The sequence below is a fragment of the Salmonella sp. 2020_1395 genome (genome assembly GCF_043848115.1).
Taxonomy (GTDB): domain Bacteria; phylum Pseudomonadota; class Gammaproteobacteria; order Enterobacterales; family Enterobacteriaceae; genus Salmonella; species Salmonella enterica.
Window position 1 is genome coordinate 173,015 of record NZ_JBCMFH010000005.1, and the last position, 57,671, is coordinate 230,685.

General features: G+C 53.4%; 49 protein-coding genes and 2 pseudogenes (1 of these 51 cut by a window edge). 29 read left to right on the forward strand and 22 right to left on the reverse strand.

Annotated features, from left to right (window positions below; translation table 11 throughout):
- Positions 1-22 precede the first annotated feature (22 nt).
- The 6 genes from ileS (at position 23) to rihC (ending at position 7,252) form a co-directional block, all read left to right on the forward strand.
- Complete coding sequence (gene ileS / locus ACH0WD_RS10160) at positions 23-2,857, forward strand: isoleucine--tRNA ligase (RefSeq protein WP_001674865.1); 2,835 nt, start codon at positions 23-25, stop codon at positions 2,855-2,857.
- Entirely contained in the window at positions 2,857-3,357 is a 501-nt protein-coding gene (gene lspA / locus ACH0WD_RS10165) for a signal peptidase II (RefSeq protein ID WP_000042736.1), read from the forward strand. The genes ileS and lspA overlap by 1 nt, the downstream gene beginning before the upstream one ends.
- Before the next feature lie 154 nt (positions 3,358-3,511).
- The gene (fkpB, locus tag ACH0WD_RS10170) at positions 3,512-3,961 is read left to right on the forward strand and encodes an FKBP-type peptidyl-prolyl cis-trans isomerase (protein WP_000047269.1); all 450 of its coding nucleotides are present in this window, start codon (positions 3,512-3,514) and stop codon (positions 3,959-3,961) included.
- A gap of 2 nt (positions 3,962-3,963) precedes the next feature.
- Positions 3,964-4,914, forward strand: a complete 951-nt coding sequence (gene ispH, locus ACH0WD_RS10175) for a 4-hydroxy-3-methylbut-2-enyl diphosphate reductase (protein WP_001166428.1) — start codon at positions 3,964-3,966, stop codon at positions 4,912-4,914.
- A gap of 199 nt (positions 4,915-5,113) precedes the next feature.
- Positions 5,114-6,316, forward strand: coding sequence for an XAC2610-related protein (locus ACH0WD_RS10180; RefSeq protein ID WP_000516319.1), 1,203 nt, complete (start codon positions 5,114-5,116; stop codon positions 6,314-6,316).
- A 15-nt stretch (positions 6,317-6,331) separates the two neighbouring features.
- On the forward strand, positions 6,332-7,252 hold the full coding sequence (gene rihC, locus ACH0WD_RS10185) for a ribonucleoside hydrolase RihC (RefSeq protein ID WP_000127273.1): 921 nt from the start codon (positions 6,332-6,334) through the stop codon (positions 7,250-7,252).
- A gap of 21 nt (positions 7,253-7,273) precedes the next feature.
- Here the strand turns inward: rihC and ACH0WD_RS10190 are convergent, their stop codons facing one another.
- The 6 genes from ACH0WD_RS10190 to citS form a co-directional block, all read right to left on the reverse strand.
- Positions 7,274-7,960 carry a response regulator gene (locus ACH0WD_RS10190; protein ID WP_000377415.1) on the reverse strand — a complete coding sequence of 229 codons (687 nt, stop codon included), beginning with the start codon at positions 7,958-7,960 and terminating at the stop codon, positions 7,274-7,276.
- A gap of 1 nt (position 7,961) precedes the next feature.
- On the reverse strand, positions 7,962-9,581 hold the full coding sequence (locus tag ACH0WD_RS10195) for an ATP-binding protein (RefSeq protein ID WP_001747743.1): 1,620 nt from the start codon (positions 9,579-9,581) through the stop codon (positions 7,962-7,964).
- Positions 9,582-9,715: 134 nt separating this feature from the next.
- Positions 9,716-11,017, reverse strand: coding sequence for an oxalacetate decarboxylase subunit beta (locus tag ACH0WD_RS10200; RefSeq protein ID WP_000444884.1), 1,302 nt, complete (start codon positions 11,015-11,017; stop codon positions 9,716-9,718).
- A gap of 15 nt (positions 11,018-11,032) precedes the next feature.
- Positions 11,033-12,799, reverse strand: a complete 1,767-nt coding sequence (oadA, locus tag ACH0WD_RS10205) for a sodium-extruding oxaloacetate decarboxylase subunit alpha (protein WP_000150458.1) — start codon at positions 12,797-12,799, stop codon at positions 11,033-11,035.
- 15 nt (positions 12,800-12,814) lie between these two features.
- The gene (locus ACH0WD_RS10210) at positions 12,815-13,054 is read right to left on the reverse strand and encodes an oxaloacetate decarboxylase subunit gamma (RefSeq protein WP_001001151.1); all 240 of its coding nucleotides are present in this window, start codon (positions 13,052-13,054) and stop codon (positions 12,815-12,817) included.
- A gap of 158 nt (positions 13,055-13,212) precedes the next feature.
- Positions 13,213-14,553, reverse strand: a complete 1,341-nt coding sequence (gene citS / locus ACH0WD_RS10215; RefSeq protein ID WP_000183601.1) for a citrate/sodium symporter CitS — start codon at positions 14,551-14,553, stop codon at positions 13,213-13,215.
- A gap of 244 nt (positions 14,554-14,797) precedes the next feature.
- On the opposite strand from citS, the gene citC reads away from it, so the two are divergent.
- From citC to caiF, 10 genes are all read left to right on the forward strand, one after another.
- Positions 14,798-15,841 carry a [citrate (pro-3S)-lyase] ligase gene (gene citC, locus ACH0WD_RS10220; protein WP_001181439.1) on the forward strand — a complete coding sequence of 348 codons (1,044 nt, stop codon included), beginning with the start codon at positions 14,798-14,800 and terminating at the stop codon, positions 15,839-15,841.
- A gap of 29 nt (positions 15,842-15,870) precedes the next feature.
- On the forward strand, positions 15,871-16,164 hold the full coding sequence (gene citD, locus ACH0WD_RS10225) for a citrate lyase acyl carrier protein (protein ID WP_000691461.1): 294 nt from the start codon (positions 15,871-15,873) through the stop codon (positions 16,162-16,164).
- Complete coding sequence (citE, locus tag ACH0WD_RS10230; protein ID WP_001247811.1) at positions 16,161-17,030, forward strand: citrate (pro-3S)-lyase subunit beta; 870 nt, start codon at positions 16,161-16,163, stop codon at positions 17,028-17,030. The genes citD and citE overlap by 4 nt, the downstream gene beginning before the upstream one ends.
- Before the next feature lie 10 nt (positions 17,031-17,040).
- Positions 17,041-18,561 carry a citrate lyase subunit alpha gene (gene citF / locus ACH0WD_RS10235; protein ID WP_000665575.1) on the forward strand — a complete coding sequence of 507 codons (1,521 nt, stop codon included), beginning with the start codon at positions 17,041-17,043 and terminating at the stop codon, positions 18,559-18,561.
- A complete protein-coding gene (gene citX, locus ACH0WD_RS10240; RefSeq protein ID WP_000679044.1) occupies positions 18,561-19,112 on the forward strand; it encodes a citrate lyase holo-[acyl-carrier protein] synthase in 552 nt (183 codons plus the stop codon). The genes citF and citX overlap by 1 nt, the downstream gene beginning before the upstream one ends.
- On the forward strand, positions 19,090-19,998 hold the full coding sequence (gene citG, locus ACH0WD_RS10245; RefSeq protein WP_001103245.1) for a triphosphoribosyl-dephospho-CoA synthase CitG: 909 nt from the start codon (positions 19,090-19,092) through the stop codon (positions 19,996-19,998). Before citX ends, citG begins: the two co-directional genes overlap by 23 nt.
- A 179-nt stretch (positions 19,999-20,177) precedes the next feature.
- Positions 20,178-20,999, forward strand: coding sequence for a 4-hydroxy-tetrahydrodipicolinate reductase (gene dapB, locus ACH0WD_RS10250; protein WP_000544032.1), 822 nt, complete (start codon positions 20,178-20,180; stop codon positions 20,997-20,999).
- A gap of 863 nt (positions 21,000-21,862) precedes the next feature.
- Positions 21,863-23,011, forward strand: a complete 1,149-nt coding sequence (gene carA / locus ACH0WD_RS10255; RefSeq protein WP_000597278.1) for a glutamine-hydrolyzing carbamoyl-phosphate synthase small subunit — start codon at positions 21,863-21,865, stop codon at positions 23,009-23,011.
- Between the two features lie 18 nt (positions 23,012-23,029).
- Entirely contained in the window at positions 23,030-26,257 is a 3,228-nt protein-coding gene (gene carB, locus ACH0WD_RS10260; protein ID WP_001126316.1) for a carbamoyl-phosphate synthase large subunit, read from the forward strand.
- A gap of 273 nt (positions 26,258-26,530) precedes the next feature.
- Complete coding sequence (gene caiF, locus ACH0WD_RS10265; RefSeq protein ID WP_000333324.1) at positions 26,531-26,926, forward strand: carnitine metabolism transcriptional regulator CaiF; 396 nt, start codon at positions 26,531-26,533, stop codon at positions 26,924-26,926.
- A 76-nt stretch (positions 26,927-27,002) separates the two neighbouring features.
- On the opposite strand, the gene caiE is transcribed toward caiF, so the two are convergent.
- From caiE to caiT, 6 genes are all read right to left on the reverse strand, one after another.
- Positions 27,003-27,599: a carnitine operon protein CaiE gene (gene caiE, locus ACH0WD_RS10270; RefSeq protein ID WP_000122859.1), complete on the reverse strand. Its 597-nt coding sequence runs from the start codon at positions 27,597-27,599 to the stop codon at positions 27,003-27,005.
- A gap of 109 nt (positions 27,600-27,708) precedes the next feature.
- Positions 27,709-28,494: a crotonobetainyl-CoA hydratase gene (gene caiD, locus ACH0WD_RS10275; protein ID WP_000004376.1), complete on the reverse strand. Its 786-nt coding sequence runs from the start codon at positions 28,492-28,494 to the stop codon at positions 27,709-27,711.
- A 53-nt stretch (positions 28,495-28,547) separates the two neighbouring features.
- Complete coding sequence (gene caiC, locus ACH0WD_RS10280; RefSeq protein WP_000355808.1) at positions 28,548-30,101, reverse strand: crotonobetaine/carnitine-CoA ligase; 1,554 nt, start codon at positions 30,099-30,101, stop codon at positions 28,548-28,550.
- A 62-nt stretch (positions 30,102-30,163) separates the two neighbouring features.
- On the reverse strand, positions 30,164-31,381 hold the full coding sequence (gene caiB / locus ACH0WD_RS10285) for an L-carnitine CoA-transferase (protein ID WP_001016212.1): 1,218 nt from the start codon (positions 31,379-31,381) through the stop codon (positions 30,164-30,166).
- A 111-nt stretch (positions 31,382-31,492) separates the two neighbouring features.
- Positions 31,493-32,635, reverse strand: coding sequence for a crotonobetainyl-CoA dehydrogenase (gene caiA, locus ACH0WD_RS10290; RefSeq protein ID WP_000347134.1), 1,143 nt, complete (start codon positions 32,633-32,635; stop codon positions 31,493-31,495).
- Between the two features lie 34 nt (positions 32,636-32,669).
- Positions 32,670-34,187, reverse strand: coding sequence for an L-carnitine/gamma-butyrobetaine antiporter (caiT, locus tag ACH0WD_RS10295; protein WP_000787073.1), 1,518 nt, complete (start codon positions 34,185-34,187; stop codon positions 32,670-32,672).
- Between the two features lie 480 nt (positions 34,188-34,667).
- Here caiT and ACH0WD_RS10300 point away from each other — a divergent pair, with 480 nt between their 5' ends.
- From ACH0WD_RS10300 to ACH0WD_RS10335, 8 genes and pseudogenes are all read left to right on the forward strand, one after another.
- Positions 34,668-35,438, forward strand: a complete 771-nt coding sequence (locus tag ACH0WD_RS10300) for an electron transfer flavoprotein FixA (protein ID WP_000692195.1) — start codon at positions 34,668-34,670, stop codon at positions 35,436-35,438.
- 15 nt (positions 35,439-35,453) lie between these two features.
- A complete protein-coding gene (locus tag ACH0WD_RS10305; protein WP_001032189.1) occupies positions 35,454-36,395 on the forward strand; it encodes an electron transfer flavoprotein subunit alpha/FixB family protein in 942 nt (313 codons plus the stop codon).
- A 49-nt stretch (positions 36,396-36,444) separates the two neighbouring features.
- Positions 36,445-37,731, forward strand: coding sequence for an FAD-dependent oxidoreductase (locus tag ACH0WD_RS10310; protein ID WP_001287761.1), 1,287 nt, complete (start codon positions 36,445-36,447; stop codon positions 37,729-37,731).
- A complete protein-coding gene (fixX, locus tag ACH0WD_RS10315; protein ID WP_000203736.1) occupies positions 37,728-38,015 on the forward strand; it encodes a ferredoxin-like protein FixX in 288 nt (95 codons plus the stop codon). The genes ACH0WD_RS10310 and fixX overlap by 4 nt, the downstream gene beginning before the upstream one ends.
- A 146-nt stretch (positions 38,016-38,161) precedes the next feature.
- Positions 38,162-39,502: an MFS transporter gene (locus tag ACH0WD_RS10320; protein ID WP_001187057.1), complete on the forward strand. Its 1,341-nt coding sequence runs from the start codon at positions 38,162-38,164 to the stop codon at positions 39,500-39,502.
- A gap of 88 nt (positions 39,503-39,590) precedes the next feature.
- Positions 39,591-39,821, forward strand: coding sequence for a YgdI/YgdR family lipoprotein (locus ACH0WD_RS10325; RefSeq protein ID WP_001172087.1), 231 nt, complete (start codon positions 39,591-39,593; stop codon positions 39,819-39,821).
- 26 nt (positions 39,822-39,847) lie between these two features.
- A pseudogene (locus ACH0WD_RS10330) lies at positions 39,848-39,942 on the forward strand (glutathione-regulated potassium-efflux system ancillary protein KefF); the annotation flags it as partial.
- Between the two features lie 170 nt (positions 39,943-40,112).
- Positions 40,113-40,529: a hypothetical protein gene (locus tag ACH0WD_RS10335; protein ID WP_000767274.1), complete on the forward strand. Its 417-nt coding sequence runs from the start codon at positions 40,113-40,115 to the stop codon at positions 40,527-40,529.
- Positions 40,530-40,752: 223 nt separating this feature from the next.
- Here the strand turns inward: ACH0WD_RS10335 and srfN are convergent, their stop codons facing one another.
- Complete coding sequence (gene srfN / locus ACH0WD_RS10340) at positions 40,753-41,043, reverse strand: DUF1471 family virulence protein SrfN (protein WP_000745961.1); 291 nt, start codon at positions 41,041-41,043, stop codon at positions 40,753-40,755.
- Positions 41,044-41,939: 896 nt separating this feature from the next.
- On the opposite strand from srfN, the gene ACH0WD_RS10345 reads away from it, so the two are divergent.
- Positions 41,940-43,829, forward strand: coding sequence for a sulfatase-like hydrolase/transferase (locus tag ACH0WD_RS10345; protein ID WP_000066315.1), 1,890 nt, complete (start codon positions 41,940-41,942; stop codon positions 43,827-43,829).
- Positions 43,830-44,180: 351 nt separating this feature from the next.
- On the opposite strand, the pseudogene ACH0WD_RS10350 reads toward ACH0WD_RS10345, so the two are convergent.
- Positions 44,181-44,261, reverse strand: a pseudogene (locus ACH0WD_RS10350) (hypothetical protein); the annotation flags it as partial.
- A 121-nt stretch (positions 44,262-44,382) separates the two neighbouring features.
- Between ACH0WD_RS10350 and kefF the strand changes: the two are divergent.
- The 3 genes from kefF (at position 44,383) to folA (ending at position 47,446) form a co-directional block, all read left to right on the forward strand.
- Positions 44,383-44,913, forward strand: a complete 531-nt coding sequence (gene kefF / locus ACH0WD_RS10355) for a glutathione-regulated potassium-efflux system oxidoreductase KefF (RefSeq protein ID WP_000600706.1) — start codon at positions 44,383-44,385, stop codon at positions 44,911-44,913.
- Positions 44,906-46,768: a glutathione-regulated potassium-efflux system protein KefC gene (gene kefC / locus ACH0WD_RS10360; RefSeq protein ID WP_000377166.1), complete on the forward strand. Its 1,863-nt coding sequence runs from the start codon at positions 44,906-44,908 to the stop codon at positions 46,766-46,768. The genes kefF and kefC overlap by 8 nt, the downstream gene beginning before the upstream one ends.
- Positions 46,769-46,966: 198 nt before the next feature.
- A complete protein-coding gene (gene folA / locus ACH0WD_RS10365; RefSeq protein WP_000624379.1) occupies positions 46,967-47,446 on the forward strand; it encodes a type 3 dihydrofolate reductase in 480 nt (159 codons plus the stop codon).
- 105 nt (positions 47,447-47,551) lie between these two features.
- Here folA and apaH read toward each other — a convergent pair whose 3' ends face one another.
- The 6 genes from apaH to lptD are packed head-to-tail and all read right to left on the reverse strand — an operon-like array spanning position 47,552 to position 54,298.
- Positions 47,552-48,400 carry a bis(5'-nucleosyl)-tetraphosphatase (symmetrical) ApaH gene (gene apaH / locus ACH0WD_RS10370; protein ID WP_000257211.1) on the reverse strand — a complete coding sequence of 283 codons (849 nt, stop codon included), beginning with the start codon at positions 48,398-48,400 and terminating at the stop codon, positions 47,552-47,554.
- 10 nt (positions 48,401-48,410) lie between these two features.
- Complete coding sequence (apaG, locus tag ACH0WD_RS10375; RefSeq protein WP_000610894.1) at positions 48,411-48,788, reverse strand: Co2+/Mg2+ efflux protein ApaG; 378 nt, start codon at positions 48,786-48,788, stop codon at positions 48,411-48,413.
- A gap of 2 nt (positions 48,789-48,790) precedes the next feature.
- Positions 48,791-49,612 (reverse strand): 16S rRNA (adenine(1518)-N(6)/adenine(1519)-N(6))-dimethyltransferase RsmA, encoded by an 822-nt coding sequence (gene rsmA / locus ACH0WD_RS10380; RefSeq protein ID WP_001065397.1) that lies wholly within the window; start codon positions 49,610-49,612, stop codon positions 48,791-48,793.
- Positions 49,609-50,598: a 4-hydroxythreonine-4-phosphate dehydrogenase PdxA gene (gene pdxA, locus ACH0WD_RS10385; protein WP_000093010.1), complete on the reverse strand. Its 990-nt coding sequence runs from the start codon at positions 50,596-50,598 to the stop codon at positions 49,609-49,611. Before pdxA ends, rsmA begins: the two co-directional genes overlap by 4 nt.
- Complete coding sequence (gene surA, locus ACH0WD_RS10390) at positions 50,598-51,884, reverse strand: peptidylprolyl isomerase SurA (RefSeq protein WP_000800482.1); 1,287 nt, start codon at positions 51,882-51,884, stop codon at positions 50,598-50,600. The genes pdxA and surA overlap by 1 nt, the downstream gene beginning before the upstream one ends.
- 53 nt (positions 51,885-51,937) lie before the next feature.
- Positions 51,938-54,298, reverse strand: coding sequence for an LPS assembly protein LptD (lptD, locus tag ACH0WD_RS10395; protein ID WP_000746128.1), 2,361 nt, complete (start codon positions 54,296-54,298; stop codon positions 51,938-51,940).
- Positions 54,299-54,551: 253 nt separating this feature from the next.
- On the opposite strand from lptD, the gene djlA reads away from it, so the two are divergent.
- Entirely contained in the window at positions 54,552-55,364 is an 813-nt protein-coding gene (gene djlA / locus ACH0WD_RS10400; protein ID WP_395201888.1) for a co-chaperone DjlA, read from the forward strand.
- A gap of 94 nt (positions 55,365-55,458) precedes the next feature.
- Here djlA and rluA read toward each other — a convergent pair whose 3' ends face one another.
- Together rluA and rapA are read right to left on the reverse strand one after the other, a co-directional pair.
- Positions 55,459-56,118, reverse strand: a complete 660-nt coding sequence (gene rluA / locus ACH0WD_RS10405; RefSeq protein WP_000525196.1) for a bifunctional tRNA pseudouridine(32) synthase/23S rRNA pseudouridine(746) synthase RluA — start codon at positions 56,116-56,118, stop codon at positions 55,459-55,461.
- Positions 56,119-56,129: 11 nt separating this feature from the next.
- Positions 56,130-57,671 carry the 3' portion of an RNA polymerase-associated protein RapA gene (rapA, locus tag ACH0WD_RS10410; RefSeq protein WP_001116966.1) on the reverse strand. It continues 1,365 nt past the right edge of the window, so only the last 1,542 of its 2,907 coding nucleotides appear in the window; the start codon falls outside the window, past its right edge; it ends in the stop codon at positions 56,130-56,132.

The following is a 57,671-nucleotide window of genomic DNA, read 5'->3' on the forward strand; positions in this document are numbered from 1 at the left end:
GAAATACGGAACCGAGAATCTGATGAGTGACTATAAATCGACCCTGAATTTGCCGGAAACAGGGTTCCCGATGCGCGGCGATCTCGCCAAGCGTGAACCGGGAATGCTGGCGCGTTGGACCGATGATGATCTGTACGGCATCATTCGTGCGGCCAAAAAAGGCAAAAAAACCTTCATTCTGCATGATGGCCCTCCATATGCGAATGGCAGCATTCATATTGGTCACTCAGTTAACAAGATTCTGAAAGACATTATCGTGAAGTCCAAAGGACTGTCGGGATTTGACTCGCCTTACGTGCCGGGCTGGGACTGTCACGGTCTGCCTATCGAGCTGAAAGTCGAGCAGGAGTTCGGTAAGCCGGGCGAGAAATTCACTGCCGCTGAATTCCGCGCCAAGTGCCGCGAATATGCCGCTACGCAGGTTGACGGCCAGCGTAAAGACTTCATTCGTCTGGGCGTGTTGGGCGACTGGTCGCATCCGTACCTGACCATGGACTTCAAAACCGAAGCCAACATCATCCGCGCGCTGGGCAGAATTATCAAAAACGGTCATCTGCACAAAGGCGCTAAGCCGGTGCACTGGTGCGTTGACTGCCGTTCCGCGCTGGCGGAAGCGGAAGTTGAATATTACGACAAAACGTCGCCGTCTATCGACGTGGCGTTCCGCGCCGTCGATCAGGATGCGGTGAAAGCGAAGTTTGGTTTGCCGGGCGTGAGCGGCCCTGTGTCGCTGGTTATCTGGACCACCACGCCGTGGACACTACCGGCTAACCGCGCCATCTCCCTGGCGCCGGACTTTGATTATGCGCTGGTGCAGATTGACGGCCAGGCGGTGATTCTGGCGAAAGATCTGGTTGAAAGCGTCATGCAGCGTATTGGCGCGGCTGAATACACCATTCTCGGCACCGTTAAAGGCGCGGAGCTGGAACTGCTGCGCTTTACCCATCCGTTTATGGGCTTTGACGTGCCGGCGATCCTCGGCGATCACGTCACCCTGGACGCAGGTACCGGCGCGGTACATACCGCCCCTGGCCACGGCCCGGATGACTACGTGATCGGTCAAAAGTATGGCCTGGAAACCGCTAACCCGGTTGGCCCGGACGGCGCTTACCTGCCAGGCACATATCCAACGCTTGACGGTGTTAACGTCTTCAAGGCGAACGATATCGTTATTGAACTGCTGAAAGAAAAAGGCGCGCTACTGCATGTCGAAAAAATGCAGCACAGCTATCCGTGCTGTTGGCGTCACAAAACGCCGATCATTTTCCGCGCGACCCCGCAGTGGTTCGTCAGCATGGATAAAGAAGGGCTTCGTCAACAGTCGCTGAAAGAGATCAAAGGCGTTCAGTGGATCCCGGACTGGGGTCAGGCGCGTATTGAATCAATGGTCGCTAATCGTCCTGACTGGTGTATCTCACGTCAGCGTACCTGGGGCGTACCGATGTCGCTGTTCGTGCATAAAGAAACGCAGGAGCTGCTGCCGATTGAGCGTACTCTGGCGGCGATGGAAGAGGTGGCGAAACGCGTCGAAGTTGACGGTATCCAGGCGTGGTGGGATCTCGACCCGAAAGAGATCCTCGGCGAAGATGCCGATCAATACGAGAAAGTTCCGGATACGTTGGACGTTTGGTTTGATTCCGGTTCCACCAGTTACTCCGTGGTTGACGCACGTCCGGAATTCGCCGGTCATGCTGCCGATATGTATCTGGAAGGCTCTGACCAGCATCGCGGCTGGTTTATGTCCTCCCTGATGATTAGCGTGGCGATGAAAGGCAAAGCGCCATACCGCCAGGTACTGACTCACGGCTTCACCGTCGATGGTCAAGGGCGCAAGATGTCCAAGTCCATCGGTAACACCGTGTCGCCGCAGGATGTGATGAATAAACTGGGCGCGGATATCCTGCGTCTGTGGGTAGCGTCTACTGACTATACCGGCGAAATGGCGGTCTCTGACGAGATCCTGAAACGTGCTGCCGACAGCTATCGTCGTATCCGTAATACCGCGCGCTTCCTGCTGGCGAACCTCAATGGCTTCAATCCGGCCACCGATATGGTCAAACCGGAAGAGATGGTGGTGCTGGACAGGTGGGCGGTGGGCTGCGCGAAAACGGCGCAGCAAGAGATTCTGAAGGCATACGAAGCTTACGACTTCCATGAGGTGGTACAGCGCCTGATGCGCTTCTGCTCCGTTGAAATGGGCTCGTTCTACCTCGACATCATCAAAGACCGCCAGTACACCGCGAAGGCCGATAGCGTCGCGCGTCGTAGCTGCCAGACTGCGCTGTATCATATCGCAGAAGCACTGGTTCGCTGGATGGCGCCGATCATGTCCTTCACGGCTGATGAAATCTGGGGCTACCTGCCGGGCGAGCGTGAAAAATATGTCTTCACCGGCGAATGGTACGACGGGTTGTTTGGCCTGGAAGAGAATGAAGAATTTAATGACGCATTCTGGGACGATGTCCGCTATATCAAGGACCAGGTCAACAAAGAGCTGGAAAATCAGAAAGCCAATGGCATCAAATCGAACCTGGAAGCAAAAGTGACGCTGAAATATGCTGACGATGCTAACGGTACGATCAAGAAGCTGAAACTGTTGGGTGAAGAGGTCAGATTTATCTTCATTACTTCCCAGTTCGTGATTTCTGAGCAAGCGGGGGGTATTGATGATGAAAATATTCAGTACAATGCTGGTAATACGACAGTTCAGGCAGTGGTAACGCGTGCCGAGGGTGATAAGTGTCCGCGCTGCTGGCACTACACTACTGATGTCGGCAAGGTGGCGGAACATGCAGATATCTGCGGACGCTGTGTCAGCAACATCGCCGGTAATGGCGAACAACGTAAATTTGCCTGATGAGTAAACCACTCTGTTCAACAGGACTACGCTGGCTATGGCTGGTAGTAGTCGTGCTGATTATCGATTTGGGCAGCAAATACCTGATCCTCCAGAATTTCGCTCTGGGGGATACGGTAGGGCTGTTCCCGTCGCTTAATCTGCATTATGCGCGTAACTACGGCGCGGCTTTTAGCTTCCTGGCGGATAGCGGCGGCTGGCAGCGCTGGTTCTTTGCCGGGATTGCGATAGGTATCTGCGTAATTCTTTTGGTGATGATGTATCGCTCGAAAGCAACGCAGAAGCTGAATAACATCGCTTATGCGTTAATCATCGGCGGCGCGCTGGGTAACCTGTTCGACCGCCTGTGGCACGGCTTTGTTGTCGATATGATCGATTTTTACGTCGGCGACTGGCATTTCGCGACGTTCAACCTTGCCGATAGCGCGATCTGTATCGGCGCGGCGCTGATTGTACTGGAAGGCTTTTTGCCGAAGCCGACAGCGAAAGAACAGGCATAAGCGTAAATACCGGATGGCGCTTATCCGGTTTTGTAGGCCTGATAAGCGCAGCGCCATCAGGCAAACGTGGTGCCGGATGGCGGTGAAAACGCCTTATCCGGCCTACGGTTTTATCGTTCTTTATGCCTCCGGGCAAAACACGTGAGCAATTTGCATGTCTAAATCCGTACAGAGCAACAGCGCGATCCTCGTTCACTTCACCCTGAAACTGGATGATGGCTCAACGGCGGAATCTACCCGCAATAACGGCAAGCCAGCCCTGTTCCGTCTTGGCGATACCTCGCTTTCCGAAGGTCTGGAGCAGCAGCTTCTGGGGTTGAAAGAAGGGGAAAAGAAAGCGTTTTCGCTGGAGCCTGACGCCGCGTTTGGCGTCCCCAGTCCGGACTTAATCCAGTATTTCTCGCGCCGTGAGTTTATGGCGGCGGGCGAACCGGAAGTCGGGGCGATTATGCTTTTTACCGCAATGGATGGCAGCGAAATGCCTGGCGTGATTCGCGAAATCAACGGCGACTCGATTACCGTTGATTTTAACCATCCGCTGGCCGGGCATACCGTTCACTTTGATATTGAAGTGCTGGAAATCGATCCGGCGCTGGAGGCATAAACATGCAGATCCTGTTGGCCAACCCACGCGGTTTTTGCGCCGGGGTAGACCGCGCTATCAGCATTGTTGAAAATGCGCTCGCTATTTACGGCGCGCCAATTTACGTTCGGCACGAAGTCGTGCATAACCGCTATGTAGTGGACAGCCTGCGCCAGCGCGGGGCGATCTTTATAGAGCAAATTAGCGAAGTGCCGGATGGCGCCATTCTGATTTTCTCCGCTCATGGGGTTTCCCAGGCGGTGCGTAACGAGGCGAAAAGCCGCGATCTTACCGTTTTTGACGCCACCTGCCCGCTGGTGACGAAAGTCCATATGGAAGTGGCGCGCGCCAGCCGTCGCGGTGAGGAATCTATTCTCATCGGCCACGCCGGGCACCCGGAAGTGGAAGGCACCATGGGTCAGTACAGCAACCCGGAAGGGGGGATGTACCTGGTTGAGTCGCCAGAGGACGTCTGGACGCTGAATGTCAAAAATGAAGGCAAGCTCTCCTTCATGACGCAAACCACGCTTTCCGTGGACGATACGTCCGATGTGATTGATGCGCTGCGTAAACGCTTTCCGAAAATCGTCGGCCCGCGCAAAGACGATATTTGCTATGCCACTACTAATCGTCAGGAAGCGGTGCGGGCGCTGGCCGAGCAGGCTGACGTGGTGCTGGTGGTCGGCTCGAAAAACTCTTCTAACTCTAACCGGCTGGCGGAACTGGCCCAACGGATGGGAAGAACCGCGTTTCTTATCGACGATGCGGCGGATATCCAGGAGGCGTGGGTGAAAGAAGCCGCCTGCGTCGGCGTCACCGCTGGCGCTTCCGCGCCGGATATTCTGGTGCAGAATGTTATTGCGCGTCTGCGCGAGTTTGGCGGCGGCGAAGCTGTCACGCTTGAGGGGCGCGAAGAAAATATTGTTTTCGAAGTGCCGAAAGAGCTGCGTGTGGATGTTCGTGAGGTCGAATAAGATTTCATAATTCAGAAATCTGCCTGATGACGCTACGTTGACCAGATCTTAAGAATTTCTTTTGATATTCAATGTGCGACAGGAAGAATAAGGCGTAGTCGTCATCCGTTGCTAATGCCCCACCTTTTTGCTATTCATCTGAAAAACCAGCACAATCGTTGCTGGTTTTTTAGTTGTAATGCCTACAGGGATAAGGGAAATGGGCAAAATAAAATATGGATTGCCAACGTTACTCGCCATCGGCTTTTGGATGGACGCGGCAAGCGCTACGGTGCTGGAGCTACCCGCCTGGGAGCGAAACTATACCGGAACTATCGCGGGGAAACCGGTAAACGTTAATATCACGCGATTTGGTAACACGCTTTATGGGTATTACTGTTATGAACCTTGCAATCAGCACAAGGCAGCGATTGTTCTACGCGGCTCACTCCAGGATAAAAGGGTACATCTTGAAGAACGCGTAAAGGCGCTTTCGGGTTACTGGAATGCGGAAATCTCCAGCAGTGAGATTAAAGGCGAATGGACGTCCGCAGATAAAAAACGACATTTTCCTGTTGCCCTTATCTACCTCAAACCTAAAAACTCCCCTGATATTGTGCTGGTCACGAACACGAATGATGCAGGGGGTTACGACCCTTCCAAAGAGATTGATTGCGGCAATACGCCGGCCATTTCGGCGATAAAATTATACCGTGATGGTAAACTCATACAGACCTTAGATACCGCCTCGGTGGGCACTTGTAGCCCGTTTATGCCTCAATGGGGGGATGTCAATTTTGATGGCTACCCGGATCTGTCGATTGTAACAGAGTTACTTGCTGGGCCGGATGCTCCAGTACAAACATGGCTCTATGACCCCGCCAAACAGCGTTATGTTGATGCGCCAGCGTCTTATCAGGAAATCACTTCACCAGAGATCGATGCTGAACATAAACAGATTGTCAGCTATTGGCGCGGCGGTTGCTGCAGCCATGGCGTCAATGTGTATCGCTGGAAAGGAAAAACGATTGAACTGATCGATCGCGGTGAAAGCTACTTTCAGCCTGTGATAAGCAAAGGCAAAATGTATAACTGCTACATGACACCTTCCTACGCTGATGGGCGTATTATTTATCCGCTAGTACGTAAAAATGGTCATTTGACGCCGCCTCTTAGCCTTGATGGGACGTGTCAACCTTTTTGGCTAATCGGTAATGTTCGTACCGTGATTCAGGCAGAAAAACCCGGCGCTGAGCCCGAATCGCTTGAGATTCAGTGGCAGGAAAACAAAGCATCGCCAGGGCGTTTTTGCCCATTAGTTCCGTTTATCGAAGGTGATAAGCTAAGTCCGCGTCTGGTGACGGATGACGATGTGCCTGATACCTGTATCAGTCGCGCTGAGTATGAAGATATAAAACAATAGGTCAGGAGAGCGTTAATGACAGCATCCCTACACATTATTCTTGATACCGATCCGGGCATTGATGACGCGGCTGCGATTGCCGCTGCGCTGTTCGCCCCCGAGCTGGATCTGCAACTAATAACCACCGTTGCCGGCAACGTTTCGGTCGAAAAAACCACCCGTAATGCGTTGCAGCTTCTGCATTTCTGGGACGCCGATGTGCCACTTGCACAAGGGGCCGCGACGCCGTTGCTGCGTCCGTTACGCGATGCGGCATACGTCCACGGCGAATCCGGTATGGAAGGCTATGATTTTGTCGACCATCAGCGCCAACCGTTGGCGAAGCCTGCGTTTATCGCTATCCGGGATGTGTTGATGAACGCCCCGGAGCCCATGACATTAGTGGCGATTGGGCCATTGACCAATATTGCGTTGCTACTGATGCACTATCCGGAGTGTGCGTGTAACATTCGCCGTCTGGTGTTGATGGGCGGTTCCGCAGGGCGCGGCAATTTTACGCCTAATGCTGAATTTAACATTGCTGTCGATCCGGAGGCCGCCGCCCACGTATTTCGTAGCGGCATTGAGATTGTGATGTGTGGGCTGGACGTCACGAATCAGGCAATGCTCTCGCCAGATTTTCTAAGTAAACTGCCCGCGCTGAATCGCACCGGTAAGATGTTGCACAGCCTGTTCAACCATTATCGCAGCGGTAGTATGCGCACTGGCGTCCGGATGCACGATCTCTGCGCGATCGCCTGGCTGGTGCGTCCGGAGCTTTTTACCCTGCAATCCTGTTTTGTGGCCGTAGAAACGCAGGGGCAATATACCGCCGGTACCACGGTGGTGGATATTGAAGGGCGTCTGGGGCAGCCCGCCAACGCGCAGGTGGCGCTGGCGCTGGATGTGGACGGTTTTCGTCAGTGGGTGGCTGAGGTGTTTGCCTGTGCGCCGTAATTACATGTTGGCGCCATAATCTCATACTTTGCCGCGATAGAGTCTCTCCGGCCTGCCCACTTTCCCGTAGCTGATCTCCGCTTCGAGAAAGTTATTTTTCACGCCTTGTTCCAGATAGCGTCGGGCAGTGGTTTTACTGCTGCCCAGAATTTGCGCCAGAGTGTCTGCTGTATGTACTGCCTGCGGGTCGGCGAATATTTGTCGTACCCGGTTGAAGGTGTTTTCATCAATTCCCCGCAGTCCGCTATTCGGTTCTGCGGTTTGTTCTTTGGCCTGGATATTAAATAAGGCATCAACGTGCGTCTGGTTTGCCTGCTCACTGGAACGTAACGAACTGCGGTAACGGGTGAACCGCTCCAGGGTATGCTGCAGGCGCTGATAATGTACCGGCTTAATCAGATAATCGAATACGCCCATGCGTAAGGCATCGCTGATGGTATCCATATGATTGTCGGCGGTAATGAAAATAATTCGCCCCGTGTAGTTGGTGCTGATGGTATGACGAATTAAATCGATCCCTTTGCCATCGGGTAAAAAATTATCCAATAGAATTAACTGTGGTTGATAGAGGCGTATTTGCTTCTTTGCACTTTCCAGTTTGTCTGCGATGCCGACGATTGAAAACTGGGGAAAAAGCTTGATGGTATCCACCAGGATTTCCGCTAGCATCGGTTCGTCTTCAACGATGAGTGTCGTAATGCTATCCATGTTATTCTTCTCTGGTAAAAGGGATATAGAGGGTAAAAATGGTGCCAAAAGGATTATTGTTATCGACGATAATGTCGCCATTGGCCTGCTTGACGTAGCTGTGCACCAACCATAATCCAATTCCGTGATCGCCGTTGTTGTGGGTGGTCACTCCACGCTCGAAAATATGCTGGCGGATATTTTCGTCAATACCACATCCCTGATCGGCAACTTCAATAATGACTTCATTACCTTCGCTATTGATCAGGCACTCAATCTGTCGCGAGCCTTCGCTATTGAGCAGGGTGGCGTTATAGGCGTTGTCCAATAAATTGCCAACAATCGAAATCCATTCATTATGCGAGAGCGATGACGGCAGGTGTTCAACAAAGCTTGAAGGATCGAAAATCAGCTCCAGCCCCAGCTCTTTTGCCCGATAATATTTACCGATTAATAGCCCCGCAAGGTGGTGGTCGCGGAAATTATGGGAAATAAAATCGAGTACTTTCTGGTGGCTTTCCGACTGCTGCTGAATCAGCGCCAGCGCATTATCGTAGCGCTTCAGGAACAGCAGTCCGGCAATGGTGGAAATAAGGTTGCGATGCTCATGCTGCACGGCGCGCAGGTTATCGGCGTATTGCCGTACCTGACTTAACTGCAGGCTGAGTGTATTGATATCGTCTTTGTTGCGAAAGCTAATAACCCAGCCCTGAGGCTGGTTGTCAATAATGACCGCCATGCGACTGGCGATGACTTTCATTTGGTTAAAGGTGACGATCTCATCTTTTTTGTTTTTTTGCGGCGCATCGTAAAAGAAGGCCTCCGGCAACACGACATGGTGGATTGCATAGCCAATGAGTTCAGACTCCGGTTGGCTCAGATTCAGTAAGCGGCGAGCCGTTTGGTTAATAGCGGTAATACGGTGATGGGAGTCAATGGCGATCAACCCTTCAAATACCGACTCAAACAACACGCTTTGCTGAATTAATAGTTGTGAAAGCTGCTGCGGCTCCATGTTAAGCATCTGCTTTTTAATATGCAGCGAGAAGCGGCGGGCGCAGTACAACAGTACCAGCAGCAGTAACGCCATCGGGAACAGCAACGAGCTGATTTGTAAGTTAAGCCAGCTCTCCAACTGTTCCAGAGTATAGCCGACGGAAACAATACCGATGACTTTACCGGTACTGTCCTGAATCGGGGATTTACCACGTAAGGAAGAGCCTAATGAACCTTTGCGCACCGATACGTAGCTTTTAGCGTTATACAGCGCGTCGTCGCTATCACCGCCCTCCATATATTTGCCGATCTCATCCGGGTTGACGTGATACAGTCGCTGACCTTTTTCGTTGCCAACGGTAATGTAAGTCGCGTCCGAAAACGAGCGCATTGGGTCAATCAGCGCTTTGATGCGTGACAAATCATGCGCCTCTACGGCTTCAACTAATTCTGGCATAGCGGATATTTGCATTGCCTGAATAAGCGCACGTTGGCCCACCTGATAATGCAGGCGTTCTTTCGTGATATCGGTCAGATACCAAGTGATTGCCAGCATCACGATGGTGGATGTAAACAGGATCAGTAGAAATATCCGGTTTTGAAACGAGCGTCTGGCAAACCAGTGTGTAATTTCCCGTATAAACATATTGGTAGTTAGATATTTAATTACGGTATTTTCTTGCATTCGGCATCACCGGAACCTGAACCAGTTCATACTTACTTTTCTTTCAGAAAAAATTTGGATGAAAATGGGATACGACATGCGTATCCCATCCACTATTACATCGCCAACACGTATTTCAGCATCACGCCCGCGGCAATGGCCGAACCGATAACCCCCGCCACGTTCGGGCCCATCGCGTGCATCAGCAGGAAGTTCTGCGGGTCCGATTCCAGCCCCACTTTGTTCGATACGCGGGCCGCCATCGGCACTGCCGACACCCCCGCCGAACCGATAAGCGGGTTAATTTTGTTCTTACTGCACAGGTTCATCAGCTTCGCCATCAGCACCCCGGCCGCAGTCCCGATACCAAAGGCAATCACACCCAGCAGCAGAATGCCCAGCGTCTGCGGCTGCAGGAACTTGTCCGCCACCAGTTTTGCGCCCACCGACAGCCCGAGGAAGATGGTCACGATATTAATCAGCCCGTTCTGTACCGTGTCGCTCAGACGCTCCACCACGCCGCTTTCGCGCATCAGATTGCCAAAGCAGAACATCCCCAGCAGCGGCGCGGCGTCCGGCAGCAGCAGCGCCACCAGCATGAGCAACACCACCGGGAAGAGGATTTTTTCCCGCTTACTCACCGTGCGCAGCTGCACCATGCGGATTTTCCGCTCCGTCTCCGTGGTCAGCGCTTTCATAATCGGCGGCTGGATTAACGGCACCAGCGCCATATACGAGTACGCCGCCACCGCGATGGCCCCCAGCAGCTCCGGCGCCAGCTTGCCCGACAGATAAATCGCCGTTGGGCCGTCCGCGCCGCCGATGATGCCGATGGCCGCCGCCTGCGGCAGGGTGAAGGAAATCAGGCCGAAGTAATTCAGCGTCAGCGCCCCCAGCACCGTGGCGAAGATACCGAACTGCGCCGCCGCCCCCAGCAGCAGGGTGCGCGGGTTGGCCAGCAGCGGGCCGAAGTCGGTCATCGCGCCGACGCCCATGAAGATGACCAGCGGCGCGACGCCGGAGCCAATCGCCACTTTATAGAACAGCGCCAGCACCCCCGGCGTGTAGCCCATGTCCACCGCCAGGTTCTCCATCTGGCTCTGCACCGACGGCAGAGCAAGGGCCAGCGCTTCCTTGATGGCGTGCACGTCCGGCGCGCAGTTAAGCTTCGCGGCAATCACCGCCAGCTGCCCGGCGTCGTGATGCGCCAGCAGACTTTCCAGCGCGGTCAGCGCCATACCCGCTTCCGGGATGTTGGAGAGCAGCCCACCGAAGCCAATCGGCAGCAGCAGCAGCGGCTCGAACTTCTTCGCAATCGCCAGCCACAGCAGCAGCAGGCTGACCAGCAGCATGATGGCCTGGCCTGCGCCAAGGTGCATCAGTCCCATGCCCTGAAGCAGGGCGTTCAGACTTTCCATTTCCGCTCCTCGTCCTTACGCCAGCGTCATCAGGGTGTCGCCGACGGAAACCGCGTCCCCGGACTTCACCGCGATACCGCGTACCGTCCCGGCCTGCGCGGCGCGGATTTCGGTTTCCATCTTCATGGCTTCCAGAATCAGCAGCACGTCGCCTTCGGCCACCGTCTGGCCCTCGGTGGCAATCACCTTCCAGATGTTGCCCGCCAGCGGCGCGGTGACCGGGGTGCCGGCGCCCGCCGGGGCGGCAGCGGCTGGCGCGGAGGCAGGAACGGCTGCGGTCAGCTGGCTGATATCGCCGCCGTCGCTGACTTTCACCACAAAGGCCTTACCTTCCACTTCCACGGTGTAGATACCGGAGGCGGCAGGCTTCTCTGCTTTTGCCACCGGCTGCGCGGTTTCCGCCTGCGGCACCGGCTCAAACGCCGCCGGGTTGTGGCGGTTTTCGAGGAATTTGAGGCCGATTTGCGGGAACAGCGCCACGGTGAGCACGTCGTCGATAGCGTTTCCCGCCAGAGTAATGCCCTTCTCCTGCGCCTGGCGCCTGACGTCCGCTTCCAGTTCAGCCAGTTCCGGCTTCAGCAGGTCCGCCGGGCGGCAGGTCACCGGAGCGCCCCCTTCCAGCACGCGGGCCTGTAACGCGGCGTTCACCGGCACCGGGGTGTGGCCGTATTCGCCTTTCAGAATGCCCGCCGTTTCTTTGGCAATGGTTTTGTAGCGCTCGCCGGTCAGGACGTTGAGCACCGCCTGGGTGCCGACAATCTGCGAGGTCGGGGTCACCAGCGGGATAAAGCCGAGGTCCTCGCGCACGCGGGGGATTTCCGCCAGCACCTGGTCGAGTTTGTCCGCCGCGTTCTGCTGCTTCAGCTGGCTTTCGAGGTTGGTCAGCATCCCGCCCGGTACCTGCGCCACCAGAATACGGCTGTCGTAGCCCTTCAGCTGGCCTTCAAAGGCGTGATACTTTTTGCGCACCTCGCGGAAGTACGCAGCGATATTTTCCAGCTTCAGGATATCCAGCCCGGTGTCGTGCTCAGTACCTGCCAACGTCGCCACCAGCGCTTCGGTGGCCGGGTGGCCGTAGGTGGCGCTCATGGACGAAATCGCCGTGTCCACGCCGTCGACGCCCGCCTCGATAGCCTTCAGCAGGGCCATCTCCGCCATCCCGGTGGTGGCGTGACAGTGCAGGTGCAGGCGCACCTCAAAACGTTTTTTGATTTCGCTGACCAGCTCATACGCCGCCATCGGCGTGAGAATGCCGGACATATCCTTGATGGCAATCGAGTCAACGCCGGTCTCTAACAACTGTTCGGTTAAATCCAGCCAGGTCTGCAGGGTGTGCGCCGGGCTGGTGGTGTACGAGAGCGTGCCCTGGGCGTGCGCGCCGTGGCTGCGCACCGCCTGTAATGCCGCCTTCATATTACGCGGGTCGTTCATGGCGTCGAAGACGCGGAAGACGTCCATGCCGTTTTTCACCGCGCGTTCGACGAAGCGCTCCACCACGTCATCGGCGTAGTGGCGGTAGCCGAGCAGGTTCTGGCCGCGCAGCAGCATCTGCAGCGGGGTTTTGGGCATGGCCTTTTTAAGCTCGCGCAGGCGCAGCCACGGGTCTTCGCCGAGGAAACGGATGCAGGCGTCAAAGGTGGCGCCGCCCCAGCACTCCAGCGAGCCGTAGCCCACGTCATCAAGCTGGGCGGCAATCGGCAGCATGTCGTCAAGGCGCAGGCGGGTGGCGAACAGGGACTGGTGGGCGTCGCGCAGGACGACATCGGTAATGGCAATAGTCATGGATCCCTCCGGGAATTAAGCGTTAAGTCGGTGATGGTGAATGGCGGCGGCAATCACCGGCTTTAAGCGGGTGAAGTCGTCCACGGCGGGAACGGCGCGCGGTGCGGGCGCGGCGACGGGTTCCGGGAAGAAGCGAGTAATCACGGCGGACATGCCGCGAATGGCAAAGATGAGCAGGAACAGAAAGCTCAGTACGAACCCCATCCCTAAAAACATCAGGGTGAAACCTTCACCCAGTAATACAGCTTCGTTCATGAATCATTTTCCATAATGAGAGGCACGACGGTGGCCTTGACGACAACCTTCCTGGTGAATCCGGCTAAGGAGTAGAGTGGATTTCCCTTGGCCACCTCTGGCTTTGGCCTCTACTTTTCTCCAGGTCATTTGCGGCAAAGACACCGCCGTGCGTTTTTTTACACCATCATGCTGAACACGATGCTGGCGATAACCAGCACAATACCGCCGCCCAGACGAGAGGAAATTTGTGCATATGAAATGAGATTCATACGGTTACAGGCGGAGAGTACTTCCAGATCGCCGGAGCCGCCGCGGTTGGCCATACAAAGACCCGCAGTAATGGATGATTCAATCGGGTAGAAGCCAATCAACCAGCCCCCGATAGCTGCGCCAACGACTGCGCCGACCACGATGATCGCGGCGATAACTACGTTGGCGAACGTCAGGGCATCGATGATCTCTTGCAGATCGGTGTAGCAAACACCTACACCTACCATCAGCACCCACAGCAGTTGTTTGGAGAAGAAGTCAGCAAGACGTTTCGCCCCGGCTTTAATCTCCGGTGAGCAAAGACCTGATGCGTTCAGCGCAGCAACAATCAGGACCATCCAGGCGAAGTAGTGAATAGAGACGCCGCCGATGCTTGGCAGAATTTTCTTGGCAACAACATAGGCCAGCAGGAAGCAAGTGGTGGATAGCACCATGCCAACCGCCGTTTCACGATGGGTAATCTGACCGGCCTTTTCATCATCTTCGGTTTTGAAGGAAGCCTTACGAACCAACTCACCTTCACCGCTAAGCCAGGTGTATTTTTTGCCAATCATATCGAGGAGGGCGGCGAAAATAATGGCGAAGATATTCGCAATGGTCAGAATAGCAATAGCCGTTGAGTAATACTCTTCGCGAGAACGTCCGGTAACCGAGTGATAAATTTCAGACAGAGGCACGGCGCCCGCGCCGTTACCACCGCCCATAATCGGCAGAACGTACAGCATCATGATACGGTCGACCGGGATACCGAAGCACAGACCAATGACGATACCGAAAAGGGACGCGCCGACAATCCCGGCGAGGATGGTTGGGATATAGCCCAGCAGTGATTTTAATAGCAGCTTACGGTTTACCGACAGGATCGCGCCTGTGATCAACACTGCGATAAACAGGTTAAGGAAGTTGCTTTTATCCATTACGTTGCTGATCGCATCAATTTCTTTCTGCGTAAATATGCCAGCATAGACAAAATAAGCTGCAACCAGAAATATCATAACCGGTGCGCCGCCAATATATTTATTGAAGATCGGTAAACGTTTGCCGATTTCACCAAAAATGGCCCCCATAACAAACATAAGAGCAAAACCACCGACTAAGTCAGTCGGTATAGCGTTATAGAAATGAGACAGTAATAAAGTAATTAATGCAAAGGCATAAAGCGGTAGCGGCATACCAAAGATTTTGAATCTGAGTAAATCGCTGGCCCCCTTTTTCTCCGTCGCCGAAGCCTGGGTCATGTTGGTCATAAACATTTTCCTGTGTATTGATGGGTAACAAGACCCGCGCATACTAATAAATTCAATGAACCGTGAGATGTGACTATCTTCACTGAATGGTTGTGTTTTTAATTAATTTAATTATTTTTATTAACTCTGGTTAATTAAGAAAATAAAAACCATAAAGCTTATAAAAGCAAGGGGTAAAGTGTGATGTCTATTCCAGACGAGTAATACAAACGCTGGCGAAATATGCGACGTTATTTGCTGACGGATGCAGAATAGAGTGAATCTAATATTTAAACGCATTTATTTGCAAAAGGATGTATTGCGTCGCGAGTCGGTCGCCATGTTTCTGGATGGCGTGGGACTCGCCCTGGAAGACGATTGTGAAATCGCGGTATGCGCATATTGGCAGGGTGAGATAGTTGGATGCGGCTCGCTGGCCGGGAACGTACTGAAATGCATCGCCGTTTCCCCGGTTTTACAAGGGGAAGGGCTCAGCCTCAAACTGCTGACTGAGCTGCTTACATTGGCCTACGAGTTAAACCGCAGCGAGCTTTTCCTGTTCACTAAGCCGCAAAATCGGTTGCTGTTTTCTGGCGCGGGGTTTTGGCCCATTGCGCAGGCAGGTGAGCTGGCGGTGTTAATGGAGAACAGCAGTGAACGGTTAGCGCGCTTTTGTCGCCAACTGGCGCTTTATCGTCAACCGGGAAAAACGATTGGCGCCATCGTCATGAACGCCAATCCGTTTACATTGGGCCACCGTTATCTGGTGGAGCAAGCGGCTGCGGCCTGTGACTGGCTGCATCTGTTTGTGGTCAAAGAAGATGCTTCATTTTTTTCCTATACCGACCGTTGGGCGCTGATCGAACAAGGAATCGCGGGCATCGACAACGTCACGTTGCATTCCGGCTCCGCTTATATGATCTCGCGTGCGACGTTTCCCGGCTATTTCCTCAAAGAAAAAGGGGTTGTGGACGACTGCCATTGCCAGATCGATCTGCAACTCTTCCGTGAACATCTGGCTCCAGCGCTGGGGGTTACCCATCGTTTTGTCGGCAGTGAACCGTTTTGTCCTCTGACCTGTGCCTATAACCAGCGAATGCACGACATTTTACACGATCCGAAGCGTAGCGGCCCGGTTATTGAGGTCGTCGAGCTGGCGCGAGTAGAGAAAAACGGCGCGGCTATTTCCGCCTCTCGCGTCAGAAAACTGTATAGCGAACGTAATTGGTCGGCAATAAGCGCGCTGGTGCCTGCTGGCACCCTGGCATATCTGCAGCGGCATGCCGCCAGACACACTGAAACCATATGACGTAACACCGTTAACAAGGAACATAACTAATGAAAATCATTAAAGATGCCCTGGCAGGCACGCTGGAATCCAGCGATGTGATGATCAGGATTGGTCCATCCAGCGAGCCAGGAATTCGGCTGGAGCTAGAGAGTCTGGTGAAGCAGCAGTTTGGCGCGGCGATTGAGCAGGTGGTTCGGGAAACGCTGGCGAAGCTGGGCGTTGAACGCGCGCTGGTTAGCGTCGATGACAAAGGCGCGCTGGAGTGTATTTTACGCGCCCGAGTGCAGGCGGCGGCGTTACGCGCTGCAGAACAAACGGAAATTCAATGGAGTGCGTTATGAGACCTCGTCGCAGTATGTTGTTTATCCCCGGCGCAAATGCGGCCATGTTGAGCACCTCGTTTGTCTACGGTGCGGACGCGGTGATGTTCGACTTAGAAGACGCCGTAGCATTACGTGAGAAAGATACCGCCCGTCTTTTAGTCCATCACGCGCTTCAACATCCGTTCTATCAGGATGTTGAAAAAGTGGTGCGCATTAATCCACTGAACACGCCATTCGGTCTGGCCGATCTTGAGGCCGTCGTGCGTGGTGGCGCGGATATCGTGCGTCTGCCGAAAACCGACAGCAAAAACGATGTGCTGGAGCTGGAAGCGCAGGTTGAACGGATCGAACGTGAATGTGGACGTGAAGTCGGCAGTACCAGGCTGATGGCGGCGATCGAATCAGCGAAAGGCGTGGTCAATGCCGTCGACATCGCCACCTCCAGCCCGCGCATGGTGGCAATTGCGCTGGCGGCATTTGATTACGTGATGGATATGGGCACCAGCCGGGGCGATGGCACCGAGCTGTTCTACGCCCGCTGCGCAGTGCTGCATGCGGCGCGCGTTGCGGGTATTGCCGCCTATGATGTCGTTTGGTCGGATATCAATAATGAAGAAGGCTTCCTGAAGGAAGTGCAGTTGGCGAAAGGGCTTGGTTTTAACGGTAAGTCCTTAGTGAACCCACGTCAGATTGAGCTGTTACATCAGGCTTATTCTCCGACACGTAAAGAAGTTGAGCATGCGTATGAGGTGATTGCCGCCGCTGAAGAGGCTGAGTCTCGCGGTCTGGGCGTCGTTTCACTCAACGGCAAAATGATTGACGGCCCGATTATCGACCACGCGCGCAAAGTGGTGGCGCTGTCGGCTTCCGGTATTCGTGATTAAGGAAGGAACCATGAAAGAGACTGTAACCATGCTCAACCAGCAATATGTCGTACCGGAAGGATTACAGCCCTACCAGGGGGTAACAGCGAACAGCCCGTGGCTTGCCAGTGAAACGGAAAAGCGTCGGCGTAAAATTTGTGACTCGCTTGAAGAGGCTATTCGTCGTTCCGGGCTTAAAAATGGCATGACGATATCCTTCCACCATGCGTTTCGTGGTGGCGACAAAGTTGTCAATATGGTGATGGCGAAGCTGGCGGAAATGGGATTCCGCGATCTGACGCTTGCCTCCAGCTCATTAATTGATGCCCACTGGCCGCTTATCGAACACATTAAAAATGGCGTGGTGCGGCAGATTTATACCTCCGGGCTGCGCGGCAAGTTAGGGGAAGAGATCTCCGCTGGCCTGATGGAAAACCCGGTACAGATCCACTCTCACGGCGGCCGCGTAAAGCTGATTCAGAGCGGTGAGCTGAATATTGATGTCGCTTTCCTCGGCGTGCCGTGCTGCGACGAATTTGGTAATGCGAACGGCTTTAGCGGCAAGTCACGCTGCGGCTCTTTGGGGTATGCGCAGGTTGATGCGCAGTACGCTAAATGTGTGGTGCTCCTGACTGAAGAGTGGGTCGAATTCCCCAATTATCCGGCCAGTATCGCGCAGGATCAGGTTGATTTGATCGTGCAGGTGGATGAGGTAGGGGATCCGGAAAAAATCACCGCGGGTGCGATTCGTCTGTCCAGCAACCCGCGTGAACTGTTGATCGCCCGGCAGGCGGCCAATGTGATCGAACACTCGGGTTATTTTTGTGATGGTTTCTCGCTGCAAACCGGCACCGGTGGCGCTTCTCTGGCGGTCACCCGTTTCCTGGAAGACAAAATGCGTCGCCACAACATTACGGCGAGTTTTGGCCTGGGTGGGATCACCGGCACCATGGTGGATCTGCATGAGAAAGGGTTGATCAAAGCGCTGCTGGATACGCAATCATTCGATGGCGATGCAGCCCGTTCGCTGGCGCAGAACCCGCATCATATTGAAATTTCAACCAATCAATACGCGAACCCCGGCTCTAAAGGCGCGGCATGCGAACGCCTGAATGTGGTGATGCTGAGCGCGCTGGAAATTGACGTGAATTTCAACGTTAACGTGATGACCGGTTCAAACGGCGTACTGCGTGGCGCATCGGGCGGCCATAGCGATACGGCAGCAGGGGCCGATCTCACCATTATTACCGCACCGCTGGTGCGCGGGCGTATTCCTTGCGTGGTAGAAAAAGTGCTGACTACCGTCACGCCTGGGGCAAGTGTTGATGTGCTGGTTACCGACCATGGTATTGCGGTAAACCCCGCGCGTCAGGATCTGCTTGATAACCTGCGTGCTGCGGGTGTGGCGCTGATGACCATCGAACAACTGCAACAGCGCGCCGAGCAACTGACCGGTAAACCGCAGCCGATTGAGTTTACCGATCGGGTGGTGGCTGTGGTGCGTTATCGCGACGGTTCAGTGATTGACGTGATTCGCCAGGTTAAAGGCTGATGAAGGGCACAGACCTGCTGTACCAGGGCCAGGCAGTTACGCTGGAGGAGATGCTACAAGCGCGCGATAAACGTGCCGCCAGGCAGCGTCAGGCGTTGAACTGCTATCGGCTACCGTTGATTTCCCTCACGCTGGTTGCACCGGGCGCCGTTAAAAACTCAGCGGTCTGGCGGCGTGTCGCCGATTACGCAATTGCCGAAATACTGGCGCTTTGCGAACAGAAGGAGTGGGTCAACGTCTGGGAAATGCAGGTAAATGAACGCAGCGGCCCGGAATGGATGGCAGCGGTCTGTGCGCCGGCAATGGCGTTGAAACAGCACATGTCGACACTAGAGATGCGCCATCCGTTAGGGCGGCTTTGGGACATCGACATTATTGATAGCGACGGTAAGTCGCTATCACGCCGTGAACTCGGGCATCCTGCCCGGCCATGTTTGATATGCCAGCAGGATGCTCATCTCTGTGCCCGGGGCAAGCATCACACCCTTGACCTTTTGTTGGATGAAATTGCACGAAGGATTGAATGCTATGAACGTGAGCGTTGTGACTGAACGGCGTACGCCAGCGTACTCATCGCTGGCGGCTGGCGAACTTAATGGGTTGGTTGCAAGAGCGCTGCTGACGGAAGCCAGGCTGACACCAAAACCCGGTCTGGTCGATATTCGTAATTCGGGAGCGCATAGGGATATGGATCTGGCGGCATTTGAACGTAGCACTACCGCCATTGCTCCATGGATGGAAAAGTTTTTTATCATGGGCAACAACACGGCGGCGGTGGCGGCAGAAAATGTCCTGGTGATGCTGCGTCCGCTGGGGATGGCCTGTGAGAACGATATGCTACAGGCGACCAATGGTGTGAATACCCATCGCGGGGCGATTTTCGCTTTTGGCCTGCTGAGCGCAGCGATTGGCCGACTTCTCGCGCGGGGAGAACCGTTGGAGCAAAATCGTATCTGCGACCAGGTTGCCCGCCTGAGTCGGAATATTGTTGCCCACGAGCTCTCAGCAAAAAAAGCGGGAAAACTGACAAAGAGTGAAACCCATTTCCAGTGCTATGGCCTGTCGGGCGCGCGGGGAGAAGCGGAAAGCGGTTTTCGAACCGTCAGAACGCAGGCTTTGCCGGTGTTTAACCGGGTCGTGCAGGAGCATGACGATACCCATCTTGCCCTGCTGCAAACATTGTTGCATCTGATGGCGTGGAATGATGATACCAATCTGGTGTCACGGGGAGGCCTGGAAGGGCTTTACTACGTGCAGCAGCAGGCACAAAAATTGTTGTGGCAAGGGGGCGTATTGGTTGAGGGGGGCATTGAAGCGATGCAGTCCCTCGATGATGAACTCATCCTGCGTAACTTAAGCCCTGGCGGTAGCGCGGATTTATTGGCAGTGACCTGGTTTTTAAGTCATTTTCCTGCCGGTTCCCTCTATCCTGAGTAAGTTTCTCTTCTTTCATTCTCTCCAGCAATGATTCATCCTGCGGGATGAATCATGTCTTTTACTGATATCGCTCCCTGTTTATCATTAATTTCTAATTATCGGCGATTTTAGATGGCGGCCTCCGGGCGCGCTGGTTACTCTGAAAACGGTTTACGCAATTTTTACAAAAGAGAATAGCTATGCATGAAGCACAAATCCGCGTCGCCATTGCCGGCGCCGGTGGCCGCATGGGACGGCAGTTAATCCAGGCCGCCATGGCGATGGAAGGTGTTCAGCTGGGTGCCGCGCTGGAGCGCGAAGGCTCTTCCTTGCTGGGCAGCGATGCTGGCGAACTGGCAGGGGCGGGAAAGTCCGGCGTGATCGTTCAAAGCAGCCTTGAGGCGGTAAAAGATGATTTTGACGTTTTCATCGATTTTACCCGTCCGGAAGGCACGTTGACGCATCTGGCGTTTTGCCGCCAGCATGGTAAAGGGATGGTGATTGGTACTACCGGCTTTGACGACGCCGGTAAACAGGCCATTCGCGAGGCGTCGCAAGAGATTGCGATCGTTTTCGCCGCAAACTTTAGCGTCGGCGTTAACGTCATGCTCAAGCTGCTGGAGAAAGCCGCGAAGGTAATGGGCGACTATAGCGATATTGAAATTATTGAAGCGCACCACCGCCATAAAGTGGATGCACCGTCGGGTACGGCGCTGGCAATGGGCGAGGCAATCGCCGGGGCGCTGGATAAAAATCTGAAGGACTGCGCGGTCTACTCGCGTGAAGGTTATACCGGCGAGCGCGTACCGGGCACGATTGGCTTTGCGACCGTACGCGCGGGCGACATCGTCGGCGAACATACCGCGATGTTTGCCGATATTGGCGAGCGCGTAGAGATTACGCATAAAGCTTCCAGTCGCATGACGTTTGCAAATGGCGCGTTGCGATCGGCGTTATGGCTAAAAACGAAGAAAAATGGGCTATTTGACATGCGGGATGTGCTGGGGCTGGATGTATTATAGCGACTAAATACCTTCGTGATGTGGTTGTGGTAATCAAGATTAATTGATTACAAAGGGCAATATATTATTGCCCTTTTGTTTTTTTGCCCCCCGGTTATTCGGTCAGATAAATAACGCTTTTCACCATTCATGTTTCGACAGTTTCTTCGCCCACGACATGTTCTGCCGCAGTGGCTTACCGTATGCAAAAGGCACCTCGACCAGACTAATAAGACTGATATCCATTGGGGGGGTAGTGCTGTTCCATGGGGTCATTTTATCTCTTTTACTTCAATGGGTTAGCTTTTTTATGCTGTAGTGAGGCTGGTTGTGTTCCAATCTTATGCGCTAGTCTTAAAGAAAAAGAAGTTGGATCTTTATATCGCGATTGTAATTCTTATTACATTGTCTTAATTTGCTTTTTTTGTTGGTTTTATGATGCATTTGTTTTATTTTTTATGTTTTTAACACCTTGATTTTTAAAATGTTTTTGTCGTTAATTTGCTTAATTTTGAATTTTTTATGCATTTAATAGTGTTGATGGCTATTAAATGAATTTTTATCGTTGTTTTTTGTTGTTTTAATGTGAAATTTGACCATTTGGTCCACTTTTTATCATGCCAGCCAGTTTTTTGCGAACTCACGGAAGCGCAAGCGTTTTCTATCGTCACTTAGTTGATCTTTTTGCCTCTTAAACAGAATAACTTCTTTATAATGTGCAAAATAACATAAAAAACACCCTCTTTAAGTTGACTTTTATCCGGCTTAACTTCAGAATGCCGCCGTTTGCCAGAAATCCACGGGTAAGCAAATTTGCATTGCTTCATACTGACTGAATGAATTAATATGCAAATAAAGTGAGTGAATATTCTCTGGAGGGTGTTTTGATTAAGTCAGCGCTATTGGTTCTGGAAGACGGAACCCAGTTTCACGGTCGGGCCATAGGGGCAACAGGTTCGGCGGTTGGGGAAGTCGTTTTCAATACTTCAATGACCGGTTATCAAGAAATCCTCACTGATCCTTCCTATTCCCGCCAAATCGTCACTCTTACTTATCCCCATATTGGTAATGTCGGCACCAATGAAGCCGATGAAGAATCTTCTCAGGTTCATGCGCAAGGTTTAGTGATTCGCGATCTGCCGTTGATTGCCAGCAACTTCCGTAACACCGAAGACCTCTCTTCTTACCTGAAACGCCATAACATCGTGGCGATTGCTGATATCGATACCCGCAAGCTGACCCGACTGCTGCGTGAGAAAGGCGCACAGAACGGCTGCATCATTGCAGGCGATAGCCCGGATGCGAAGCTGGCGCTGGAAAAAGCGAAAGCATTTCCTGGACTGAACGGTATGGATCTGGCGAAAGAAGTGACCACGGCGGAAACCTACCGCTGGACGCAGGGTAGCTGGACGCTGAAAGACGGTTTACCGGAAGCGAAATCTGAGGATGACCTGCCGTTCCACGTGGTGGCCTACGATTTTGGCGCCAAGCGCAACATTCTACGTATGCTGGTGGATCGCGGCTGCCGCCTGACGGTGGTGCCAGCGCAGACCTCTGCTGAAGAGGTGCTGAAAATGAATCCGGACGGCATCTTCCTGTCAAACGGCCCTGGCGACCCGGCTCCGTGCGACTACGCGATTACTGCTATCCAGAAATTCCTCGAAACCGACATTCCGCTATTTGGCATCTGCCTCGGTCATCAGCTACTGGCGCTGGCGAGCGGTGCGAAGACCGTTAAGATGAAGTTCGGCCATCACGGCGGCAACCATCCGGTAAAAGATATGGACAGAAACGTGGTAATGATCACCGCGCAGAACCACGGCTTTGCGGTGGATGAAGACTCGCTGCCAGCCAACCTGCGCGTGACCCACAAGTCGCTGTTCGACGGCACCCTGCAGGGCATTCACCGTACCGACAAACCGGCGTTCTGCTTCCAGGGACACCCGGAAGCCAGCCCCGGCCCGCACGATGCGGCGCCGCTGTTCGACCACTTTATCGAGCTTATTGAGCAATACCGTCAGTCCGCGAAATAATCAGGAGTAATAAGAGCCATGCCAAAACGTACAGATATAAAAAGCATCCTGATTCTGGGCGCGGGTCCGATTGTTATCGGTCAGGCGTGTGAGTTTGACTACTCCGGCGCTCAGGCGTGTAAAGCCCTGCGCGAAGAGGGCTACCGCGTTATTCTGGTGAACTCCAACCCGGCCACCATCATGACCGACCCGGAAATGGCCGATGCCACCTACATCGAGCCGATTCACTGGGAAGTGGTGCGCAAAATCATTGAAAAAGAGCGTCCGGATGCGGTGCTGCCGACCATGGGCGGCCAGACCGCGCTGAACTGCGCGCTGGAGCTGGAGCGGCAGGGCGTGCTGGAAGAGTTCGGCGTCACCATGATTGGCGCCACCGCCGACGCCATTGATAAAGCCGAAGACCGTCGTCGCTTCGATATCGCGATGAAGAAAATTGGTCTCGACACCGCGCGTTCCGGTATCGCGCACACCATGGAAGAAGCGCTGGCGGTTGCCGCTGACGTGGGCTTCCCGTGCATCATCCGTCCGTCCTTTACCATGGGCGGCACCGGCGGCGGTATCGCTTACAACCGTGAAGAGTTCGAAGAAATCTGCGAACGCGGTCTGGACCTCTCGCCAACCAACGAGCTGCTGATTGATGAATCGCTGATCGGCTGGAAAGAGTACGAGATGGAAGTGGTGCGTGATAAAAACGACAACTGCATCATCGTCTGCTCTATCGAAAACTTCGATGCGATGGGCATCCATACCGGCGACTCCATCACCGTGGCCCCGGCACAGACGCTGACCGACAAAGAATATCAAATCATGCGTAACGCCTCGATGGCGGTACTGCGTGAAATCGGCGTCGAAACCGGCGGTTCTAACGTCCAGTTCGCAGTGAACCCGAAAAACGGTCGTCTGATCGTTATCGAAATGAACCCGCGCGTCTCCCGCTCCTCGGCGCTGGCGTCGAAAGCCACCGGCTTCCCGATTGCCAAAGTGGCCGCCAAACTGGCGGTGGGTTATACCCTCGACGAGCTGATGAACGACATCACCGGTGGCCGTACACCGGCCTCCTTCGAGCCGTCCATCGACTACGTTGTCACCAAAATTCCGCGCTTTAACTTCGAGAAATTCGCCGGTGCTAACGACCGTCTGACCACCCAGATGAAATCGGTCGGGGAAGTGATGGCGATTGGCCGCACGCAGCAGGAATCCCTGCAGAAAGCGCTGCGCGGCCTGGAAGTGGGCGCCACCGGTTTCGACCCGAAAGTGAGCCTCGACGACCCGGAAGCGCTGACTAAAATCCGCCGCGAGCTGAAAGACGCGGGCGCTGATCGTATCTGGTATATCGCCGATGCCTTCCGCGCAGGTCTCTCCGTTGACGGCGTGTTCAACTTGACCAACATCGACCGCTGGTTCCTGGTGCAGATTGAAGAGCTGGTGCGTCTGGAAGAGAAAGTGGCTGAAGTCGGGATTACCGGCCTCAACGCCGACTTCCTGCGTCAGCTCAAGCGTAAAGGTTTTGCCGATGCGCGTCTGGCGAAACTGGCGGGCGTGCGTGAAGCGGAAATCCGCAAGCTGCGTGACCAATACAACCTGCATCCGGTCTACAAGCGTGTGGATACCTGCGCGGCGGAATTCGCCACCGATACCGCCTACATGTACTCCACTTATGAAGATGAGTGCGAAGCGAACCCGTCCGTTGACCGCGACAAAATCATGGTCCTCGGCGGCGGCCCGAACCGTATCGGCCAGGGCATTGAGTTTGACTACTGCTGCGTACACGCCTCGCTGGCGCTGCGCGAAGACGGTTACGAGACCATCATGGTCAACTGTAACCCGGAAACCGTCTCCACCGACTACGACACTTCCGACCGCCTGTACTTCGAGCCGGTGACGCTGGAAGACGTGCTGGAAATCGTGCGTATCGAGAAGCCGAAAGGCGTTATCGTGCAGTACGGCGGCCAGACCCCACTGAAGCTGGCGCGCGCGCTGGAAGCGGCAGGCGTGCCGGTTATCGGCACCAGCCCGGACGCCATCGACCGCGCGGAAGACCGCGAGCGCTTCCAGCACGCGGTTGACCGTCTGAAACTGAAGCAACCGGCCAACGCCACCGTCACCGCCATTGAACAGGCTGTCGAAAAAGCGAAAGAGATCGGCTACCCGCTGGTGGTACGTCCTTCTTACGTGCTGGGCGGTCGGGCGATGGAAATTGTCTATGACGAAGCCGACCTGCGTCGCTACTTCCAGACGGCGGTCAGCGTCTCTAACGATGCGCCGGTGCTGCTGGACCGCTTCCTTGATGACGCGGTTGAAGTGGACGTGGACGCTATCTGCGACGGCGAAATGGTGCTGATTGGCGGCATTATGGAGCACATTGAGCAGGCGGGCGTACACTCCGGCGACTCCGCCTGTTCCCTGCCGGCCTACACGCTGAGCCAGGAAATTCAGGACGTGATGCGCCAGCAGGTGCAGAAGCTGGCCTTCGAGTTGCAGGTGCGCGGCCTGATGAACGTGCAGTTTGCGGTCAAGGACAACGAAGTCTACCTGATTGAAGTCAACCCGCGTGCGGCGCGTACTGTGCCGTTCGTCTCCAAAGCCACCGGCGTGCCGCTGGCGAAAGTGGCGGCGCGCGTGATGGCCGGCAAATCGCTGACCGAGCAGGGCGTGACCAAAGAAATTATCCCGCCGTACTACTCGGTGAAAGAAGTGGTGTTGCCGTTTAACAAATTCCCGGGCGTTGACCCGCTGTTAGGGCCAGAAATGCGCTCCACCGGGGAGGTGATGGGCGTCGGCCGTACCTTCGCGGAAGCGTTCGCTAAGGCGCAGCTGGGCAGTAACTCCACCATGAAGAAACAGGGCCGTGCGCTGCTCTCCGTTCGCGAAGGCGACAAAGAGCGCGTGGTGGATCTCGCCGCTAAGCTGCTGAAACAGGGCTTTGAGCTGGATGCCACCCACGGTACGGCGATTGTGCTGGGCGAAGCCGGTATCAACCCGCGTCTGGTGAACAAGGTGCATGAAGGTCGTCCGCACATTCAGGACCGTATCAAGAATGGCGAATACACCTATATCATCAATACCACCGCGGGCCGCCGCGCGATTGAAGACTCCAGGGTGATTCGCCGCAGCGCGCTGCAGTACAAGGTGCATTATGACACCACGCTGAACGGCGGTTTTGCCACGACGATGGCGCTCAATGCTGATGCCACCGAGAAGGTAACCTCGGTGCAGGAAATGCACGCGCAGATCAAAAAGTCGTAAACAAAGGGTTCGGCGGATATTGCTCTAACCGGACCTGTAATATAATGTTGAAAGGGTTTCTGTAAAGAAACCCTTTTTTTATCTTGTGTAAGGTCATTCCTGGAGAAGTCCGTTTCCGTAACCACATTTTCAATGTAATAAGCACGATATTGCTCACACTAATCAATATTTAAGTCGCATACTATCTTGCATATCCACAATTTTAATATGGCTTAGTTTTTATTAGTTTGGACAGGCCGTAGCCAGATTTTTAATTTGTGAAATGGTGTGCTTATGTGTGAAAAATATGTTGAAAGACCGCTTTATTTGTTAATTGCTGACTGGATGATGGCAGAGAACCGATGGATCACTGCCAGGGAGATTTCCCGTCAATTTGATATTGAACATTGCAAAGCAATTAATACGCTCTCCTATATTCTGTCAGAAGTGGGGGAAATTGTTTGTGAAGTGAAGATGATCCCTAACCAAATTGCAGGACGAGGCTGCCAGTGCCAGCGTCTGGTGAAAGTCGTGAGTATCGACTCTCAACTCTATCGCCGATTGAATCATAATTTGCAGGAAAGAAAAGTGAGCGTGGCGAAAGCGCCGCGGCTGTCTGCCGTTCCCCCCACAGAGCTAAACCGTGAGCAGAAATGGCAGATGATGCTCTCCAAGAGTATGCGTCGCTAATTGTCTGTTTACCTGCTGGCGGGGTAAACGGTAATTGACGCGTAGGCCGGATAAGCGTGAGCGCATCCGGCATCAATTACTGTGCTGATTTTGGCTTCACGTCCGTCGTGCCTTTCAGGCGCGGTCGGTTTTCTTCGACCTGCGTTAACGGCTTCGTTTCAGATAACCCCGTTCGACAACGGATCGCAAGATCCTGATATTCTTTGGTATTGAGGCGTTTCCAGTGCAGCTCCTGGTCCGTAACCTGGCGTAGTACGCGCGCCGGTGATCCCACCAGCAGTTGCCTTGCCTCACCCTGAAATCCGGCTTTGACAAAACTCATGGCGGCGACAATGCTCTCTTCGCCAATCATTGCGCCGTCCATAATGACGCTATTCATGCCGACCAGGGCGTCCCGTCCCACCACGCAGCCATGTAGAATAGCGCCGTGGCCGATATGGCCGTTCTCATGCACGATGGTATCGGTATCGCAGTAGCCATGCATAATGCAGCCATCCTGCAGATTAGAGCCTGCCTCCAGGATCAGGCGACCATAATCCCCACGCAATGACGCGAGTGGGCCAATATAAACACCGGCGCCCACGATGACATCGCCAATCAGCACGGCGCTGGGATGGACAAACGCGTCCGGATGCACCACCGGGATCAGTCCTTCAAAGGCGTAATAGCTCATAGTTGTACCTCGGTTTTTTTGCCGGATGGCGGCGTAAACACCTTATCCGGCCTACGGTTGCGCATGTGCTGTAGGCCGGATAAGCGAAGCGCCATCCGGCATAGTCACATTAACGACCTTTCCACACCGGATCGCGTTTTTCGGCAAATGCCTGCGGTCCTTCGAGCGCATCTTCTGAATGCAGTACCGACGGATAATGCTTCAGTACGCCGCTGCGGATGTAGCGGTAGCCTTCTTCTACCGGCATTTCGCTGGTCGCGCGATAAATCTCTTTCAGCGCCGCGATAGCCAGCGGGGCGCTATTGACCAGTTGTTGCGCCAGTTCGCGCGCGCTATCCATCAGTTCGCTCTGGCTGACAACGCGGTTCACGATCCCCCAACGCAGCGCTTCTTCGGCGCTCATTCGTCTGCCGGTCATTACCATTTCGTTGACGATAGCCGGTGGCAGCAGCTTAGGCAGACGCAATACGCCGCCGCTGTCAGGCACGATGCCGAGCTTTGCTTCCGGCAGCGCGAAACTGGCGTTTTCGGCGCAGACAATAAAGTCCGCCGCCAGCGCCAGCTCAAAACCGCCGCCAAACGCGTAGCCGTTCACCGCGGCGATAACCGGCTTATCGAGGTCAAATATTTCGGTTAAACCGGCAAAGCCGCCGGGACCAAAATCGGCATCCGGCGCTTCACCTTCCGCTGCCGCTTTTAAGTCCCAGCCAGCAGAAAAGAATTTCTCCCCGCCGCCGGTAATGATTGCTACGCGTAATTCCGGATCGTCACGGAAATTAAGAAAAGCTTCACCCATTGCAAAGCTGGTTTTGGCATCAATGGCATTCGCTTTAGGTCGGTCAAGGGTAATTTCCAGGATCGGGCCGTTACGGGTCAGATGTAATGACTCACTCATAGTTCATCTCCAGATAAATAGTTTTCCGGCGGGAGGGATTCCTGCCGGAAGGTTTATTTCAGATTTTTTTTGATTATTTTTCCTGAACAGTTGCGCGGCAGGTCGGTTCTGATCTCCATAAAAGAGGGAACCTTGAACTTCGCCATATTGTTTTCGCAGAAGCTGAAAAACTCGGCTTCGCTTAATGTTTCACCTTCATTAAGGACAATAAACGCTTTAATGGCTTCATCACGGATCGCGTCTTTAATACCAACCACCACAATGTCCTGAATTTTCGGATGCGCAGAAATAATATTTTCCAGCTCGACGCAGGAGACATTTTCCCCGCCGCGTTTAATCATGTTGCAGCGTCTGTCGACAAAATAGAAATAGCCATCCTCATCCTGGTAACCCGAATCACCGGTATGTAACCAGCCCTCTGGTTCCAGCGCCCTGGCGGTTGCCTCCGGCTGCATGTAATACTCTTTGAAGATAGTCTTGCCGGGGATGCCTTTAATACAGATTTCGCCAATTTCTCCGGCGGGCAGCGGGCGATTTTGATCGTCGCGAATTTCAGCTTCATAGCTAAAACCCACGCGACCAATGGAAGGCCAGCGCCGTTTGTCTCCGGGACGGTCGCCAATAATTCCGACAATGGTTTCAGTCATACCATAAGAGGTCAGCAGCCTGACGCCAAAGCGTTCGGTAAAATCGTCTTTTTCCTGCTCGGATAAATTGAGATAGAACATCACTTCGCGCAGGTGATGCTGCCTGTCCGTTGGTGCGGCGGGCTGGACCATCAGCGTGCGGATCATCATCGGGATGCACTCGGTCACCGTCGCCTGATATTTACGTACCTGATCCCAGAAGGCCCTGGCACTGTACTTCTCTAGCAGGACAAAGGTGCTGCCAGCGGAGAATGCAGGCATTGCGGCGGTACACTGACAATCGATATGAAACGCGGGCATCACCGTCATGTACACGTCATCATCGCGCAGGGCGATTTGCCAGGCAGAGTAGTAGCCTGCAAAACGCAGGTTGTAGTGGGTAATTACCACCCCTTTAGGCCGTGAGGTGGTGCCTGAGGTAAACAGAATTTCCGCCGTATCGTCAGTGGATAACGCGGGCGTATAGCACAGCGTGGTGGACTGGCGGGATTGCAGTTGGGTAAAGTGACTCACGCCGTCGTCAGCCGGAAGCTGCTCGCCAATCAGACAGATATGATTAAGCGGAGTGCTATTGTCCTGGCGTATTTCACGGTACATAGGATAAAACTGGGCGCTGGTAACCAGCAGACTCACCTGGCTGTTTTGCAGGATCCAGGCGCTTTCTTCGCCCAGTAAGCGAGCATTAATCGGCACCATAATGGCGCCGATTTTTGCCAGTCCAAACCAGCAAAAGATGAATTCCGGACAGTTATCCAGATGCAGCGCGACCCTATCACCCTTGCGGATCCCTAAGGAATAAAAAAGGTTCGCCGTGCGGTTAATCTCTTCATTGAGCGAAGCATAGCTAAACTGCCGAACGATTCCCTCACAGGATTCGAAAATTAACGCCGTTTTATCTCCGTACACCCCGGCCAGGTCGTCCCACATCTGACGTAAGTTTTGTCCGCCAACGATATCCATATTGCTTTATCCACTGAAATCAGGCGTGAGCGCTAACCGGAAAACCGATTAGCGCATCGCGTTTAATCCTCAACTTTGGCCAGGCCTTTGCCGACCAGTTCCTTAATATCTGCTTCGCTATAACCAATGTTTTTCAGAATGGCGGCGGTATCCATGCCGTGTGACGGCATGCCACGCCAGATTTTCCCCGGGTTGTTTTTAAATTTCGGCATGATGTTCGGCCCTTTACAGGTGCGACCGTCCATTGTTTGCCACTGAGTAATCGATTCGCGGGCAACGTACTGCGGATTACCTTCCAGTTCCGGAATGGTGAGCACCTTCGCACAGGCGATATTCAGCTCAGCAAAGCGCGCCTGAACATCGGCGATAGTGTGTGTTGCCAGCCAGGCGTCCAGTTTCTCTTCGACGAGCGGGCCGTAAGGGCATTCCACGCGATGGATGAGCTGCGTGCCTTCCGGAACTTCCGGCGTACCGAGAATATGGGCCAGGCCAATATCTTTAAAACACTCGTTGATTTGCGTGATGCCGACCAACTCCATGACGATGTAACCATCGGCGCATTTATACAGGCCGCAACCGGCGTAGTAGGGGTCTTTCCCTTTCGTCATACGTGGACAGATTTCGCCGCCGTTGAAGTAGTCCATCATGAAGTACTGACCCATGCGCAGCATCACTTCGTACATGGCGATATCGATGCTTTCACCTTTACCCGTTTCGCGTACTTTGTGCAGGGCTGCCAGCGCGGCTGTCGTCGCGGTCATCCCGGAGAAGTAATCGGCGGTATACGGGAAGGCTGGCATCGGCTGATCAACGTCGCCGTTTTGGATCAGATAACCACTGAATGCCTGCGCGATGGTGTTATACGCCGGAAGATTGGTGTACTCCTCGGTACCATACTGGCCGAAGCCGGAAAGGTGGGCAATGACCAGTTTCGGGTTATGCTCCCACAGCACTTCATCAGTAATACCACGGCGGGCAAAGGCCGGGCCTTTACTGGCTTCAATGAAAATATCGGTGGTTTCCATCAGTTTCAGAAACGCTTCCCGACCTTCATCTTTGAAAATATTCAGCGACAGGGCGTGCAGGTTGCGGCGTGAGAGCTGCGGGTAGTTAGGCTGTACGCGAATGGTATCGGCCCATGCGACGTTTTCAATCCAGATAACCTCGGCGCCCCATTCGGCGAACATCTGTCCGGCGAATGGACCGGCGATTTCGATTCCCGAAAAAACAACGCGTACCCCAGCAAGCGGGCCAAAGGTTGGCATTGGTAAATGATTCATCATTTTTCTCCTGGCATTTTTTGCGGTATGTAGGCCGGATAAGCACAGCGCCATCCGGCATGATTGTCTGATGGCGACGCCTCGCGTCTTATCAGGCCTACAAGGGATCGATTAGCGGTATTGCTTAAGTACCGCACGACCCAACGTCAGGATCTGCATTTCGTCAGAACCACCAGAAACACGGTCAACGCGCAGGTCACGCCAGAAACGCGTGATGCGGTGGTTGCCCGCGATACCAACACCTCCCAGTACCTGCATGGCGGTGTCTACCACTTCAAACGCGGCGTTGGCGCAGAAGTATTTGCACATGGCCGCGTCGCCGGAGGTGATAGTGCCGTTATCCGCTTTCCACGCGGCTTCCAGCAGCATATTTTTCATGGAGTTCAGTTTGATCGCCATATGCGCAAACTTCTCCTGAATCAGTTGGAAACGGCCAATAGCTTCACCAAACTGCACGCGCTGATTCGCGTAACGCGCAGCGTCTTCAAAAGCGCACATTGCGGTACCGTAGTTGGTCAGCGCGACGAGGAAGCGCTCATGGTCAAACTCTTCTTTCACGCGGTTGAAGCCGTTACCTTCCCGACCGAACATGTCTTTCTCGTCCAGTTCAACGTCGTCAAAGGTGATTTCACAGCAGCTATCCATGCGCAGACCGAGTTTCTCCAGTTTGTTGACCTTGATACCTGCTTTGCTCATGTCCACAAACCACTCGGTGTAAACCGGTTTATCCGGCGATGCACCGTCTCTCGCCATGACCACGATGTACGGGGTATAGGCGCTACTGGTGATAAAGCACTTACTGCCATTGAGATAAACCTTACCATTTTTGCGTGTATAAGTGGTTTTCAGACTACCAACATCCGATCCTGCTCCCGGTTCGGTGATAGCAGAGTTCCACATCTGCTTACCGGTGCCCCGGAACGCCATGATTTTATCAATTTGCTCCTGAGTCCCTTCACGCAGGAAAGTGTTAAAACCTCCCGGCAATTGGTACAACACGTAAGTTGGCGCGCCAAGACGCCCCAGTTCCATCCAGACGGCGGCGACGGTAACAAAACCCGCTTCCAGACCGCCGTGTTCCTCCGGGATCAGCAGGCTATCAATGCCCATATCCGCCAGCGCTTTTACAAAACGCTCAGGGTAGACGCTGTCACGATCGCACTCGGCAAAATAAGCTTCCCAGTTCTCACTGGCCATCAGTTCGCGAATACCGGCGACAAACAGCTCCTGTTCGTCATTTAAGTTGAAATCCATCTTTCAGCCTCTTGATCAATTGGGTTAATAAGAATTACTTGTCTTTCCAGTGCACTTTGGCGTCTTTAATAAAGGACAGCGTCACCATAATGTTGACGAAGAACAGCGGGCATCCTCCGGCGATAATCGCGGTCTGAATCGGCTTCAAACCACCCAGCGCCAGCAGAACGATACCGATGATGCCGACCAGCACCGACCAGCCGATACGCACTAACAGAGGCGGCTCTTCACCATCGCGAACTTCGCGACAGGTCGACATCGCCAGGGTGTAAGAGCAGGCGTTAATCAGCGTGACGGTGGCAATAAAGCAGAGGATGAAGAAGCCCCACATGGTGGCGGTGCTGAGCGGCAAGGCGGCCCAGGTTTCGATAATGGCGCGCGCCACGCCGTGTTGCTCAATCAGTTGCGGAATGTTGAGGATGTTTTTATCCATCAGCAGCAGCGTGTTGCTGCCCAGCACTGTCCACAGGATCCAGGTAGACGCGGTCAGACCCATCACCATCCCGAAGCACAGTTCACGTACGGTACGACCACGGGAAATACGGGCCAGGAAGATACTCATCTGGATGGCGTAAATAACCCACCACGCCCAGTAGAAAACAGTCCAGCCCTGTGGGAAGCCGCCTTTACCGATGGCGTCGGTATAGAACAGCATCCGTGGCAGGTGCATTAACAGCATCCCGACGGAGTCGGTGAAGTAGTTCATGATGAAGCTGGCGCCGCTGACGATAAACACCCAGCCGAGCATCAGGAAGCTCAGGTAACTACGCACATCGCTGGCGATTCTGACCCCTTTTTGCAGGCCGCAGGCCACGCAAATCGCGTTCAGAATGATCCAGCAGGTAATAATGATGGCGTCGAGTTGCAGCGTATGTGGAATACCGAACAGCCATTGCATACACTCGGTGACCAGCGGGGTAGCCAGACCGAGGCTGGTGCCCATCGCGAAGATCAGCGCCACCAGGTAGAAGTTATCGACGATGGTACCGAACAGCCCTTTCGCATGCTTTTCACCGACGAGCGGTACCAGCGTGGAGCTGGGGCGGATGACATCCATCTTGCGTACAAAGAAGAAGTAGGCGAAGGCCACGGAAAGGAAGCTATAGGTTGCCCACGGTAGCGGCCCCCAGTGGAACAGGCTGTACGCCAGGCCTATCTCTTTCGCGCCCGTGGAATTGGGTTCCAGGCCGAACGGCGGGGTGGAAATATAGTAGTAGATCTCAATAGAGCCCCAGAACAGAACCGCAGCGGATGTACAGGAGGCGAACATCATGAAAATCCAGCTGGCGGTGCTAAACTCCGGTTTTTCGTCACCTAATCTCTTTTTGGCATAGGGGCCAAAAACCAGCCAGAACCAGCCGAAGAGCATGACGACCATATACCATTCAAATGCCCAACCCCAGACGTTGGTGACATAACTGAATACCGCATTAATAACGACGTTAGCGGCATCAAGATCTCTGACTGTTAGCCAGCAAAGTATCCCGACAATTATTAATGGCGGAAAAAAAACCTTCGGTTCAATTCCCGATTTTTTCTTTTCATTTTTCATAAGTGAATTCCAGTGTGAAAACGAAATTTATTTAGCGTGCCAGTCCATGAACGTTTGTTTATTTATTATTAATGATTTGTTGATAAGTTTTTAACCTCTGGGACGCCTCAATGAGTAACTCATGATGGGTATTCACTTCGGGTGATTCTGTTATCTTCGTCACACTTTTTTGCGTTGATTATTTTGTGTCTAAATTTTGATTTTTGCTTTATTTATCAATTGATTGGTTGTGGTTTTTTAACTTTTTTAAGTATCTGACGTTCAATATTGTTGAGCCAGCAAACAATATTGAAAATTTTCATATTTGGCATATTTCTTTCAATATTGGTGAGGTGCGTAACACTATTGAAAGTTACGAATATCAATGTGTGACATTTTCAATATTGGTGATTAAGGTTTTATTTCCGAATTAAAGAGCGTGATATCTGTATTTAACACCGCCGATATAAATACGTTTCCTTCATGATTTCTGGAGATGCAATGAAGATAATTACTTGCTACAAATGCGTACCTGATGAGCAGGATATTGCGATTAATAATGCTGACGGAACACTCGATTTCAGCAAAGCGGATAGCAAAATCAGCCAATATGATCTGAATGCAATTGAAGCTGCTTGCCAGTTAAAACAGCAGTTGGGAGACGCTCAGGTTGTCGCCATGAGCGTTGGCGGCAAAGCGCTGACTAATGCAAAAGGGCGCAAAGATGTCCTCTCTCGTGGCCCTGATGAACTGATTGTGGTGATTGACGATCAATTTGAGCAGGCGCTGCCGCAACAAACTGCCAGCGCGCTGGCCGCCGCGGCGCAAAAATCAGGTTTCGATCTACTTATCTGCGGCGACGGTTCTTCCGATCTTTATGCTCAGCAGGTTGGTTTGCTGGTGGGCGAAGCGCTGAACATTCCGGCGATTAACGGCGTGAGTAAAATCCTCTCTCTTACCGACAGCACATTGACAGTAGAACGCGAACTGGAAGATGAAGTTGAAACGCTGAGCATCCCGCTCCCGGCGGTGATCGCGGTTTCCACCGACATTAACACCCCACAAATCCCTTCGATGAAAGCCATTCTTGGCGCGGCGAAAAAACCGGTTCAGGTCTGGTCGCCTGCGGATATCGGGCTGAACAGCGTACCCGCGTATTCCGCACAACAGGTTGCCGCACCGAAGCAGCGCGAGCGTCAGCGTGTGGTGATTGAAGGTGACGGTGAAGAACAAATCGCCGCGTTTGTCGAGAATCTGCGCAAAATCATTTAATTATCAGGGGATGTTATGAACAAATTTTCCAGTGTCTGGGTATTCAGCGATACCCCTTCTCGTCTGCCCGAACTGATGAGTGGCGCGCAGGCTGTAGGTGAAAAAGTTAACGCGTTCGTACTGAACGAAGCGGACAGCGCGACAGCATGCCATTTGGGCGCGGATCATGTCTGGCTGCTCAGCGGCAAACCAGAAGACCGCATGATCGAAGACTACGCTGCTGCGATGGCTGAGACTATTCGTCAGCATAGCGAGGGCGGCGCGGTGCTGCTGCCGAATACGCGTCGGGGCAAGCTGTTGGCGGCAAAGCTGGGCTATCGCTTGTCGGCTGCGGTTTCCAACGACGCCAGCGACGTCTCCCTGCAGGATGGAAAAGCGGCGGTCAAACATATGGTCTACGGCGGTCTGGCGATAGGGGCAGAGACCATCGCTTCGCCGTTTGCCGTGATCACACTCAGCAGCGGAACGTTTGACGCACAACAACCGGATGCTTCTCGCAGCGGCGAGATGCACACCGTGCAGTGGCAGGCTCCGGCCACTGCCGTGACCCGCACCGCAACCCAGGCGCGTCAGAGCAACAGCGTTGACCTCGACAAAGCGCGTCTGGTGGTCAGCGTGGGACGCGGCATCGGCAGCAAAGAGAATATCTCGCTGGCCGAAGCGCTGTGCCAGACGATTGGCGCCGAGCTGGCCTGTTCTCGCCCGGTGGCGGAAAACGAGAAGTGGATGGAGCACGAGCGCTACGTCGGTATCTCCAACCTGATGCTCAAACCTGAACTGTATCTGGCAGTGGGGATCTCCGGGCAGATCCAACACATGGTCGGCGCCAACGGCGCGCAGACGATTTTCGCCATCAACAAAGATAAAAACGCGCCAATCTTCCAGTATGCGGATTTTGGCATCGTTGGCGATGCGCTGAAGATCCTGCCTGCGCTGACGGCTGCCTTAGCGCGATAAACCATTTCGGGCAGGATACGAAGGTATCCTGCCGCTGACAGGAGTACGTATGTCCGAAGATATCTTTGATGCCATCATCGTGGGTGCAGGTCTGGCCGGTTCGGTTGCAGCGCTGGTGCTTGCTCGCGAAGGTGCACAGGTGCTGGTTATCGAGCGTGGCAATTCTGCTGGCGCGAAGAATGTCACCGGTGGGCGTTTGTATGCACATAGCCTGGAACGCATCATTCCCGGCTTTGCGGATCAGGCCCCCATTGAACGCATGATCACCCACGAAAAACTCGCCTTTATGACCGACAAAGGGGCGATGACGATGGATTATTGCAACGGCGAGGACGCCGCATCGTCGCAAGTTTCTTATTCCGTTTTGCGCAGTAAATTTGACGCCTGGCTGATGGAGCAGGCCGAAGAGGCGGGGGCGCAACTGATCACTGGTATTCGCGTGGATAACGTTGTTCAGCGTGATGGCAAAGTCGTGGGTGTGGAAGCCGATGGCGATATTCTGGAAGCCAAAGTCGTAATCCTCGCTGACGGGGTGAATTCTCTGCTGGCTGAAAAGCTGGGCATGGCAAAGCGTGTTGAGGCATCGCATGTTGCTGTCGGCGTGAAGGAACTGATCGAATTGCCGAAGTCGGTCATTGAAGATCGTTTCCAGTTACAGGGCAACGAAGGTGCCGCCTGTCTGTTTGCCGGGGCGCCAACCGATGGTCTGATGGGCGGTGGCTTCCTGTATACGAATGAAACAACCCTTTCCCTGGGGCTGGTCTGCGGACTTCATCATCTGAAAGACGCGAAAAAATCGGTCCCGCAAATGCTGGAAGATTTCAAACAGCATCCGGCAGTTGCGCCGCTGATCGCCGGTGGCAAGCTGGTGGAATATGCCGCGCACGTTGTACCCGAGGCGGGAATGAATATGCAGCCTGAACTGGTGGGCGATGGCGTACTGATTGCCGGGGATGCTGCCGGCATGTGTATGAACCTCGGCTTTACCATCCGGGGTATGGATCTCGCCATATCCGCAGGCGAAGCGGCGGCGAAGACGGTGCTTTCGGCGATGAAGCGTGACGATTTTAGCAAGCAGTCGTTGGGTGAATACCGTCAGCATCTGGACGAAGGTCCGATGCGCGATATGCGCATGTATCAGAAACTGCCGGCTTTTCTCGATAATCCCCGCATGTTTACCGCTTATCCCGAAATGGCGGTCAGTATCGCGCGCGACCTGTTCACCGTGGATGGCTCCGCTCCGGTGCCAATGCGTAAAAAAATCCTGCGCCATGCGAAGAAAGTGGGCTTCATCAACCTGATGAAAGATGGCCTGAAAGGAGTGACCGTATTATGACATCTCCCGTTAATGTGGACGTCAAACTGGGCGTCAATAAGTTCAATGTGGATGAAGACAGCCCGCACATCATTCTTAAAACCGATCCTGATAAACAGGCGCTGGAGGTGCTGATTAAGGCCTGTCCGGCGGGACTGTATAAAAAGCAGGACGACGGCAGCGTTCGTTTTGATTACGCCGGGTGCCTGGAGTGCGGAACGTGCCGGATCCTCGGCCTTGATACGGCGCTGGAAAAATGGGAATACCCGCGCGGGACGTTTGGCGTGGAGTTCCGCTACGGCTAATAAGTACGAAGTTGTGCCCCCGTAGGCCGGATAAGATGCGGTAGCGTCGCCATCCGGCAATCATGTGGCGCCAATGCCGGATGGCGGCGGAAACGCCTTATCCGGCCTACAGATGCGCTTTGCCCGTGTTGACACAGGACATCACCATGCAGCAGCCCAGGAACTTTGATGACCTTAAATTCTCCTCCATTCATCGCAGAATTATGCTGTGGGGAAGCGGCGGCCCGTTCCTTGATGGCTACGTGCTGGTGATCATTGGCGTGGCGCTGGAACAACTGACGCCGCTATTGCACCTTGATGCTGAATGGATTGGCGCGCTCGGCGCGGCTACGCTTGCCGGACTGTTTATCGGCACCTCGTTGTTTGGCTATATTTGCGATAAAGTCGGGCGGCGTAAAATGTTCCTGCTTGATATTATCGCTATCGGCGTTATCTCCGTGGCGACCATGTTTGTTTCCACGCCGCTTGAATTGCTGGTGATGCGCGTTTTAATTGGCATTGTTATCGGCGCGGATTACCCTATCGCTACTTCCATGATTACGGAGTTTTCCAACACCCGCCAGCGCGCGTTCTCCATCGGTTTTATCGCCGCGATGTGGTACGTCGGCGCGACCTGCGCCAACCTGGTGGGTTACTGGCTGTATGACATGGAAGGCGGCTGGCGCTGGATGCTTGGCAGCGCCTTTATCCCGTGCTTAATCATTTTGATTGGCCGCTTTGACCTGCCGGAATCGCCACGCTGGCTATTGCGAAAAGGACGGGTAAAAGAGTGCGAACAAATGATGATCAAACTGTTCGGCGAACCGGTCTGCTTTGACGATGAGCCGCCGCAGGAGACCCGCTTCCTGCAGCTGTTTAACCGCCGTCATTTCCCGTTTGTACTGTTCGTTGCGGCTATCTGGACCTGTCAGGTGATCCCGATGTTCGCTATCTATACCTTTGGGCCGCAGATCGTCGGGTTACTCGGCTGGGAGCAGGGGCGCAACGCGGCGCTCGGCAATGTGGTCATTAGCCTCTTTTTTATGCTGGGCTGTATACCGGCGATGTTCTGGCTAAACAGTATTGGCCGTCGCCCTCTGCTTATTGGCAGCTTCGCCATGATGACTATCGCGCTGGCGCTGCTGGGGCTGGTGTCAAATCTGGGCATCATACTGGTCGTGGTGGCGTTTGCGGTATACGCCTTCTTTTCCGGCGGACCGGGCATACTGCAATGGCTTTATCCTAATGAACTCTTCCCGACGGATATTCGCGCTTCGGCCGTGGGGGTCATCATGTCATTAAGCCGCATCGGAACCATTGTCTCCACCTGGGCATTACCGATTTTTATTACTCGTTACGGTATTAATAACGTCATGCTGATTGGCGCGTTGATTTCGTTAGTCGGGCTTGGCGTATCGGTGATGTTTGCCCCGGAAACTCGCGGCTTGACGCTAACACAGACCGGAAACATGACTTTGCGCGGAACGCCATCGGATAACCCGCGTTAAGAGTGTTCTGCATTTCTCCCTGCTTTTCGCCAATAACGCTACAGTTAACAGTCACATGCTAAAACAACTGAAAAGCAGGGAGAACACCATGCAAAAACGTCTTATGACCGCACTGTTTACCGCAGCAATACTATTCACCGTCGCAGGATGCTCTTCTAACCAGGCGGTTGAAACCACGGATGGCAAAACTATTGTCACCGACGGGAAACCCGAGGTCGATAACGATACCGGTATGGTGTCTTACAAAAACGCCGCCACCGGGAAAACCGAACAGATTAACCGCGATCAGCTGAAAAATATGAGCGAGCTGGATAATTAATTCAATTTTTTCTGGTTAGCCGCGCAATAATATTCTCTCTTTATGCGCATCCATTTATTCCCATGCGAATAAACGGATGCCTGAACAGGCAGGGACGCCGGAAAACGTCGAAATACGTTCGCCCGTGTTCCCGCTTTCCCCACCGCGCTGTCCGCTTACATGAGGTTACACTCATCGACATTTCTCTGAACAGCGGCTCAACATTTCCCGGAAAAAAACATATCGCAGGGCATTTATCCTTATGATTAGGTATAAATGATGAGGTATAAGGAACAGGAGTCTGTAATGAAACTGAAACTAATACCTTTTTATTTGCTCGCGCTATTTTCTGCCGCCTCCGGGGCTACGGAGATAAACGCCTGCAAAGACCTGATCGGAACATGGAAAACCACGGCAGATAACCCGCCTTATACCATGACAATATTGCCGCCAGTAGAAGGCTGCGGGGAAAAATGTGTGAAACTGAACGTGCAGTATGAACTTGACGTGACTCACCGCAATGCGCTTTATTGCCATGAAGGACAAGAGGGGGTAAAAGGGCAGGGACCCATGGTGATAGCATTTGAAGGGGCGTATGGTGGACACGCTATTGGAACCTATAACCGACAGCTGCAATTACTTTGGGCTGGCGTAATACCGAAAAATAAAAAGGGGAAATGGATAACGAAAATGGAAAATTACTGGTTCAGGCAGGTAAAAGCGCACTAAATATTACCATAAAACAGCCCGCAAAACCGTCTTATTCACGAAGGGCTTACTGCCTGCGCGCGCACATTCCAACGGCTTGCCTGCCCCGGATGAACTGTTGATAAAAAAGAGGGCCAGCATCTGTTTCCAGACGGCCCTGAGTGGATTGTGACGGAACATGGCACCTTGCTGGCGCTCTCTTATTATTTCATGCCTGTGCCATCGTTATGGCGCAATCAGAGCTTTATTTCGTCGCATCGTTATAAACTTCGGCAACGGCTTCAAAATTCGGACCATGCTCACGTGCAGCGATAATATGGTAATATTTTCCGCCTTTCGCATCAGCTAATTCTGACAGTTTTTCGCGTAGATCAGAGGGTGAGGAAATCTGCCCGCCACTCTGGGACACATTTATGGTGCCGACCTTAACCAGTTTGAAGTGGCTGATTTCTTGTTTAGAGACCTGCTCTGCCGCAAGCGTGCTGAATGAAGCAACCGTTGCCAGTAATGCGGCGGCAATAATGCGTTTTTTCATAGTTCTGTTCCTGTTGCATTGATGATAAGGTTTGCGCAATATCAGTAATCCGTAACGAAATTATTTATCCCCTTCATACTTCAGGTTGCTTACGGGTGGCTACGGATTACCCGGCCCATCCATGGGCCTCGCCCTGACGGGCCGTCGCACGCGACGTTCAAATCTGCTCCCGGCAGATTTGTCGCTCACCTCAGTCACATAATTATCTATGCTCCTGGTAACTCACTCCCTTACCGCCTTTAAGCAACTCGAATTATTTTGGGTAATAACCTCGGTTGATTATCTGAAAATAGCCTTATTTGGTGTGACCGTCTTATATCTTGTTATAGTCACCTCTTTATGTTGTTGTCAATGTAAAATAATGCGCTGCCAGTTAAAAAGAAATTTAACCCCCTGTAAATAATAGTTTTTATATTATTTCTTGTAATGATGTAATTTTTATTGAATCACACGGCAATACGCTAGTTTTATTCATAAGCAACATAACAGAATTGAGTTATGTTTTAATTTCCCAGAGTGATATTACCGGTTGTATGTCTATGGTTGCGCGGCCTGTTACTGATAGTGTTTCTTTCGGGGCGATTTTATTGTAGCGGCATAGGGTAATCACCGTAGTTGAAGGGAAAAGGCACGAACACAGAGCTATAGAGTATGTTTAATAATGTATTTTTTTATGAAGTAATGTCTGCAGTTGTATCTCTAAAATAAAAACAATGAACTTTTCATCTAAATAATTTTTCAGTGAATTATGGTTATTTATTAATATATTTCTAATTTGAAATACAAATCAATTTATAACACATATTCTTACCCGGAAGGCATTGATACATATCCACGCTTCCTCGTACAGTAATAAATGAATATGTGATAAAGTTACTGACTACAGGTATAATAATATGAGTAATAAAAAAAATCTGTCCGCAGAAGAGACGGATCTTACGCGTAGGAAACTGTTAACCAGCGCCGGTATTCTTGCCGCCGGCGGTATGCTATCCGGCGCGGTAAAGGCTGATGAAAAATGCGCCGTCAAGGCGAAACCGGCGTGGGATAAACCGTTTACCGGCGAAATCCCGGAAAAATTGCCAGAAGGATATAATATTCTGTTAGTCGTGACCGACCAGGAGCGTTTTTTTCCTACGTTTCCTTTCCCGGTACCCGGCAGAGAGCGGCTCATGAAAACGGGGGTGACATTCTGTAATCATCAGAATACCAGTAATGTCTGTACGCCTTCCCGCTCCGTATTGTATACCGGCTTACATATGCCCCAGACAAAGATGTTCGATAATCTGGGATTACCCTGGATGCCTTATGACCTTGACCCCGCTCTTGGAACCACAGGCCATATGATGCGGGAACTGGGATACTATACGGCCTATAAAGGTAAGTGGCATCTTACAGAAAAACTGGAGAAGCCTTTGCCTGACGAAAAAGATGAGGATATTGATGTCGGGGATATTCCCGAACCAGAATTACATAAAATTATGGAAAAATATGGTTTTGCTGACTATCACGGCATCGGCGATATTATAGGCCATAGTAAAGGCGGCTATTTTTATGATTCAACCACCACGGCTCAGACTATAAATTGGTTAAGATGCAAGGGGCAGCCCTTGAATGACCAACACAAGCCCTGGTTCCTGGCCGTTAACCTCGTTAATCCTCATGACGTCATGTTTATTGATACCGATAAAGAGGGAGAAAAGGTACAGTGGCGTGGCGAGTTGGATCAGGATGATAATACCCTGGCGCCCACGCAGCCGCCGGAAAACGAGCTTTATCAGGCAAGCTGGCCGAACTATCCGCTGCCGGCAAACAGGCATCAATCATTCAATGAGCAGGGAAGACCGCCGGCGCATCTTGAATACCAGACGGCGCGCGCTGCGCTGGAAGGGCAGTTTCCTGATGAAGATCGTCGTTGGCGTAAACTGCTTGACTACTATTTCAACTGTATCCGCGATTGTGATACTCACCTTGACCGGATATTAAATGAACTTGATGCCCTCAAGTTAACTGATAAAACGATTGTTGTATTTACTGCCGATCATGGCGAATTAGGCGGAAGCCATCAGATGCACGGTAAAGGCGCTTCCGTTTATAAAGAACAGATCCATGTACCGATGATTATTTCCCACCCGGCGTACCCCGGTAATAAGAAATGTCAGGCGTTGACCTGTCATCTTGATATCGCGCCGACATTAGTTGGACTGACCGGTTTGCCGGAAGAAAAACAGCACCAGGCGTTAGGCAACCGCAAAGGCGTTAATTTTAGCGGATTGCTAAAAAACCCGGAGGGCGTTGCGGTTAATGCGGTGAGAAATGCCAGCTTATATTGCTATGGCATGATCTTGTATACCGATGCCCATTATCTCCACCGCGTTATCGCGCTACAAAGAGATAAACAAAAAACGGTGGCGCAAATCAAGCAGGAAATATCCCATTTGCATCCTGATTTTAGCCATCGTTCAGGGACGCGGATGATTAACGATGGTCGTTATAAGTTTGCGCGTTATTTCTCGCTAAGGGAGCATAATACGCCGGAAACCTGGGAGGATCTTATTAAGTACAACGATCTTGAACTTTACGATCTTAAAAATGATCCCGATGAGAACCATAACCTTGCTGCTGATAAACAGAAATATCAGGATCTCATTCTTACGATGAATGAAAAACTGAATAAAATTATCAAAGACGAAATTGGCGTGGATGACGGCAGTTTTATGCCGGATGCGGCCCATGAGCCGTGGGATCTTACTATTGAGCAGTTTAACCGCATGGCGAAAGATTAAGAGCCTGGCCCATTAGGCTATTTTATTCGCCATTTTGGGTCCGGGCAGTGCTCAAAATCCTCACGTACTACGTGTACGCTCCGGTTTCTGCGCGCTGGTCGGCCCCAAACTGGCTTCAACAATTACGCCTACTGGGCCAGGCTCTAAGTACCTGACCCATTAGGTTAATTTATGCGTCGGCGATCTGGCATCCAGCGTGTCTGGAGGTTCAGATGCTGTTGGCGCTGCGCTTATTGGGCCTGTGTCATCATGTAATGGATTGATATTACAGTCATTACAGGAAAATTTAGCGCAGCGCCGCCCGACAAGAAGGCCTTAAACCGATTTGTCAGCGATTTAAGACTGCTATCATCACCGACCTTTCCACACCGGATCGCGCTTTTCCGCAAACGCCTGCGGCCCTTCGAGAGCGTCTTCCGGGTGCAGGATGGCGTCAACTCCTGGCTGGCGTTAATTCAATTTTTTCTGATTAGCCGCTCAATAATATTCACTATTAGCCTGGCGAATTTGTCACTACACTTTGTAATAAAAAACAGATCATCACAGGCTAATCATGATCCTCATTATTTATGCGCATCCGTATCCGCATCATTCTCATGCGAATAAGCGGATGCTTGAACAGGCAGGGACGCTGGAAAACGTCGAAATACGTTCGCTTTATCACCTCTATCCCGATTTCAATATTGACGTTGCCGCCGAGCAGGAGGCGCTGTCGCGCGCGAGTCTTATCGTCTGGCAGCATCCGATGCAGTGGTACAGTGTCCCTCCTTTACTCAAATTATGGATGGATAAAGTCCTCACCCACGGCTGGGCTTACGGTCATGGCGGTACGGCATTGCATGGTAAACATCTGCTGTGGGCGGTAACGACCGGCGGTGGTGAAAACCACTTTGCTATCGGTTCACATCCGGGATTTGACGTCCTTTCTCAGCCGCTACAGGCGACGGCGCTCTATTGCGGCCTCAAATGGCTGCCGCCGTTTGCCATGCACTGCACGTTCATTTGCGATGACGACACCTTACAGGCGCAGGCGCGTCAGTATAAACAGCGTTTACTGGCATGGCAGGAGGTGAATCATGGATAGCCATACTCTACTGCAGGCGCTGATCTATCTTGGTTCGGCGGCGTTGATTGTGCCGATTGCGGTACGTTTGGGCTTAGGATCGGTGCTGGGGTATCTGATTGCGGGTTGCATTATCGGCCCCTGGGGGCTACGGCTGGTGACGGACGCCGAATCTATTCTGCATTTTGCGGAAATCGGCGTCGTGCTGATGTTGTTTGTTATTGGGCTTGAGCTGGACCCGCAACGGTTATGGAAGCTGCGCGCCTCGGTATTTGGCGGCGGCGCGTTACAGATGGTGGTCTGCGGCGGACTGATTGGTCTGTTCTGTATGTTTCTTGGCTTGCGTTGGCAGGTGGCGGAACTGATTGGCATGACGCTGGCGCTTTCGTCCACGGCTATCGCCATGCAGGCAATGAATGAGCGTAACCTGACCGTTTCACAAGTAGGACGTAGCGCATTCGCAGTGCTCTTGTTCCAGGATATCGCGGCGATCCCGCTGGTGGCGATGATTCCGCTGCTGGCCGCCAGCGGCGCATCCACCACGCTTGGCGCGTTTGCGCTATCGGCGTTGAAAGTCGCAGGCGCGTTGGCGCTGGTGGTGCTGCTGGGACGCTACGTTACGCGCCCGGCGCTGCGCTTTGTCGCGCGTTCTGGTTTGCGGGAAGTGTTCAGCGCCGTGGCGCTATTTCTGGTGTTTGGTTTCGGCCTGTTGCTGGAAGAGGTTGGGCTGTCAATGGCGATGGGCGCGTTCCTGGCGGGCGTTCTGCTGGCGAGTTCGGAATATCGTCATGCGCTGGAAAGCGATATTGAACCCTTTAAAGGGTTGCTGCTGGGGCTGTTCTTTATTGGCGTCGGCATGTCGATTGATTTCGGCACGCTGGTGGAGAATCCGCTGCGCATTCTGCTGTTGTTGGCCGGTTTTCTGGCAATCAAAATCGTCATGCTGTGGCTGGTCGCGAGGCCGCTGGGCGTACCGGCAAAACAGCGTCGCTGGTTTGCCGTCTTATTAGGCCAGGGAAGTGAGTTTGCGTTTGTGGTTTTTGGCGCGGCGCAAATGGCGGATGTACTTGAGCCGGAATGGGCAAAAGCGCTGACGCTGGCGGTCGCGCTGTCGATGGCGGCAACGCCGATTTTTCTGGTGCTGCTGACGCGCATGGAGAAGACCGCGACGGGTGAAGCGCGCGAGGCGGATGAAATCGACGAAGAGCAACCGCGGGTTATTGTGGCCGGGTTTGGACGATTTGGTCAGATAGCCGGGCGTTTGCTGCTGTCGAGCGGGGTGAAGATGGTGGTGCTCGATCACGACCCCGATCATATCGAAACGCTGCGTAAATTCGGCATGAAGGTTTTTTATGGCGACGCGACGCGTATGGATTTACTGGAATCTGCCGGAGCGGCGAAAGCGGAGGTATTGATTAATGCCATTGACGATCCGCAAACCAATTTGCAACTGAGTGAACTGGTGAAGACGCATTTCCCGCATCTGCAGATTATCGCCCGCGCCCGTGATGTCGATCATTACATTCGCCTGCGCCAGGCTGGTGTGGCGATGCCCGAACGTGAAACCTTCGAAGGCGCGCTCAAAAGCGGACGACAGGCGCTGGAAGCGCTGGGGCTGGGGCGTTATGAAGCTCGCGAGCGCGCGGATCTGTTCCGCCATTTTAATACCCGGATGGTGGAAGAGATGGCGAAAGGGGAAAACGATCCGTTATCTCGCGCCGCCGCCTATAAACGTACCAGCGCGATGTTGAGCGAAATTATTACCGAGGACCGGGAGCATCTGTCGTTGATTCAGCGCCACGGCTGGCAGGGAACGGCTGAGGGCAAACATTCCGGGGAGGTCGCCGATGAACCCGAGGTCAAACCGTCAATCTAAAGTAAAAAATGTGATGTTCTGCAAACTTTACTGCTAATTGGCTGTTTTTGAACTACTGTAATGCTGGCGCTCCACATCAAATGAGTGGCGTCGCCAGCAGAACGAAAAATTTTCGTGCTCATCCTCTTTTCGTCAGTCGACGAAAGATTGCGCTTTACGTATAGTGGCGGCAATTTTTTTTGTATCAGGAAATAATTAATGATCAGTCTGATTGCGGCGTTAGCGGTGGATCGCGTCATCGGTATGGAAAACGCCATGCCGTGGAACCTGCCTGCCGATCTCGCCTGGTTTAAACGTAACACGTTAAATAAACCTGTCGTCATGGGACGTCACACCTGGGAGTCCATCGGACGCCCCTTACCGGGACGTAAAAATATTGTTATCAGCAGCCAGCCGGGCACCGACGATCGCGTGCAGTGGGTGAAGTCTGTCGATGAGGCGATTGCCGCTTGCGGCGATGCGCCGGAAATTATGGTCATTGGCGGCGGGCGCGTGTACGAGCAGTTCTTGCCAAAGGCGCAGAAGCTTTATCTGACGCATATTGATGCGGAAGTCGAAGGCGATACCCATTTTCCGGATTATGAACCGGATGACTGGGAATCGGTATTCAGTGAGTTTCACGATGCCGACGCGCAGAATTCTCACAGCTATTGTTTCGAGATTCTGGAACGTCGTTAACGCTGTAGTGCCGGATGGCGGCGAAACGCCTTATCCGGCCTACTCTTGAGCCAGATGTCGCCAGATGTAGGCCTGATAAGCGTAGCGCCATCAGGCATAAACCTATCAGGCGTTGACCGCTTCGCCTTCGCCCATATCCATCTGGCGGTTTGACGGCTGCACAAAATACTGTTTATCTTCCCAGCGTAAACAGGTCAACTCCCCGCCCCAGCAGCAGCCGGTATCCAGCGCGTAAATACCTTCCGGCGTCCCTTTCCCTTCCAGAGACGCCCAGTGCCCGAACGCAATACTGTAAGCCTCGCTCACCGGCCCCGGAATGGCGAACCACGGCTTCAACGGCGCAGGGGCATTTTCCGGCGACGCTTTGCTGTACATATCCAGTTGACCGTTAGGAAAGCAGTAACGCATACGGGTAAAGGCATTAGTAATAAAGCGTAGCCGCGCCAGACCGCTTAACTCCGGCGACCAGTTATTCGGCATATCGCCATACATCGCGTCGAGGAAAAACGGGTACGAGTCGCTCGACAGCACCGCTTCAACATCGCGGGCGCACTCTTTTGCCGTCTGCAAATCCCACTGCGGAGTAATACCCGCATGCGCCATGACCAGCTTTTTCTCTTCATCTACCTGCAACAGCGGCTGACGGCGTAACCAATTCAACAGCTCATCGGCGTCCGGCGCTTCAAGAAGCGGGGTCAGCCGGTCTTTAGGTTTGTTGCGGCTAATCCCGGCGAATACGGCCAACAGGTGTAAATCGTGATTCCCCAGCACCAAACGCACGCTATTGCCAAGCGATTTGACGTAGCGTAACACGTCCAGCGAACCGGGACCGCGGGCGACCAAATCGCCAGTCAGCCACAGAGTGTCTGTATCTGGCGTAAATTCCACTTGCTGTAATAAGGCGATCAGTTCGTCGTAGCAACCGTGAACGTCGCCGATGAGATAAGTTGCCATTGTTATAATTTTAGTGAATGAGTGTAGGGACGGCGAGTCGAAACACGGGAATGTCGATGGTAAAGGCGTCGCCATTTTCATCGATCATTTCGTAATGACCCTGCATGGTGCCCAGCGGCGTTTCAATTACCGCGCCGCTGGTGTACTGATACTCTTCGCCAGGCGCAATGCGCGGCTGGACGCCAACCACACCTTCGCCCTGGACTTCGGTTTCACGGCCATGACCATTGGTAATCAGCCAGTAGCGGCCCAATAGCTGCACTGGCGCCCGGCCCAGATTGCGGATGGTTACGGTATAGGCAAAAACGTAACGTTCATCGTCAGGTGAGGATTGCGCCTCAATGTAGACGCTTTGCACCTGAATACACACTCTGGGCGAATTGATCATGTTTAACTCTCCTTCAAAGGCGCGTTTTCCGACAGATAATTGGCCATCTGGCAGTACTGCGCGACAGAGATATTTTCCGCGCGCATTGCCGGGTCAATACCCATTTCCGTCAACGTCTCAACGCTAAAAAGGTTGCCGAGACTGTTACGGATCGTTTTACGGCGCTGGTTAAAGGCCTCGGTGGTAATACGGCTCAACACGCGAATATCTTTAACCGGGTAAGGCATTGTTGCGTGTGGAACCAGACGCACCACGGCGGAGTCCACTTTGGGCGGCGGCGTGAAGGCGGATGGCGGCACTTCAAGCACCGGGATCACCTGACAGTAATATTGCGCCATCACGCTTAAACGACCATACGCTTTGCTGTTCGGCCCTGCAACCAGACGATTTACCACTTCTTTTTGCAACATAAAGTGCATGTCGGCAATGGCATCAGTATAGCTAAAGAGATGGAACATCAGCGGGGTGGAGATATTATAGGGCAGATTGCCGAACACACGCAGCGGTTGGCCCAACTGCGCAGACAGTTCGCCAAAGTTCATGGTCATGGCGTCCTGCTGATAAATAGTCAGCTTCGGCCCTAAAAACGGATGGGTTTGCAAACGCGCCGCCAGATCGCGGTCAAGTTCAATGACCGTGAGCTTATCCAGTCGTTCGCCGACCGGCTCCGTCAGCGCCGCCAGACCGGGGCCGATTTCAACCATCGCCTGGCCTTTTTGCGGATTAATAGCAGAAACAATACTGTCGATCACAAACCGATCGTTGAGAAAGTTTTGCCCGAAGCGTTTACGGGCTAAATGGCCCTGATGGACTCGATTATTCATTGGGTATTAACAATCATTTTGATGGCGAGATTAAGCGCCGTAATAAAACTGCCGACATCCGCTTTTCCACGACCTGCCAGTTCAAGCGCGGTGCCGTGGTCAACGGAGGTTCGAATAAAAGGTAGGCCGAGCGTAATATTCACTCCCCGACCGAATCCCTGGTATTTTAGCACGGGCAGGCCCTGATCGTGGTACATCGCCAGCACCGCGTCGGCATTATCGAGATATTTGGGCTGAAACAGCGTATCAGCAGGTAGCGGCCCGTTGAGTTTCATCCCCTGCGCCCGCAGCTCGTCGAGCACCGGAATGATGGTGTCTATCTCTTCCGTGCCCATATGACCGCCTTCGCCCGCGTGCGGATTCAGGCCACAGACAAGAATGCGCGGTTCGGCAATACCAAATTTGGTCCGCAAATCGTGATGCAAAATAGCAATCACTTCGTGCAAAAGCGCAGGGGTGATGGCGTCTGCAATCGCCCGTAGCGGCAGATGCGTGGTCGCCAGCGCCACGCGAAGTTCTTCGGTTGCCAGCATCATCACGACTTTTTTCGCCTGCGAACGCTCTTCGAAAAACTCGGTATGACCGGTAAACGGAATGCCTGCGTCGTTAATAACGCCTTTGTGCACGGGGCCTGTGATCAGCGCGGCAAATTCACCGTTCAGACAGCCATCACACGCTCGCGCCAGCGTCTCTACCACGTAGGGGCCATTTTCTACCGTCAACTGACCGGAGATGGCAGGCGCGCGCAGCGAGACCGGCAACAGGGTCAGCGTTCCCGCGGGCTGCGGCGCAGCGGGGACATCAGGCGAGTAAGGGAGAAGCGAGAGGGGCAGGCCGAGCATGGCGGCCCGCTCCGTCAGGAGCGCGCCGTCCGCACAGACGACCAGTTCAATCGGCCACGCGCGTTGCGCCAGTTGGACGACAAGATCGGGGCCAATCCCGGCGGGTTCGCCGGGAGTGATAACAACGCGTTGCGCACTGCTCATTAGTTACTCAAAATCTTAACGTAAGCGCTGGCGCGCTGTTCTTGCATCCAGGTCGCCGCTTCTTCTGAGAATTTACGGTTCATCAGCATACGATAAGCGCGATCTTTCTGCGCCGCATCGGTTTTGTCTACCTTACGCGTATCCAGCAATTCGATCAGATGCCAGCCGAAAGAGGAGTGTACCGGCGCGCTTATTTGGCCTTTATGCAGCTTCGTCAGCGCGTCGCGGAACGCCGGATCGAAAATATCTGGCGTAGCCCAACCCAAATCACCGCCCTGGTTAGCGGAGCCCGGGTCCTGAGAGTACTCTTTCGCCGCAGCGGCAAAGGTGGTTTTACCACTCTTAATGTCAGCCGCGATTTCTTCCAGCTTCAGGCGCGCCTGCTGATCGTTCATGATCGGCGACGGCTTAAGCAGAATGTGACGAGCGTGAACTTCGGTCACGGAGATACTCTGGCTCTGACCGCGCAGGTCGTTTACTTTCAGAATGTGGAAACCGACGCCGGAGCGAATCGGGCCGACAATGTCGCCTTTCTTCGCGGTGCTCAGCGCCTGGGCGAAAATCCCCGGCAGCTCCTGGATACGGCCCCAGCCCATCTGACCGCCTTTTAGCGCCTGCTGGTCGGCAGAGTAGGTAATCGCCAGTTTGCCGAAATCTGCGCCGTTACGCGCTTCTTCAACAATGCTTTCCGCCTGGCGCTGCGCGTCGTTAACCTGCTCGGAGGTTGGGTTTTCCGGCAGAGCAATCAGGATATGGCTCAGGTTCAGCTCGGTGCTGGCGTCGTTTTGGGTGCCAATCTGTTTTGCCAGCGCGTCAACTTCTTGCGGCAAAACGGTGATACGGCGACGAACTTCGTTGTTGCGCACTTCAGAGATAATCATCTCTTTACGAATCTGGTTACGGTAGGTTGAATAGTTCAGCCCATCGTAAGCCAGACGGCTGCGCATCTGATCCATCGTCATATTGTTTTGTTTGGCGATGTTGGCGATGGCCTGATCCAACTGCTCATCCGTGATCTTCACCCCCATCTTCTGACCCATCTGCAGGATAATTTGATCCATAATCAAACGTTCCAGGATCTGGTGACGCAGCGTGGCGTCGTCCGGAAGCTGCTGACCTGCCTGACCCGCGTTGAGTTTGACTGATTGCATTAAGCCATCAACGTCGCTTTCCAGCACGACGCCATTATTGACGACGGCTGCGACTTTATCGACTACCTGGGGGGCAGCGAAACTGGTATTCGCGATCATGGCGATACCGAGAAGCAGCGTTTTCCAGTTCTTCATACTTTTTCCATTTCAATTAACCGCAATGCGGATTACGTTGTAAATCAATCAGATTACATAGAGCTTTGGTACGGCAGAATGTTCGAACGCAACATTTCTTGCGTGCCGAGGCCGTAGTTAGAGCTCAAACCGCGCAGCTCAATGTTGAAGCCAATCGCGTTATCATAAATCGCGTGTTGTTTATCGTTATCCCAACCGTTCAGCTTACGTTCGTATCCGACGCGGATCGCATAGCAGCAAGAGTTGTACTGCAAGCCGAGCATCTGGTCTGCAGGTTTGCTCGAATTGGTATCGAAGTAGTACGCGCCGACAATCGACCAGCGATCGGCAATCGGCCAACTTGCCACCGCACCCACCTGGTTGATGCCGTTTTTATACTGCTCTGCCGTGGAATAATACGAAGGCAACGTAGCCTGAATATATTCCGGGCTGGCATAGCGGTAGTTCAACTGTACCAGACGATCCTGATCCCGACGGTATTCGAGGCTGCTGCTGCTGGTAGCGACGCTATCCAGACGGGTATCGTACTGCACTCCGCTACGCAGCCCCCAGCGTTCTGAAATACGCCAGTAAGTGTCGCCTGCCCAAACCAGCGAACCGGTTTTGTCGTCATTCTCCCATTTAATGTTGTCATCGCCGGTGCGAGACTCCGTGAAATAGTAGATTTGACCAACAGAAACGTTAAAACGTTCAACGGCGGCATCATCATAAATGCGTGTTGTGACGCCTGTCGTGACCTGGTTGGCGGAAGCAATACGGTCGAGACCGCCATAAGTGCGGTCGCGGAACAGGCCGTTATAGTCGGATTGCAGCAAAGAAGAATCGTAGTTATAGATGCCGCTCTGGTCGCGGTACGGCACATACAGGTACTGCACGCGTGGTTCCAGCGTCTGGGTATACCCCGGCGCCAGCATCGCCATATCGCGTTCGAAGATGAGCTTACCGTCGACTTTAAACTGCGGCATGACGCGGTTAACCGAATCTTTCAGCTTATTTTTATTGTTTGGATCGCTGTTATAGCTGTCCAGATTCGTTTGCTGATAGTGCGTCGCCATCAGCTTCGCTTCGGTGTTCAGGCTGCCCCAGCGGTTGGAGAGCGGCAAATTAATGGTTGGCTCCAGGTGGACGCGGGTCGCTTCCGGCATATTGTCTTTGGTGTTGACGAAATGTACCGCCTGGCCGTAAATCCGGGTATCAAACGGCCCGAGATCGTTATGGTAGTAGTTAACGTCTAACTGCGGCTCCGCAGAGTAGCTGCTGGTGTTTTGATCGTTAAAGACCTGGAATTGTTTGGTCGACACCGTAGCGTCAAAGTTTTGTACGGCGTAGCCGACGCTGAATTTCTGCGTTGCGTAGCCGTCGGTACTGGAACCGTACTTACTGTCGAAATCGTTAAAGTAGCTGGAGTCGCTGACTTTGGTGTAATCGACGTTAAAACGCCACACCTGATCCATCACGCCTGAGTGCTGCCAGTAGAATAACCAGCGGTGCTTATCGCCCTCTTTGGGGTGATCGTCCTCGTAGACTTTATCAGAAGGCAGATAATCTAATTCCATCACTCCCTCGCCTGCCTGCGTGAGATAACGGAATTCGTTCTCCCACATAATATTGCCGCGGCGGTGCATATAGTGCGGGGTGATGGTGGCGTCCATATTGGGCGCGATGTTCCAGTAATACGGTAAGTAGAACTCGAAATAGTTCTTGGTCGTGTATTTCGCGTTCGGGATCAGGAAACCTGAGCGACGTTTGTCACCGACGGGTAGCTGTAAATAGGGGCTATAAAAGATCGGAACCGGACCTACTTTAAACCGGGCGTTCCAGATCTCCGCAACCTGTTCTTCACGGTCATGGATGACTTCACTCCCCACCACGCTCCAGGTATCGGAGCCAGGCAGACAGGAGGTAAAGCTGCCGTTTTCCAGAATGGTATAACGGTTTTCGCCGCGCTGCTTCATGAGATCGGCTTTACCGCGCCCCTGACGGCCCACCATCTGGTAATCGCCTTCCCAGACGTTCGTGTCTTTGGTGTTCAGGTTCGCCCAGCCCTTCGGCCCTTTAAGGATGACCTGATTGTCATCATAATGCACATTACCCAGCGCATCGACGGTGCGTACAGGTTCCGGCTGACCTTCCGCCTGCTTCTGATGAAGCTGCACTTCATCCGCTTGCAGGCGGCTATTCCCCTGCATAATGTCCACGTTGCCGGTAAAAACGGCATCGTCCGGGTAGTTACCTTTAGCGTTATCGGCATTGATAGTAACCGGCAGATCGTTGGTATCGCCTTTTACCAGAGGACGATCGTAGCTCGGCACGCCCAACATACACTGTGAGGCGAGATCGGCTGCCAGCCCCTGATGACTATAAAGGGCGCTGGCGATCATGGTGGCCAGAAGAGTGGGAATACGTTTTTTCATACGTTGTATTTATTGTTCCATCATCGGTAGCGTTGCGCGTGACAAACGGTCACAGCCTAACTTACTCATCTTCGCTGCGCCAGTGTTAATCCTGCCGTTTAGCGTCTGTGGTGTTAGGCACGGCATTGAATGACAGGTATGATAATGCAAATTATAGGCGATGTCCCACAATTGACCGTAGCCTTCATTCGCAGAAAAGCACCTTATTTTGTGGGAGATAGCCTCACCGATAGCGTAACGTTTTGGGGAGTCTATGCAGTACTGGGGAAAGATAATTGGCGTCGCCGTAGCCCTGATGATGGGCGGCGGCTTTTGGGGCGTGGTCCTGGGTCTGCTGGTGGGCCATATGTTCGACAAAGCCCGCAGCCGAAAAATGGCGTGGTTTGCCAACCAGCGGGAACGGCAGGCGCTGTTTTTTGCCACCACCTTTGAGGTGATGGGCCACTTAACCAAATCAAAAGGACGGGTGACGGAAGCGGATATTCATATCGCCAGTCAGTTGATGGATCGTATGAATTTACACGGCGATTCACGTACTGCCGCGCAGAACGCCTTTCGGGTCGGAAAAGCGGATAATTACCCATTACGTGAAAAGATGCGGCAGTTTCGTAGCGTCTGCTTCGGGCGTTTTGATCTGATCCGGATGTTTCTGGAAATTCAGATCCAGGCGGCGTTTGCCGATGGCTCGCTACACCCTAATGAGCGGGAAGTGCTGTATGTGATTGCGGAAGAGTTAGGTATTTCCCGCGTACAGTTCGATCAGTCTCTGCGCATGATGCAGGGCGGCGCGCAGTTTGGCGGCGGTTATCATCAACAGTCCGGCGGCGGCTGGCAGCAGGCGCAGCGCGGCCCGACGCTGGAAGATGCCTGTAATGTGCTGGGGGTTAAAACCACCGACGATGCAACCACCATTAAACGCGCTTATCGCAAACTGATGAGCGAGCATCATCCGGACAAACTGGTCGCGAAAGGTTTACCGCCGGAAATGATGGAGATGGCGAAGCAAAAAGCGCAGGAAATTCAGAAAGCGTATGAGCTAATCAAAGAACAGAAAGGCTTCAAGTGATTGAATTGCCGGATGCGGCTAGCGCCTTATCCGGCCTACGTTAATGAATGTAGGCCGGGCAAGCGAAGCGCCCCGGCATAAATTGGCTCCGAATTTAAAAATCTGCCGGGACTTTAAACGTCATGCTGTTACCGTAAGCGGGATGGGTAATGGTCAGCATTTCGGCGTGTAACTGCAAACGCGGCGCCAGCGACAACGCTTCCGGCGAAGCGTAAAACCGATCGCCTAAAATCGGGTGGCCTAACGCCAGCATATGCACACGAAGCTGATGCGAACGCCCGGTGATCGGTTTGAGCACCACGCGGGCGGTATTATCCGCCGCAAACTCCACCACGTTATATTCCGTTTGCGCCGGTTTGCCGGTTTCATAACACACTTTCTGCTTTGGCCGGTTCGGCCAGTCGCAGATGAGCGGTAAGTCAACCAGCCCTTCCGCCGGGGAGGGATGCCCCCATACGCGCGCCACATACTGCTTTTTCGGCTCACGTTCGCGGAACTGACGTTTTAGCTCCCGCTCCGCGGCTTTGGTCAGCGCCACTACAATCACGCCGCTGGTGGCCATATCCAGACGATGCACCGATTCTGCCTGCGGGTAGTCGCGCTGGATACGCGTCATAATGCTGTCTTTGTGCGCTTCCAGACGCCCCGGCACGGACAACAGGCCGCTGGGCTTATTGACCACCATAATGTGCTCATCCTGATACAGGATAACCAGCCAGGGTTCCTGCGGCGGATTGTAGTTTTCCATCCCCATGTACGGCTCCGTTATTGGTGCGTGACGACAATAAGACGCAGCGCGTCCAGACGCCAGCCTGCCTGATTCAGGCTTTCCAGCACCTGCTGACGGTTGCTGTCGATAGCGGCAAGTTCGTCGTCGCGAATGTTCGGGTTGACGGCGCGCAGCGCTTCCAGACGCGACAGTTCCCCGGACAGTTTTTCATCCGCCTCGCGACGCGCGTTATCAATCAGCGCTCTGGCGGACTTTTCAATCTGCGTCTCGCCCAGTTGCAAAATGGCGTGGACGTCCTGTTGTACGGCGTTAACCAGTTTGCTGCCGGTGTGGCGATTCACGGCGCTGAGCTGACGGTTGAAGGTTTCAAACTCGACCTGGGCGGCCAGATTGTTGCCGTTTTTATCTAACAGCATACGTACCGGCGTCGGCGGCAGGAAGCGGTTCAGTTGTAGCTGTTTCGGCGCCTGCGCTTCCACGACGTAAACCAGTTCGACCAGCAGCGTGCCGACGGGCAGCGCTTTATTTTTCAACAGCGAAATGGTGCTGCTGCCGGTATCGCCGGAGAGGATCAGATCCAGTCCGTTACGGATGAGCGGATGTTCCCAGGTAATAAACTGCGCATCTTCGCGAGACAGGGCTACGTCACGTTCAAACGTGATAGTACAGCCGTCTTCCGGCAGGCCGGGGAAATCCGGCACCAACATGTGGTCGGACGGCGTCAGCACGATCAGGTTGTCGCCGCGATCGTCCTGGTTAATGCCGACGATATCGAACAGGTTCATGGCGAACGCGATCAGGTTGGTGTCGTCGTCCTGTTCTTCAATGCTTTGTGCGAGCTGTTGGGCTTTTTCTCCGCCGTTGGAGTGGATCTCCAGCAGGCGGTCGCGGCCCTGTTCTAACTGGGCTTTTAGCGCTTCATGCTGTTCGCGGCAGGATTTGATCAGATCGTCAAACCCGTCGGTTTCTTCAGGCGCGGCCAGATAGTTAATCAGACTGGCGTAGGCTGAATCATAAATCGCGCGACCGGTCGGGCAGGTGTGCTCAAAGGCGTCCAGCCCTTCGTGATACCAGCGAACCAGCACCGACTGGGCGGTTTTTTCCAGGTACGGGACGTGGATCTGGATATCATGCGCCTGGCCGATACGATCCAGACGACCAATACGCTGTTCCAGCAGATCCGGGTTAAACGGCAAGTCGAACATCACCAGATTGCTGGCAAACTGGAAGTTACGTCCTTCGGAGCCGATTTCGGAACATAACAGCACCTGCGCGCCGGTATCTTCTTCGGCGAACCAGGCGGCGGCGCGGTCGCGTTCAATAATCGACATGCCCTCATGGAACACGGCGGCGCGGATGCCTTCGCGTTCGCGCAGCACCTGTTCCAGCTGTAACGCGGTGGTCGCCTTGGCGCAGATCACCAGCACTTTTTGCGAACGATGGCTGGTCAGATAGCCCATCAGCCACTCAACGCGTGGGTCGAAGTTCCACCAGGTGCCGGTATCGCCTTCGAACTCCTGATAAATTTGTTCCGGATAGAGCATATCGCGGGCGCGATCTTCCGCGCTTTTACGCGC

Coding starts and splice junctions, on each gene's coding strand:
- ileS (WP_001674865.1), top strand. CDS start 23: ATGAGTGACTATAAATCGACCCTGAATTTGCCGGAAACAGGGTTCCCG.
- ACH0WD_RS10300 (WP_000692195.1), top strand. CDS start 34,668: ATGAAGATAATTACTTGCTACAAATGCGTACCTGATGAGCAGGATATT.
- oadA (WP_000150458.1), bottom strand. CDS start 12,799: ATGACTATTGCCATTACCGATGTCGTCCTGCGCGACGCCCACCAGTCC.
- caiC (WP_000355808.1), bottom strand. CDS start 30,101: ATGGATATCGTTGGCGGACAAAACTTACGTCAGATGTGGGACGACCTG.
- caiD (WP_000004376.1), bottom strand. CDS start 28,494: ATGAGTGAGTCATTACATCTGACCCGTAACGGCCCGATCCTGGAAATT.
- lspA (WP_000042736.1), top strand. CDS start 2,857: ATGAGTAAACCACTCTGTTCAACAGGACTACGCTGGCTATGGCTGGTA.
- surA (WP_000800482.1), bottom strand. CDS start 51,884: ATGAAGAACTGGAAAACGCTGCTTCTCGGTATCGCCATGATCGCGAAT.
- ACH0WD_RS10195 (WP_001747743.1), bottom strand. CDS start 9,581: ATGTTTATACGGGAAATTACACACTGGTTTGCCAGACGCTCGTTTCAA.
- caiA (WP_000347134.1), bottom strand. CDS start 32,635: ATGGATTTCAACTTAAATGACGAACAGGAGCTGTTTGTCGCCGGTATT.
- djlA (WP_395201888.1), top strand. CDS start 54,552: ATGCAGTACTGGGGAAAGATAATTGGCGTCGCCGTAGCCCTGATGATG.
- pdxA (WP_000093010.1), bottom strand. CDS start 50,598: ATGAGCAGTGCGCAACGCGTTGTTATCACTCCCGGCGAACCCGCCGGG.
- caiB (WP_001016212.1), bottom strand. CDS start 31,381: ATGAATCATTTACCAATGCCAACCTTTGGCCCGCTTGCTGGGGTACGC.
- citE (WP_001247811.1), top strand. CDS start 16,161: ATGAGACCTCGTCGCAGTATGTTGTTTATCCCCGGCGCAAATGCGGCC.
- caiT (WP_000787073.1), bottom strand. CDS start 34,187: ATGAAAAATGAAAAGAAAAAATCGGGAATTGAACCGAAGGTTTTTTTT.
- ACH0WD_RS10310 (WP_001287761.1), top strand. CDS start 36,445: ATGTCCGAAGATATCTTTGATGCCATCATCGTGGGTGCAGGTCTGGCC.
- caiF (WP_000333324.1), top strand. CDS start 26,531: ATGTGTGAAAAATATGTTGAAAGACCGCTTTATTTGTTAATTGCTGAC.
- kefF (WP_000600706.1), top strand. CDS start 44,383: ATGATCCTCATTATTTATGCGCATCCGTATCCGCATCATTCTCATGCG.
- folA (WP_000624379.1), top strand. CDS start 46,967: ATGATCAGTCTGATTGCGGCGTTAGCGGTGGATCGCGTCATCGGTATG.
- citS (WP_000183601.1), bottom strand. CDS start 14,553: ATGACCAACATGACCCAGGCTTCGGCGACGGAGAAAAAGGGGGCCAGC.
- rluA (WP_000525196.1), bottom strand. CDS start 56,118: ATGGGGATGGAAAACTACAATCCGCCGCAGGAACCCTGGCTGGTTATC.
- apaH (WP_000257211.1), bottom strand. CDS start 48,400: ATGGCAACTTATCTCATCGGCGACGTTCACGGTTGCTACGACGAACTG.
- kefC (WP_000377166.1), top strand. CDS start 44,906: ATGGATAGCCATACTCTACTGCAGGCGCTGATCTATCTTGGTTCGGCG.
- fixX (WP_000203736.1), top strand. CDS start 37,728: ATGACATCTCCCGTTAATGTGGACGTCAAACTGGGCGTCAATAAGTTC.
- rihC (WP_000127273.1), top strand. CDS start 6,332: ATGACAGCATCCCTACACATTATTCTTGATACCGATCCGGGCATTGAT.
- ACH0WD_RS10190 (WP_000377415.1), bottom strand. CDS start 7,960: ATGGATAGCATTACGACACTCATCGTTGAAGACGAACCGATGCTAGCG.
- ACH0WD_RS10305 (WP_001032189.1), top strand. CDS start 35,454: ATGAACAAATTTTCCAGTGTCTGGGTATTCAGCGATACCCCTTCTCGT.
- ACH0WD_RS10320 (WP_001187057.1), top strand. CDS start 38,162: ATGCAGCAGCCCAGGAACTTTGATGACCTTAAATTCTCCTCCATTCAT.
- dapB (WP_000544032.1), top strand. CDS start 20,178: ATGCATGAAGCACAAATCCGCGTCGCCATTGCCGGCGCCGGTGGCCGC.
- apaG (WP_000610894.1), bottom strand. CDS start 48,788: ATGATCAATTCGCCCAGAGTGTGTATTCAGGTGCAAAGCGTCTACATT.
- citF (WP_000665575.1), top strand. CDS start 17,041: ATGAAAGAGACTGTAACCATGCTCAACCAGCAATATGTCGTACCGGAA.
- citG (WP_001103245.1), top strand. CDS start 19,090: ATGAACGTGAGCGTTGTGACTGAACGGCGTACGCCAGCGTACTCATCG.
- ACH0WD_RS10180 (WP_000516319.1), top strand. CDS start 5,114: ATGGGCAAAATAAAATATGGATTGCCAACGTTACTCGCCATCGGCTTT.
- fkpB (WP_000047269.1), top strand. CDS start 3,512: ATGTCTAAATCCGTACAGAGCAACAGCGCGATCCTCGTTCACTTCACC.
- lptD (WP_000746128.1), bottom strand. CDS start 54,298: ATGAAAAAACGTATTCCCACTCTTCTGGCCACCATGATCGCCAGCGCC.
- citD (WP_000691461.1), top strand. CDS start 15,871: ATGAAAATCATTAAAGATGCCCTGGCAGGCACGCTGGAATCCAGCGAT.
- citC (WP_001181439.1), top strand. CDS start 14,798: ATGCAGAATAGAGTGAATCTAATATTTAAACGCATTTATTTGCAAAAG.
- ACH0WD_RS10345 (WP_000066315.1), top strand. CDS start 41,940: ATGAGTAATAAAAAAAATCTGTCCGCAGAAGAGACGGATCTTACGCGT.
- caiE (WP_000122859.1), bottom strand. CDS start 27,599: ATGAGCTATTACGCCTTTGAAGGACTGATCCCGGTGGTGCATCCGGAC.
- rsmA (WP_001065397.1), bottom strand. CDS start 49,612: ATGAATAATCGAGTCCATCAGGGCCATTTAGCCCGTAAACGCTTCGGG.
- srfN (WP_000745961.1), bottom strand. CDS start 41,043: ATGAAAAAACGCATTATTGCCGCCGCATTACTGGCAACGGTTGCTTCA.
- carB (WP_001126316.1), top strand. CDS start 23,030: ATGCCAAAACGTACAGATATAAAAAGCATCCTGATTCTGGGCGCGGGT.
- ACH0WD_RS10210 (WP_001001151.1), bottom strand. CDS start 13,054: ATGAACGAAGCTGTATTACTGGGTGAAGGTTTCACCCTGATGTTTTTA.
- ispH (WP_001166428.1), top strand. CDS start 3,964: ATGCAGATCCTGTTGGCCAACCCACGCGGTTTTTGCGCCGGGGTAGAC.
- ACH0WD_RS10200 (WP_000444884.1), bottom strand. CDS start 11,017: ATGGAAAGTCTGAACGCCCTGCTTCAGGGCATGGGACTGATGCACCTT.
- ACH0WD_RS10325 (WP_001172087.1), top strand. CDS start 39,591: ATGCAAAAACGTCTTATGACCGCACTGTTTACCGCAGCAATACTATTC.
- citX (WP_000679044.1), top strand. CDS start 18,561: ATGAAGGGCACAGACCTGCTGTACCAGGGCCAGGCAGTTACGCTGGAG.